This is a genomic window from Pseudomonas sp. GW821-FHT07G06 (assembly GCF_058986625.1).
Window position 1 is genome coordinate 112,424 of sequence record NZ_JBYSVW010000009.1, and the last position, 56,603, is coordinate 169,026.

Sequence of the window (56,603 nt, forward strand, 5' to 3'; positions counted from 1 at the left end):
ATAGTGCTGCCAAATGGCGTTTGCGCGGCCTTGACCGGGTCGACGTGGATGAACTGAAAATCCCCTGTGGCTTCGGCGAACAGGTTGATGCGGTCCTGATCGATGGTAAGCCATTCGGAACGTCCAAGTTCCTTGCCGACATAATCTTTGAGCTCTGCAACTGGAACATAGGGCATTGAGACTCTCCTTGGGTTCATCGGTTTTATAGTTTTGAGTTGGGGGGGATTTGACCTCCCGGCTTACCACTTTAGATCAACATGGCTGAACGTCGCGGTCAACTGGCCATGCTTTTGGCGAATGCCGGTCTATAGCGCGAGCATGCTTATAATGCCAAGCCAATGCGGGTGACGGATTTTGCGGGAGATCTTTGATGTTGTTACGGGGCCTGACGTGGCTGGTGCTGTTCCAATTGCTCGGCACGGCGATCAATCATTTGTTTCTGCCTGTGTTGCCGGGGCCGATTGTGGGGTTGCTGCTGTTGCTGGTTTACCTCATCTGCCGCGGACAGGTCGGCGAGCCACTGAACCTGGCGGCCGGCAGCCTGCTGCGCTACCTGCCGCTGTTGCTGGTGCCGCCGGCCGTGGGCGTGATGGTGTACGCCACTGACATCGCGGCGGACTTCTGGGCCATCGTCGGTGCGCTGGTGTTGTCGCTATTGCTTTCGATGGCCTTCGCCGGGGTGCTGATGCAGCGCATGGTCAAGCGTCACGCTCACTCCGAGGACAACCAATGATCTTCGACTGGCACGGCGCCTGGGCCTCGGTGATTCACCATCCATTATTCGGCATCGGTATCACCCTCGGCGCCTATCAACTCGTCCTTGCGGCATTCGAGAAAACCCGCTGGATCTTTTTGCAGCCGGTGCTGGTCTCCATGTTGCTGGTGATTGGTGTGCTGGTGGGTTGCGGCCTGACTTACGCCGAGTACCGCAAGAGCACCGAGATTCTGAGCATCCTGCTCGGTCCGGCCACTGTCGCGCTGGCGGTGCCGCTTTATCTCAACCTGCGACGGATTCGGCAGTTGTTCTGGCCGATATTTACTACGCTGGTGATAGGCGGGGTGGTGGCCACGGGAATGGGCGTGTTGCTGGGCTGGTGGTTCGGTGCCGAGCACATGATCCTGATGACCATGGCGCCGAAGTCGGTGACCTCGCCGATTGCGATGCTGGTGGCAGAACAGATCGGCGGGGTCGCGGCGCTGGCGGCGGTGTTCGTGTTGATCACAGGCGTGATCGGCGCGATCTTCGGCCCGAGCCTGTTGACCCATCTCGGTGTCCACAGTTCCGAGGCGCGCGGCATGGCGCTGGGCATGACCGCCCACGCGGTCGGCACGGCGGTGGCAATGCAGGAAAATGAAGAGTGCGGCGCCTTCGCGGCGCTGGCGATGAGCCTGATGGGTGTGGCCACGGCGGTGTTGCTGCCGTTGGCGGTGTCGATGGTTGTGTAAGGAAATGTCTATGAGTCTGCCGCTTTTTCCGCTCAATACAGTGCTGTTTCCAGGCTGCATCCTCGACTTGCAGATCTTCGAAGCGCGCTATCTGGACATGATCGGCCGCTGTATGAAACAGGGCGGCGGATTCGGCGTGGTGTGCATCCTCGATGGCGAAGAAGTCGGAATCGCCCCGGCCGGCTACGCGCTGGTGGGATGTGAAGCGCTGATCACCGATTTCAAACAGCAGGACAACGGCCTGCTGGGGATTCGGGTCCAGGGCGGGCGGCGCTTTCACGTTTTACGTACCGAAGTGCAACGGGATCAGTTGACCGTCGCCGAGGTCGAGTGGCTGGAAGATGAGCCAGAGCAACCACTGCAGGACGAGGACGCCGACCTGGTGGCATTGCTCAAGGCCCTGGCGGAGCACCCGATGGTCGAAGCCTTGAACATGGGCACCGAAGCGACCGGGCAGCAATCGCTGGCTAATCAGTTGGCCTACCTGTTGCCATTTGCGGAACTGGACAAGATCGACTTGTTGCAACTTGATGATCCGCAACAACGACTGGATGCGATTCAGGCATTGTTGGATGAGTTGCAGGGTGAGTTGTTTGCTTAATTGTTTTGTTCTAATTTCAAAGCTTAAAGTTCTTGTGGTGGTGAGTTGATTTATTTAAGTTCTCCGTATGCCCCAGGTTTGGGGTTGATAATAACTAGGAGAGTTTGAATTATGAGTAATAATGTTGTTGATGTGGCGTTGATTCATCCCTCGCAGGAGAAAGAATCTTTTATCATTCAGGCCGTTGTCTGGCGTCAAATGGCCGATGAGTTGATTAAGATCAATCCGGCTGCCAGATATGTTGACGTCAGGGATAAGGTAGACAAAGAGCTTAATGCCGTATTCCACCAATATTATGGGCGCTTGGATAAATACCTTGAGAAGCGCGGTGAAGACTTTATGAATGGGCTTCCGCCTTTGAATTAAACATTTATTGTTTCAGGTTGGTGGGTCGCTTCAAAGGTTAAAGTCAAATAATTGCTTGTAAAAATAATCCCGTTCATTGCGGGCGGGATTATTTTTGAAGGGTAAGTGGATGTGCGGCGTAAGTAACTAATTTAATAGGCATATCTCAACATCGTATGCGGCAAATGCTGCAACACGAAGAATCCGAATAATGCCGCCAGTGCCGGCAACAGCAACCACCAGACTTTCGGCGGCATGGCATTGAGTGGTGCTTGACGCTGACTCAGCCACAAACTCGCCGCACATACACAAGCCGCCAGCATCGCCCCGGCCAGTACGTCCGTCGGCCAGTGGGCACCGAGGTATACGCGGGAGAGGGAGATGGCCAGCGCTGGCAAACAGCCCACAAGCAACCAAGTCAAGCGCATACGCGGCGGTTGTCCGCGGCCGGCGAGGACGGCGAGGGTCAGGAACAGTGCAAAAGAACCCGACGCATGGCCGCTGGGCATGCTGTAGCTGGTCAGCGGATCGCTCAGCACTTCGGGGCGCACGCGGGCAAAGAACAGTTTGGTCGCGGTGTTCGCCAATGCAGTGCAGAGCAGGGTGCTTCCGGCGAAAATCGCCGGGCGCCATTGACGCATCAGCAACAGCAAACCGGTCAGTAGCGCGCTGAACAACAGCATGTTGTGGAATTCGCCGATCAGCGTGAAGACCACCGCCACCTCATCGAGCATCGGGCTGCGATGTTCCTGCACCAAGGTCATCAAACCTTGATCAAGGGCGCTCAGGTACGGATAGCCAATAAACAGCGACACCAGAAGCAGTAAACTCATGCCGGCAATCAACGCTGTGGCCCGGCGATGCTGGCGCAGGCTGCTGGTGGCGCTCAATCCCAGCATCACGGCAATGCTGCCGACAGCGATTCCGGCCTGAGGCCAGAAACCTTCGGGTAGCGGCAAACGAATCGCCGCACCGGTAGCCCAGCCAGGCAACAGATAGGCTACCGACCACCCTGCACCGGCCAGCAGGCTGACGGCGATAAAACGTGGGAAGGGCATGTCACACATGCCAGCAACCATGGGCAGCATCGGCCGCAATGGCCCGATAAAACGCCCGACCAGCAGGCTGGCGATGCCATAGCGCTGGAAATAGGCCTCGGCCCCGGCAATCCATTCCGGGTGATGGCGCAAACCGGGCAGACGCCGGATATTCTGATGAAAGTGCCGTCCAAGGAAGTACGAAACCACGTCGCCCAATACACCGGCGAGGAAGCCCAGCAGCAAGGTTTCACTCAGCGGCAACGCACCGCTGCCGGCCAGCACCGCAACGGTGAACAGTAAAACCGTGCCGGGGACGATCAGCCCGGCAATTGCCAGGCATTCCACAAAGGCCACCAGAAATATTGCGGCCGCCAGCCATTGCGGGTTGACCGCCAACCATCCGGTCACGCTCTCGAGCCATTGGCCCATAAAAACCACTCCATCAAATGTTCAATTGCTTCCAGGGGATAAGTGCAACTTTGAATACGCCACTGACGCCTGTGGGAGCGGGCTTGCCCGCGAATAGGCCCATTCAGTCGATATTGACGTCGCCTGACACTCCGCCTTCGCGGGCAAGCCCGCACCCACAGGGGATTTCTGTTTGCATCAAGTCTGAGTCAATTTCAGGGCAGCACAAAATAATCGCGACCTTCGACTTGCCCCCGACGCAGCGGGTTCCGCGTGCAGTAAGCCGCGTAGGTTCCGTCGACGAAGCGGTACATCAGGTGTTCATCGCGTCCGTGGGGGATGCCCAGGCGCGTGGTCTGGATGATATGGGCGGGCGTCTGGCCGACGTGCTCCACCAGCAGCACTTCATGGTCGAAGCGTTTGGCGTCCCACACCGGGACTTTCAGGCCCAGTGCCTTGCAGAGCAGGGTTTGCCCGGCGCAGAGCTTTTGCGACGGGCGAGGGTGACCCTGGGCATCGGGATTGTTCAACAGCATCTGTGCCAGGCTGGCCGGCCCGCTCAGTTCATCGACCCACGGATAGGCGGACTTGATCAGCACGGCGTTGCCGGGCCCTTGGGCGCTGAAATTGAGTGAATCGCCGCCCCGGGCGTAATACATATAGATGTGGCCGCCATCCAGAAACAAAGCCTTACGCTTTTCTGTGTAGCCGAGGGACGCGTGGCTGCCTTTTTCCGCACAGTAATAGGCTTCGGTCTCGATGATCCGGGCGCTGAGCCACAGGTCACCCACTCGATGGCGAATGACTTTGCCGAGTAAGTCCCGGGCCAGAATTTGCGCGTCACGGTCGAAAAACGCGTCCGGGAGGCCCGTGGGCAGGCTCATGGCGGACGCTCGAACAGTCAGATTGGACATGATGACCGGCATTTGTCAGGGCTGAATGAGTCGTGATGATAACAATTTGCAGCTTAATCCCGGCTGAACGTCGGCAAATACCCCTCCATTTCGACCATCCGCCCGTCACCGCTGTTAGTCCCGGGACGCGACAGCTATAATCTGCCGCTTTACTCTTTACCAAGACCTTATCAAAGACAACGCCAGACCATGACTGAGTCCGTTCTTGACTACATGACCCGCTTGGGTCGCGCTGCCCGCGAAGCTTCCCGCGTGATCGGCCGTGCCAGCACCGCGCAGAAAAACCGCGCCCTGCAGGCCGCCGCCAATGCGCTGGACGCTGCCCGCGCCGAGCTGACGGCGGCCAATGAGCTGGATCTGGCCGCCGGTCGCGCCAATGGTCTGGAGCCGGCCCTCCTTGAACGTCTGGCGCTGACCCCGGCGCGTATCGACGGCATGATCGTCGGCCTGCGCCAGGTGGCGGCCCTGCCGGACCCGGTCGGCGCGATCCGCGACATGAGTTTCCGTCCGTCCGGTATTCAGGTCGGCAAGATGCGCGTGCCACTGGGCGTGATCGGAATCATCTACGAGTCGCGACCGAACGTGACCATCGATGCCGCCAGCCTGTGCCTGAAGTCCGGCAACGCGACCATCTTGCGTGGCGGTTCCGAGGCCATTCATTCCAATCGAGCCATCGCCGCCTGCATCCAGCGCGGCCTGGCCGAGGCTGATCTGCCCGCCGCTGTGGTGCAAGTGGTCGAAACCACGGACCGCGCTGCCGTCGGTGCGTTGATCACCATGCCTGAATACGTCGATGTCATCGTTCCCCGTGGCGGCCGTGGCCTGATCGAGCGCGTCAGCCGTGATGCCCGCGTACCGGTGATCAAGCACCTGGACGGTATCTGCCACGTTTACGTGAGTGAACACGCCGACCTGGCCAAGGCCCAGCGCATCGCGTTCAACGCCAAAACTTACCGTTATGGCATCTGCGGTGCCATGGAAACGCTGCTGGTGGATCAAACCGTCGCCAGGGATTTCCTGCCAGCGATGGCCGCCCAGTTCCGCGAAAAAGGCGTCGAGCTGCGCGGTTGCGAGCGTACCCGGGCGATCATCGATGCCTTGCCGGCCACCGAGGAAGACTGGAGCACCGAGTACCTGGCGCCGATTCTGTCGATCCGCGTGGTCGACGGCCTGGAACAGGCCATCGAGCACATCAACCGTTACGGCTCTCACCATACCGATTCGATTGTCAGCGAACACCAGGGCGACACCCGGCGTTTCGTGGCTGAAGTCGACTCGTCGTCGGTGATGATCAACACCCCGACATGCTTCGCCGATGGCTTCGAATACGGATTGGGTGCCGAGATCGGCATTTCTACTGATAAGCTGCACGCCCGTGGCCCGGTGGGCCTCGAAGGACTGACCTGCGAGAAGTACATCGTGGTCGGCGACGGGCAACTGCGCGGACAGGAGTCGGTCTGACTTGGGCGACTTCGACCCGTCAGCCCCGGTCACCGTCAGCGAGCCAGCGCCTCGCCGCATTGGCGTGCTGGGCGGAACGTTCGACCCGGTGCACATCGGCCATTTGCGCGGTGCACTGGAAGTCGCCGAAACCCTGGCACTCGATGAGCTGCGCCTGACACCCAGTGCCAGGCCGCCCCATCGGGACAAGCCGCAGGTGTCGGCAAAAGACCGTCTGGCGATGGTCGAGTGCGCGGTGGCCGGTGTGGCGCCGTTGGTGGTGGACGCCCGCGAATTGCAGCGGGACAAGCCGTCCTACACCATTGATACCCTGGAACTGATGCGCGCCGAACTGGCCGTATCCGACCAGGTTTTTCTGCTTTTGGGCTGGGACGCTTTTTGCGGCCTGCCCACTTGGCACCGCTGGGAAGAGTTGCTCCAGCATTGCCATATCCTGGTGTTGCAACGCCCGGATGCCGACAGCGAACCGCCGGATGCCTTGCGCAACCTGCTGGCAGCGCGCTCGGTGAGCGACCCGCTGGCCCTCAAAGGGCCGAGCGGACAGATTGCATTCGTCTGGCAGACACCGCTCGCGGTATCCGCCACCCAGATCCGTCAACTGCTGGCCAGCGGTAAGTCGGTACGTTTCCTGGTGCCCGACGCGGTCCTGGCCTACATCGATGCGCACGGACTCTACCGTGCGTCGAACTGAATAGGAGTGCCTCAAGGCACGTGGCAACAACGTGTATTGAAGCGCCCGAACAAACGAGCAAAACGAGTTTTATATGACGAGCAACAACGAAAGCAAAGTAAAACGCAAAGGCACATTCAAGAGTGCCCCGCTGCCGGAAAAGGTCCTCGCCGCCGAGCCGCCGAAGGGCGATGAGCTGGTCAAGATCGCCGTAGCCGCCCTGGAAGACGTCAAGGCCCAGGACGTGCTGGTGATCGATGTTCGCGACAAGCAGAGCATCACTGACTACATGATCATCGCCACCGGTACCTCCAACCGCCAGATCGGCGCGATGCTGGACAAGGTCCGCGAGGCCGTCAAAGCCCTGGGCATCAAGCCGCTGGGTGAAGAAGGCAAGGGCGACAGCGACTGGGTGCTGTTGGACATGGACGACGTGATCGTCCACATGATGACTTCCAACGCCCGTCAGTTCTACGACCTGGAGCGTCTGTGGAAAGGTGCCGAGCAGAGCCGTGCGGCCGATGGCAAGCACCACAGCCCTGAAGTTGGTCACGAGCACTTCAACAAGCTCAACAAAGACCAGGAATAAGGGACCGCTGTGCGACTGCGACTGATCGCCGTCGGTTCACGCATGCCCAAGTGGGTGGAAGAAGGCTGGCATGAATATGCCAAGCGTCTTCCGTCCGAACTGGCGCTGGAACTGGTGGAAATACCGCTCAATACCCGTGGCAAGAATGCCGACGTGGCCCGCTTCATCCGTCAGGAAGGCGAAGCCATGCTGGCCAAGGTCGGGCCGAACGAGCGCGTTGTCACCCTCGAAGTCCATGGCAAGCCCTGGAGCACCGAGCAACTGGCGGTCGAGCTCGATCGCTGGCGGCTGGACTCGCGCACCGTCAACTTCATGGTCGGCGGCCCCGAAGGGCTGGCGCCGGAAGTCTGTGCCCGGGCTGACCAGCGCTGGTCGTTGTCGCCGCTGACCTTGCCGCACCCGCTGGTGCGGATTCTGATCGGCGAACAGTTGTACCGTGCCTGGACCGTGCTGTCCGGTCACCCTTACCACAAGTAGTTCTGCCCTCATGTCCCAGCCGATCCGCATCAAGGACCACGAAAAAGACGCCCGTCTGGTGCGTGGCCGCGTCGTGTTCGGGGCCATTGCAGTGGTGGCGCTGATCGGCGTGCTGATTGCGCGCCTGTATTTCCTGCAGGTGATCCAGTACGAGTACCACTCGACCCTGTCGGAAAACAACCGCGTCCATGTGCAGCCGATTCCGCCGACCCGCGGCTTGATCTTCGACCGCAATGGCGTGGTGATCGCCGATAACCGGCCCAGCTTCAGCCTGAGCATGACCCGCGAGCGTTCCGGCGACTGGCAGCAGGTGCTCGACGTGATCGTCGAAGTGCTGGAACTGACGCCCGAGGATCGGGTGATCTTCGAGAAGCGCATGCGTCAGGGGCGCCGGCCGTTCGAGCCGGTGCCGATCCTGTTCGAGCTGACCGAAGAGCAGATCGCCCGGATTGCCGTGAACCAGTTTCGCCTGCCAGGCGTGGAAGTGGTCGCGCAACTGGTTCGTCACTACCCGCAAGGCGCGCACTTTGCGCACTCGGTGGGTTACATGGGGCGGATCAACGAGAAAGAACTCAAGTCGCTGGACCCGGTCAACTACAGCGGCACCCACCACATCGGCAAAACCGGCATTGAGCGCTTCTACGAGCCCGAGCTGCACGGCCAGGTGGGTTACGAGGAAGTCGAGACCAACGCCCGGGGCCGCGTACTGCGCGTGCTCAAGCGTACCGATCCGATTCCCGGCAAGGACATCGTCCTGAGCCTGGACATCAAATTGCAGGAAGCCGCCGAAGCTGCGCTCGGTGGTCGTCGTGGTGCGGTGGTCGCGCTGGACCCGAAAACCGGCGAAGTGCTGGCGATGGTCAGCCAGCCGAGTTTCGACCCGAACCTGTTCGTCACCGGCATCAGCTTCAAGGCCTATTCCGAGCTGCGCGACTCCATCGACCGGCCGCTGTTCAACCGCGTGCTGCGTGGCCTGTACCCGCCGGGCTCGACCATCAAGCCCGCGGTGGCGATTGCCGGTCTGGATGCCGGCGTGGTGACGGCGTCGACCCGAGTGTTCGACCCCGGTTACTACATGCTGCCCAACTACGATCACAAATACCGTAACTGGAACCGTACTGGCGACGGCTTTGTCGACCTTGACACAGCGATCATGCGTTCCAACGACACCTACTTCTATGATCTGGCGCACAAGCTGGGGATCGATCGGTTGTCGGCGTACATGACCAAGTTCGGCATTGGCCAGAAAGTGTCCCTGGACATGTTCGAAGAATCGCCGGGGTTGATGCCGTCCCGCGAATGGAAGCGCGCAACCCGTCGCCAGGCATGGTTCCCCGGCGAGACGCTGATTCTGGGGATCGGCCAGGGCTATATGCAGTCGACTCCGTTGCAGTTGGCACAGGCCACCGCGCTGGTGGCCAACAAAGGCATCTGGAATCGTCCGCACCTGGCCAAGACCATCGAGGGTGTGAAGCCGGTGGATGAGAATCCGATGCCGGACATCATCCTGCGCGACCCGTCGGACTGGACCAAGGTCAACCACGGCATGCAGCAGGTTATGCATGGTGCCCGTGGTACGGCGCGCAAAGCCTCGATCGGCGCGCAATACCGAATCGCCGGCAAGTCGGGTACGGCCCAGGTGGTCGCGATCAAACAGGGTGAGAAGTATGACCGTTCCAAGGTTCAGGAGCGCCATCGCGACCACGCCTTGTTCGTCGGCTTCGCGCCGGCCGACGATCCGAAAATCGTGGTGTCGGTGATGGTCGAGAACGGCGAGTCCGGTTCCGGTGTCGCTGCGCCAGTGGTGCGTCAAGTCATGGATGCCTGGCTCCTGGACCAGGACGGTCGGTTGAAGCCCGAATACGCCAGCCCTATCAGTGCAGAGGCTACCGCCCGTGATGAATAACTTCGATCGCATGCTCTCCAGTGAGGATGTGATGCGTCGCCGTGCGACGCTGCTGCAACGCCTGCACATCGACGGGCCGCTGCTGATCCTGCTGCTGACCCTCGCCGCCGGCAGCCTGTTCGTGCTGTATTCGGCCAGTGGCAAGAGTTGGGATCTGCTGGGCAAGCAGGCCACTTCGTTCGGCATCGGCCTGGTGTCGATGATCGTCATCGCCCAGTTCGAGCCGCGCTTCATGGCGCGCTGGGTGCCGCTGGGCTACGTGGTCGGGGTGATGCTGTTGCTGGTGGTGGACATCATGGGCCACAACGCCATGGGCGCTACCCGCTGGATCAACATTCCCGGGGTGATCCGCTTCCAGCCCTCGGAATTCATGAAGATCCTGATGCCGGCGACGATTGCCTGGTATTTGTCCAAGCGCACCTTGCCGCCCCAGCTCAAGCACGTGGGCGTCAGTCTGATGCTGATCGGCGTGCCGTTCATTCTGATCGTGCGGCAACCGGACCTCGGCACTTCGCTGCTGATCCTGGCCGGCGGCGCTTTCGTGCTGTTCATGGGTGGCTTGCGCTGGCGCTGGATCCTCAGCGTGCTGGCTGCCGCCGTTCCCGTGGCGGTTGCCATGTGGTTCTTCATCATGCACGACTACCAGAAGCAGCGAATCCTGACGTTCCTCGACCCGGAGAGCGATCCGCTCGGTACGGGCTGGAACATCATCCAGTCCAAGGCCGCCATCGGCTCCGGTGGTGTGTTCGGCAAAGGGTGGTTGCTGGGCACCCAGTCGCACCTGGACTTCCTGCCGGAAAGCCATACCGACTTCATCATTGCCGTACTGGGTGAAGAGTTCGGCTTGGTGGGGATCTGCGCGCTACTACTGATCTACCTGCTGTTGATTGGCCGCGGCCTGGTGATTACTGCCCAGGCGCAGACATTGTTCGGCAAGTTGCTCGCGGGCAGCCTGACCATGACGTTTTTTGTTTATGTTTTCGTCAACATCGGTATGGTCAGTGGCCTGTTGCCGGTGGTGGGGGTGCCGTTGCCGTTCATTAGCTACGGAGGAACTTCGCTGGTGACGCTGCTGTCAGCGTTTGGGGTTTTGATGTCGATCCATACCCATCGCAAGTGGATCGCGCAGGTTTGAATAAGGTGAAATTTTCAATGCAAGTAATGCGTGGCTGGGCGACTCGATTTGCGCCATGGGTCGGCCTGGTAAGCATCCTTGGCAGCGTGCAGGAAGCGTTGGCCGGCGACTACGAAGGCTCACCCCAGGTGGCCGAATTCGTCGGTGAAATGACCCGCGACTACGGTTTCGCCGGTGAACAATTGATGGGCGTGTTCCGCGAAGCCGAGCGCAAGCAGTCGATTCTGGACGCCATCTCGAAACCCGCCGAACGGGTCAAGCAGTGGAGCGAGTATCGCCCGATGTTCATCACCGATGCGCGCATAGCCCGTGGGGTGGACTTCTGGCGTCAGCACGAAGCGGTGTTGGCCCGTGCCGAGCAGGAATACGGCGTGCCGGCCCAGGTGATTGTCTCGATCATCGGCGTTGAAACCTTTTTCGGCCGTAATACCGGAAATTTCCGGGTGATCGATGCCTTGTCGACCCTGGGTTTCGACTATCCTCCCCGTGCCGAGTTTTTCCGCAAGGAATTGCGTGAGTTCCTGCTGCTGGCCCGCGAAGAGCAGGTCGATCCGTTGACGCTCAAAGGCTCCTACGCTGGCGCAATGGGCTTGCCGCAATTCATGCCGAGCAGTTTTCGCGCCTATGCGGTGGATTTCGACGGTGATGGCCATATCAACATCTGGACCAACCCGGACGATGCCATCGGCAGTGTAGCCAGTTACTTCAAGCGTCATGGCTGGGTCGCCGGCGAACCGGTGGTCAGCCGCGCCGATGTCCGTGGCGATCAGGTTGACGAAGGTTTGACCGCAGGCATCGAACCGACGAAAACCGTCGGGGAGTTGCGAGCCCTGGGGTGGTCAAGTCATGATGCGCTGCGCGATGATATGCCGGTTACTGCTTTCCGCCTGGAAGGCGACAATGGCCCCGAGTACTGGATGGGCCTGAAGAATTTTTACGCGATCACGCGTTATAACCGCAGCGTGATGTACGCCATGGCCGTACATCAACTGTCTGAACAGCTGGTCCAAGCACGGGGCGTCAAGTAATGCGGGCATTGCCTATCAATAAACCCCTGAAGCTGATGGCATGCGCCGCGCTGGCAGTGCTGGTCGCCAGTTGTTCGACCAGCCGCGCGCCGGCCCAGAAGCCCACCACCGCCGTGCGCACGACGCCGGGGCTGGACATCAACCGCGCCCACAAGGATGGCGCGCCATGGTGGGACGTCGATGTGTCGCGTATCCCGGACGCCACGCCGACCCTGCACACCGGCCCGTACAAGGCCAACCCGTACACCGTGCTGGGGAAGACCTACTTCCCGCTGCAAGAATCCAAGACCTACGTGCAGTCGGGTACGGCGTCCTGGTACGGCACCAAGTTCCACGGTCAGAACACCGCCAACGGCGAAGTGTATGACCTGTACGGCATGAGTGCCGCGCACAAGACATTGCCACTGCCGAGTTACGTCCGGGTGACCAACCTGGACAACAACAAGAGCGTGATCCTGCGAGTCAACGACCGCGGTCCGTTCTACTCGGACCGGATCATCGACTTGTCCTACGCTGCCGCGAAGAAACTCGGTTACGCCGAAACCGGTACGGCGCGGGTCAAGGTCGAAGGCATCGATCCACAGGCGTATTGGGCGGCCAAAGGCCGTCCGGCACCATTAATGCTCAACGAACCGAAAGTCGCGCAGAATAGCGCCCCGGTGATCACGGCTTCGGCCGGCACCGTCGAGCAGTGGACACCTCCACCGCAGCAACACGCCGCTGCGGTAGTACCGGTTCAGCTCGATGCAAAAAAAAACGCTTCTGTACCAGCCTCTGGCCAGTATCTGCAGGTGGGCGCGTTCGCCAACCCGGACGCTGCAGAGCTCCTGAGATCCAAGCTCAGCGGGATGGTGAGCGCTCCGGTGTTCATCAGCTCGATCGTGCGCAATCAGCAAACCCTGCATCGGGTTCGCCTGGGCCCGATCGGATCGCCGGGTGAAATCCAGCAGGTGCAGAACAGTGTGCGCCTGGCCAACCTTGGTTCGCCAAGTGTGGTCGCGGAATAAGCAACACGTAGAACTTGATTGACGATTCACCAGCGGTTGGGGGGTGAATCAGGTTGTTGGCTCGTTGAAGAACAAAAGCCCGGCAAGGGTTACAGAGTGAGCAACTGAACACGCGATGACTCGTTAGAAAGTCATCTGATTAGTTTTGCCCTTGGGCAGTTTCCATTAGCGATTTCGAGAGACGGATGAACATCACCACCTTTGCCAAACGCCTGTTCCTGTTAGTCCCGCTGCTTCTCTCACCCGCCGCTTTTGCGGTCGAGATGATGCCTTCGCCACCACAATTGGCTGCCAAGGCCTATGTGCTCATGGATGCCAGCAGCGGCAACGTGCTGGTCGAAAACAACGGTGACCAGCGACTGCCACCGGCCAGCCTGACCAAGCTGATGACCGCGTACATTGCGACCCTGGAAATCCGTCGTGGCCAGATCGGTGAAAACGACCCGGTGACCGTCAGCGAAAACGCCTGGCGCACCGGTGGTTCGCGGATGTTCATCAAGGTGGGTTCGCAAGTCACCGTCAGCGACCTGCTGCACGGCATCATTATCCAGTCGGGCAACGACGCCAGCGTCGCGCTCTCCGAGCACATCGCCGGCAGCGAAGACGCCTTCGCCGACATGATGAACAAAACCGTTGGCGACCTGGGCATGACCAACAGCCACTTCATGAACCCGACCGGTCTGCCGAATCCTGAGCACTATTCGTCGGCTCACGACATGGCTGTGCTGGCCCGCGCGATCATCCACGAAGACCCGGCTCATTACGCGATCTACTCGCAGAAAGAGTTCTTCTGGAACGGCATCAAGCAACCCAACCGTAACCTGCTGCTGTGGCGCGACAAGACTGTCGACGGTCTGAAGACCGGTCACACCGACGAAGCCGGCTACTGCATGGTGTCCTCGGCCGTACGTGACGGCATGCGCCTGATCGCCGTGGTGTTCGGCACCAACAGCGAAGTGGCCCGTGCCGCCGAAACCCAGAAGCTGCTGACCTACGGTTTCCGTTTCTTCGAAACCCAGACTTTCTACCAGAAGGGTACCGAACTCGCCCAGGCTCCGGTCTGGAAAGGCGCCACCAACCAGGTCAAGGCCGGTCTGGCTGAAGACCTGACCATGACCCTGCCAAAAGGCCAGCTGAAAAAGCTCGCCGCCAGCATGACCATGAACCCGCAATTGGTTGCGCCAATCGCCAAGGGCGACGTGATCGGTAAAGTCGAAGTCAAGCTGGAAGACAAGGTGGTGCACAGCGCCGACCTGATCGCTCTGGATGGCGTCGAAGAGGGTGGTATCTTCCGTCGCATGTGGGATAGCATCCGTCTATTCTTCTACGGCTTGTTCAACTGATAGTGTGCTCCTGCAAGGCCCCGTGCTGATCCGGCGCGGGGCTTTGCCGTCGCCACGGCTTACGCTTACGAGGCCGTTACGCCATGACCGATACCGAAGTAAAGGCGCCAAAGATCGAATTCCCTGCCACTGATTATCCAGTCAAGGTGATCAGCGACACCGGCGTGGGCAACAAGGACAAGATCATCGACATCGTCCGCAAGCACGCCAAGATCAACGATGAGCGTGTTGACGAGCGCCAGAGCAGCAACGGCAAATACACCACCATTCAGTTGCACATCGTCGCGACCGACCAGGATCAGCTGTACAACATCAACAGCGAACTGCGGGCTACCGGTTTCGTGCACATGGTGCTGTGATGTCCGGCACGCTGGGCTTTCGCGAGCTCGGCCAGATGGCTTACGAGCCGGTCTGGCATGCCATGCAACGCTTTACCAACGAACGCGGCACCGATGTGGCCGACGAGGTCTGGCTGGTGGAACACCCGGCGGTGTTCACCCAGGGCCAGGCCGGCAAGGCCGAACACCTGCTGCTTCCCGGTGACATTCCGGTGGTGCAGGTCGACCGTGGGGGGCAGGTGACCTACCACGGCCCCGGCCAGTTGGTGGCTTATCTGTTGCTGGACGTACGCAGGCTCGGGTTTGGCGTGCGCGATCTGGTCAGCCGGATGGAGCAATGCCTGATCGAGCTGCTGGCCAGTTACGGTGTCACCGCCGCGGCCAAGCCCGACGCACCGGGTGTCTACGTCGACGGGGCGAAAATCGCCTCCCTGGGTCTGCGGATCCGCCATGGCTGTTCCTTTCATGGCCTGGCCTTGAACGTGGACATGAACCTGGAACCGTTTCGACGGATTAATCCCTGCGGCTACGCCGGGCTGGCGATGACCCAGCTGAGCGATCACGCAGGATCGATTGAATTTGCCGAGGTAAGTGCCCGGCTGCGCGCGCAGCTCGTCAAACACCTCGACTATGCTGAGCAGACGACCCTCACGGGCGGAATCGACTGATATGACTACTGATGCAGTGCAAACCATGATCCCGACGCTCGATGTCACCGAGCGCCCGGCCCCGCGTCCCAAGGTTGAAGCCGGCGTCAAGCTGCGCGGCGCCGAAAAGGTTGCACGCATCCCGGTGAAGATCATTCCGACCACCGAACTGCCGAAGAAGCCGGACTGGATTCGTGTGCGCATCCCGGTTTCGCCGGAAGTCGACCGCATCAAGGCCCTGCTGCGCAAACACAAGCTGCACAGCGTGTGCGAAGAAGCGTCCTGCCCGAACCTGGGCGAGTGCTTCTCGGGCGGCACCGCGACCTTCATGATCATGGGTGACATCTGCACCCGTCGTTGCCCGTTCTGCGACGTCGGCCACGGCCGTCCGAAGCCACTGGACGTCAACGAACCGGAAAGCCTGGCCATCGCCATTGCCGACCTGCGCCTGAAGTACGTGGTGATCACCTCGGTGGACCGCGACGACCTGCGCGACGGTGGCGCCCAGCACTTTGCCGACTGCATCCGCGAAATCCGCAAGCTGTCGCCGAACGTGCAGCTCGAAACCCTGGTTCCGGACTACCGTGGCCGCATGGATATCGCCCTGGAAATCACTGCCGCCGAGCCGCCGGATGTGTTCAACCACAACCTGGAAACCGTGCCGCGCCTGTACAAGGCTGCGCGCCCGGGTTCGGACTACCAGTGGTCGCTGACCCTGCTGCAACGCTTCAAGCAGATGATGCCGCACATTCCGACCAAATCCGGGTTGATGCTGGGCCTGGGCGAGACCGACGAAGAAGTCATCGAAGTCATGAAGCGCATGCGCGAACACGACATCGACATGCTGACCCTGGGCCAGTACCTGCAACCGTCCCGCAGCCACTTGCCGGTGCAACGCTTCGTGCACCCGGACACCTTCGCCTGGTTCGCCGAGGAAGGCTACAAGATGGGCTTCAAGAACGTTGCCTCGGGTCCGTTGGTACGCTCCTCGTATCACGCCGACGAGCAGGCCAAGCTGGTCAAGGCCGAGCTGATGTCGTCCTGATCTGCGCACGGAAATGAAAAACGCCCGCACGGTATTAAGCCTTGCGGGCGTTTTTTTGCCTGGCCTACGGCACTGGCCGCTTTTTCCTGCAACCTGCGGGGCGACTGACCCTCTTCAGTTTGTCCCCGTTCCTGACTACTGTGTGCTGACGTGTTCACACAGGGAGATTCACGAATGACCGCTCGACCAACCCACACCCTTTGCCCTCATGCTCCCGTCCCCGCACTGCCGTCGGAAGGCATGATCGGCGTTATCGCACCCGCCGGTCCCGCGACGCTGGACACCGACAAGGCGGTGCAATGGATGTGTGCCCGAGGTTACTCACTGAAAGTGTTTCCCGGGGTCTACGAAAAAGACGGCTACCTGGCCGGCAGCGACGACGTAAGGCTCAATGACCTGCACGCTGCGTTCGCGGATCGTGAAGTCGATGCCATCATCTGCCTGCGCGGAGGTTACGGCACGCCCCGGCTGCTTGATCGCATCGATTTCCAATTGCTGCGCGACAATGCCAAGCCATTCATCGGCTACAGCGACATCACTGCCGTGCATTTGGCGATCAGTCGTTATGCCGGCTTCGTGACATTTCATGGTCCGCTGCTCAACGCCGACCTGCTGGGTGGCAAGCAAATACCAACGGAGTCTTCCTTTTTCAACATGCTGCGCGGGCAGGTGAGGGCGGGCTCGGTGCTGGCGCATCCGGTGGCCTACCCGCTGACCACGATCGAGCCGGGCGTGGCTCATGGGCGCTTGCTCGGAGGTAATCTGGCCATGATCGCCGCGACCATGGGCACGCCCTACGAGATTGATGCCGAGGGTGTCATTCTGTTGATCGAGGACATCAACGAGCCGCTGTATCGCATCGACCGGTTGCTGACCCATCTGCGGCTGGCGGGCACGCTGCACAAGCTGCGCGGCGTGTTGGTCGGGGATGTGGCGGGGGTGGAGGTGGCCGCGCTGGACAGGTTGCTCAAGCAGACCTTCGCGCCATTGAAGATTCCGGTGTTGTCCGGGTGGCGAAGCGGGCATTGCGACCCGAACCTGACGCTGCCCATGGGGGCGTTGGTCAGGCTGGATGCGGGGAATCAGGAATTGATGTTGGAGCAGGATGTGGTAATCCGGTAGGGCGCGAACATCTGGAAAAGATCGCAGCCTGCGGCAGCTCCTACAGGTGAACGCTATCCCCTGTAGGAGCTGTCGCAGGCTGCGATCTTTTGCTTTTAGCGGTTACGCAACCCTTCCAGCAACTTGTGCGTCGGATACCCATCCGCTGGCCAGCCAAACGACTGCTGGGCGCTGCGGATCGCCTTGCGGGTGTTGGCGCCGATGATCCCGTCGGCGGTGCCGGCATCATAGTTTTGCGCGCTCAGCAGGTTTTGCAGCTCGATCCGCTCGGTGCGGCTCAGCGGCAAGTCATCTTTGGGCCATGTGCCACTGATCAAGCCCGCACCATTGAAGCGTTCGGACAACAGGCTCACCCCCAGGGCGTAGGACGACGAGTTGTTGTACTTGAGGATCGCCCGGAAGTTATCGAGCACCAGAAACGCCGGGCCACGGTAACCGGCCGGCAGCAGCAGGGCGGCGGACAATTGCTCGGAGCCGGCCGGGACCTGGCCACCGTTGGGCAGGGTAATGCCCAGTTGCCGCCATTCAGCGACGCTCTTGCGAATCGTGCCGTCGGCCAGCAGGTAGTTGAACCCGCTCGGCAGCTGGACTTCAAAGCCCCATGGCTGACCTCTCTGCCAGCCAGAACTCTGCAGATAGTGCGCGGTAGACGCCAGGGCATCGGCCGAGCTGCTCCAGATATCGCGACGCCCGTCACCATCGAAGTCCACGGCATGGGTGTTGTAGGTGGTCGGGATGAACTGGGTCTGGCCCATGGCGCCGGCCCAGGATCCCAGCATCTTCTCGGGCTCGATATCGCCTTGTTGCAGGATTTGCAGGGCGGCAATCAATTGCGCATGGGCGAAACCGGGGCGACGGCCTTCGTAGGCCAGGGTCGCCAGTGAGTTGATCACCGACTTGTTGCCCTGAAACTGGCCAAAGTTGCTTTCCATGCCCCACACAGCCACCAGCGCCTGACGATCAACGCCATAACGCTGCTCGATGCTTTGCAGGATGTCGGCGTACTGGTTGACCAGCGACTGGCCTTTGCGTACCCGCAGCGGCGACAGGGCGCCATCGAGGTATTCCCACACCGGTTTTGCGAATTCCGGTTGGCTGCGGTCGGCACGAATCACACTGGGGTCGAAGCTGACATTGGCGAAAGCGCGGTCAAACAGGTCGGCGCGAATACCCGCCGCCAGGGCATCCTTGCGGAAACCTGCCTGCCATTCGGCAAAGGTCTGGGTTGGCTGGATGTCGAGGTTCTCACCCGTCGGAACTACAGGCGGAACAACCGCCGGGGCGGTGGCGACAGGAAGCGTCTGAAGCGGCTGAGCATCGGCTGCGGTCGGTTTTTCCGCACAGGCGACAAGCAAAACAAGGCTGGAGGCAGCGATCAATTGGCGTAGGTGCCAACGATGGGGAAGACAAAAGGGCATGCACGGGTCCAGGGAGTACGAATCAGGTACAGACCTTAACATGTTGAAGGGGTGTTCTGCTTTACGCAGCCAGAAAGTAAGAAGCCTCCCAGTTGTCAGACTGGAAGGCTTCGCGGCGGTAACTGCCTTTGCCCTTGGCGGGACGTTCCTGGCGGCTGCGGAACAATGGCTGGGCGATGATGGATTTGGCCTTGTTGGGGCCATGCTTCGATGGCTTTTTGCTCATGATCGGGTCTCACGGGTAGGTGGGTTTTGCGGGGGAAATAATCTGCCGAAGTCGGGGTTCTGTCTATAGGGCAGAGGGCGGTGGGTTTTGTGGGAAGAAAGATCAATAGATCGCAGCCTGCGGCAGCTCCTACAGGGGATTGCGTTCACCTGTAGGAGCTGCCGCAGGCTGCGATCTTTTGAATTATTCGGCGGGTAACGACAATCTCTGCCCGGCCATCAACAACGTCAACCGGCTCAAGCTCATCCACGGCGAACCCGCCGCCTGGCCCTTGATCTGCGCGTCGATGCGTTGCGCTTCCAGCAGCAGTTGCGCCCAGCGTTGTGCCGAGTAGCGTTGCAGGGCTTTGCTCATCAACGGTTTGCGTTTGTCCCAGACCGGCGGTTTGGCCTGGCTGAAGGCCTTGTCCAGTGGTGTCCCCTGGCTGTATTGCAGGGAAATATTGGCCAGCAGACGAAGCTCCCGGGCCAGGGCCCAGAGAATCACCGGCGGCTCGACGCCTTCGCCGCGCAAGCCTTCGAGCATGCGCAACGCATGGGCCGCTTCACCATTGAGCACTGCATCGGTCAGGCCAAACACGTCGAAGCGCGCACTGTCGGCCACCGCCGCCTGCACGGTTTCAACGGTGATCTGACCCCCTTCGGCCATCAGTTTGAGCTTTTCGATTTCCTGGGCGGCTGCCAGCAGGTTGCCCTCGACCCGTGCTGCGATCAGCTCAACAGCGTCCTGGCTGGCGGACAGCCCGGCCTGGGACAGGCGTTGGCGGATCCAGCTGGGCAACTGGGCAACATCGACTGGCCAGATCTGCACGAACTGGGTCTGCTGTCCTTCAACCAGCGCTTTGCCCCACTTGGTTTTCTGGGCGCTGCCATCGAGTTTCGGCAAGCTGATCAGGAGCACGGTGTCGTCGGCCGGGCGCGAGCAATACTCTATAAACGCGGCGGCACCTTTGTCGCCGGGTTTGCCGGAAGGCAGGCGCAGTTCCAGCAGGCGCTTTTCGGCGAACAACGACATGCTGGCACCGGCTTGCAGCAAGGTCCCCCAGTCGAAATTGGCGTCGGCGGCAAATACCTGGCGTTCATCGAATCCCTGCTGACGGGCGGCAGTGCGGATGGCGTCGGCCGCTTCCTGGCACAGCAGCGGATCATCGCCGCTGATGATGTAGACGGGCGCAAGGGCGCCTTGCAGGTGTTTGGCGAGTTGGGCGGGGGCGAGCTTCATAAGAGAGGGCGAACGGGGCGCCTGAGCGCCCCGTAAGTCTTACTGCTGCGGCAGTTCGACAGGCGACTGGCGCGGGGTTTCCGCTTCAGCCTTTCGTGCCGCTTCCAGTGCCGCGGCGTCAGCCTTGGCCTTGGCTTCGGCAGTCTGCTGCAAATGGTCCAGTTGGCCTGGAGTCAGTTGTTGCAGACGCAGCATCATGCGTTGAACCATCTCCCGGCGGCCTTCTGCACGGGCTGTTGCGGCTTCCTGGTCGGACCCCACCAGGTTGCTGCCGTCGTGCATATAGACTTTCTGCACTTCAAGCTTGTCGCTCAGCAATGGCAGGCCACCGCGACCACGGATGTCGTAGCTCAGCACGGTGGTGAGCTGGTACTCGCCGGTACTACTGGCGCCTGCGTAGCTGAGGATGCGCTGGCTTTCCTGCTCATTGGTCAGCACCAGCTTGTACGGTGCGCCGGTATAGACCTTGACGCCGCTGCCGACCAGTACCTGACGCAACTGGGTCACGGTTTCGCCATAAGCGTTACGGGCGCTCAGGTCGAGCTCCTTGATCGCCAGTTCGTTGGTACCGGTGCCACGCAGCTGGAAACCGCAGGCGCTCAGCAAAACCGCGAGGCCCATCACCAGCAGATTGCGTTTGATCATCTTGTTGCTCCCCTTGAAACCATGTGGGCCGATCAAGCGGCCCGAAAGGTTTTACTCGGCGCCAGGCTACCTGGCGCCTGATCCAATTAGCTGGCGACGATATTGACCAGTTTCCCGGGCACTACGATCACTTTACGAATGGTCAGACCGTCGACGAAGCGCAGGACGTTCTCGTTGGCACGGGCGGCGGCTTCGACTTCTTCACGGCTGGCACTGGCCGGCATTTCGATGTGACCACGCAGCTTGCCGTTGACCTGAATCACCAGTTGCAGACTGTCCTGCACCAAAGCGCTGTCATCCACCACCGGCCAACCAGCGTCGATCACAGGATCAGCGTGGCCCAGTCGATGCCACAGCTCGTGGCTGATGTGCGGCGTGATCGGGGCGAGCAGCAGGGTCACGGTTTCCAGGCCTTCCTGAACCAGCGCGCGATCCTGTTCTGTGCCTTGTGCGGCTTTTTCCAGCACGTTCATCAGCGTCATCACCTGGGCGATGGCGGTGTTGAATTTGTGGCTCTGGCCGACGTCCTGGCTGGCCTGCTTGATGGCCAGGTGGATCGAGCGACGAACGGCTTTCTGCTCGTCATTCAGGCCGGCGACGTCCAGTTTGCCCGGCAGGCCCTGAGTGACGTGCGCTTGAGCCAGACGCCAGACGCGCTTGAGGAATCGGTGCGAGCCCTCTACGCCGGAGTCGGACCATTCCGCGCTCATGTCAGGTGGCGAGGCGAACATCATGAACAGGCGGCAGGTGTCTGCACCGAACTGGTCAATCATCGACTGTGGGTCGACGCCGTTGTTCTTCGACTTGGCCATCTTCTCGGTGCCGCCGATTTCCACCGGCAGGCCGTCAGCTTTCAACTTGGCGCTGATGACCTTGGCCTTGCTGTCACGCTCGAGCTCGACGTCCGCCGGGTTGAACCAGGTGTAGGCGCCATTGGCTTCGCGGCGATAGTAAGTCTCGGCGATCACCATGCCCTGGGTCAGCAGGTTCTTGAACGGCTCGTTGGAACTCACCAGACCTTCGTCGCGCATCAGCTTGTGGAAGAAGCGCGCGTACAGCAGGTGGAGAATCGCGTGTTCGATACCGCCGATGTACTGATCCACCGGCAGCCAGTGGTCGGCCGCCGATTTTTCCACCAGGCCGCCTTCAAAGTGTGGCGAGGCGTAGCGGGCGTAGTACCACGAGGACTCGACGAAGGTGTCCATGGTGTCGGTTTCACGCTTGGCCGGCGCGCCGCATTTAGGGCAACTGCACTCGTAGAACTCGGGCATGCGCGCCAGTGGCGAACCGGCGCCATCCGGCACCACGTCTTCCGGCAGCACGACCGGCAGTTGATCTTCCGGTACCGGCACGTCACCGCAGGTGGTGCAGTGGATGATCGGAATCGGGCAGCCCCAGTAGCGCTGACGGCTGATGCCCCAGTCGCGGAGGCGGAACTGGGTACGCGAGGCGCCCAGTTCTTTCTTGATCAGCGCGACTTCGATGGCGTCGAAGGCGCCCGCGAAGTCGAGGCCGTCGAATTCGCCGGAATTGATCAGCGTGCCGTGCTCGCCATAGGCGTCTTGCCATGGCGCGGGGTTGGTGTCACCGGAACTGGTGCGCACGACCGATTTGACCGGCAGGTTGTATTTGTGGGCGAATTCGAAATCGCGCTCGTCATGGGCCGGAACTGCCATCACCGCGCCGTCGCCGTAATGCATCAGCACATAGTTGGCGACCCAGACCGGCAGCTTTTCGCCGGTCAGCGGGTGTTCGACGAACAGGCCGGTCGGCAGGCCTTTTTTCTCCTGGGTGGCGACGTCGGCTTCGGCCACGCTGCCGCCCTTGCATTCAGCGATGAACGCTTGCAGCTCGGGATTGTTTTGTGCAGCCAGGGTGGCCAGGTGGTGTTCGGCGGCCACGGCGACATAAGTCGCTCCCATTAAAGTGTCCGGACGGGTGGTGAAGACTTTCAGTGCACCGGTTTCGCCGATGGAGTCGACGTTGTATGGGAACTGCACTTCCATGCCGCGGGATTTGCCGATCCAGTTGCGCTGCATGGTCTTGACCTGTTCAGGCCAGCCAGTCAGTTCGTCGAGGCTCTCCAGCAGTTCATCTGCGTAGGCGGTGATCTTGAAGTAGTACATCGGGATTTCGCGCTTCTCGATCAGCGCGCCGGAACGCCAGCCGCGACCGTCGATCACCTGCTCGTTGGCCAGGACGGTCTGGTCGACCGGGTCCCAGTTCACGGTGCCGCTTTTCTTGTAGATCACACCTTTTTCGAACAGGCGGGTGAACAGCCATTGTTCCCAGCGGTAGTAATCGGGCTTGCAGGTGGTCACTTCGCGCGACCAGTCCACCGCCAGGCCCAGGCTGCGCAGCTGGCTTTTCATGTAGGCGATGTTTTCGTAGGTCCACTTGGCGGGCGCCACGTTGTTCTTCATCGCGGCGTTTTCCGCCGGCATGCCGAAGGCGTCCCAACCCATCGGTTGCAGAACGTTCTTGCCCTGCATGCGCTGGTAGCGGGAGATCACGTCGCCGATGGTGTAGTTGCGCACGTGCCCCATGTGTAGCTTGCCGCTGGGGTAAGGGAACATCGACAGGCAGTAGTAAGTCTCCTTGCCTGGCTGTTCACTGACTTCAAAGGACTTTTGCTCGTCCCAGAACGACTGGGCGGCGGCTTCGATTTCACGGGGCTGATATTGTTCGTGCATGGCTACTTTTGAACTGAATAGGGGTGGCCTAATCCTCTTCAATGCAACGCTGGACGTTGAAGCCGCCATATTGGCGTTTTCGGTGTCCAGCCGAGCTGGAAGTGGAGTTACAGGAAGCGCCGTAGCATACATGACCGCGCTCTACCGAGGGAAACCCTGATTGCTGCCACACGTCCTGCGAAAACCGCTGCGAGGGCCGTTGGTCGCGGCGTTCAGCCGGTTTGTTCATGGAAGCTAAGCTCTAACTGGGGAGTAGGTCTTATCTTCCAATGAGGTGAGGGATGGTTGAGTCACAGCAAAAAGCTACAAAACCGGAGCTATACGAAAGGCTGATTGATCGTTTGGCCTTGGCCCTGGAAGCGGCAAGGACCGCTGGCCGGTTGCGCGACGAACGCCCTCTGGAGCTGGAACTGCGAGGTCTGAGCCCCGCAGAGTTTGCACTGGTCAAGGCGTATCTGGATCGCAGTGAACGTGAGACGCACGGATGCTTGTCAGAAGCGGTAAAGCAACTCGACGCACCACGTTCAGCCAAGATCATCTGGCTCAAGGACAAGGTTCCCGGCAGAGACGCGGTAAAGGTCCGGTCTTTGCAGTTCAAATAGGACACGGTGCCATGCTCCATGAGTTTTTGAAGCATAGTCCTTCCATATTGATTGTCGCATTGCGCCAACCCACTTAGGCTTCGGGCATCTCCAGGAGATGCTCGATGCCGTTCCGTTATTTCGTAAAACAACTTCTATTGCCGCCCGGCATTCTATTGCTGCTGCTTTTGCTTGCCTGGTGGTTGCGCCGCTCAAGGCCGAGGCTTGCCAGTGCGTGCTTTGCTCTGGGCCTGGGCGGTTTCTGGCTGATGAGCCTTCCGGTGGTTGTGCAGTGGAGTGCCAGTCTGCTCGAGCGGGAGCCGCCGCTTGCCCGCAGTGAGTGGGCAGTCCTGGGGCAGCGTGCGGACGCGATCGTGGTCCTTGGCGCGGGGCGTGAGCGCGGTGACGTGGCCTGGGGCGCCGACCAGCCCACGGGCGTCGGTCTGGAGCGCCAGCGCTTTGCCGCGCGGCTGGCCAAGGCTTCCGGATTACCGGTACTGACCAGCGGCGGCCTGCATTACGGCACACCGCCCAGCGAGGCGCAGATGATGGCTGACGCCTTGCGTGACGATTTTGGCTTGAGCGTGCGCTGGCAGGAAGGGCGCAGCCGCACGACCTGGGAAAATGCGCAGTTCAGCGCCGAGGTGTTGCTTCCCCAGGGCATCAAGCGTGTGGTGCTCGTGACTCAGGCCTGGCATATGCCACGGGCGGCCTGGAGTTTTCGCAAGGCCGGTTTTGAGGTGGTGCCGGCGCCGGTAGGGTTTCTGGGCGGCGATAACGCGCGGCCGCTGGGCGGCTGGATGCCGGAGTTCAAGGCGATCTGGCAGAACGGGCAGTTGATGAACGAGGCGGTGGGGCAGGTCGGTTATTCGTTGTTTTATCGATGAAGATCTAAAGATCGCAGCCTGCGGCAGCTCCTACAGGGGATTGCATTCCAAATGCAGGAGCTGCCACAGGCTGCGATCTTTTCTAGACGGTCTTGGCCATCCGGCTGGCAATCAGTGCCCAGCCAAACAACAACACGCAGAGAATGAGCAATGGCCATGAACGCCATTCCAGGTACGGCGTCAGGTTGTGCATCGGCACCACTTCGCCATACAGAATGCCGCGTTCGAACTGCGGGATCTGATCGGTAATCTGACCGAACGGGTTGATCAGGCCGGACACGCCGTTATTGGTGGCGCGGATCATCCAGCGGCCGGCTTCCAGCGCGCGCATCTGTGCCATCTGCAGGTGTTGCAGCGGGCCAATGGAGGTGCCGAACCAGGTGTCGTTGCTGATGGTCAGCAACAGGTCGCTGCGAGCGGCAAGGCTGGCGGCGAACTCCGGATAAACCACCTCATAGCAGATGAACGGCGCGATCTGATAACCCTTGGCCTGCAGCAGCGGCTGGTCAGCCGGGCCGCGAGCGAAGTCCGACATTGGCAGGTCGAAGAAGGCGATCAGCCCGCGCAGGATGTCCTGCAAGGGAACATATTCACCAAAGGGCACCAGTTTTTGCTTCAGGTAAGTGCCGTCGCCTTCACCGGTCACGGTGATGCCATTGAAGAAACGCTTCTCGTGGCGTACCTCCATGCGGACCGGGACACCGGTGATCAACGCCGATTTACGTTCGGCCGCGAAGTTGCCCATCATGTTCAGGTAGCCCTCGGCGGACTCCTTGAGCACCGGGATCGCCGTTTCCGGCCAGATGAGCAAATCGACGCGTTTGGAGCTGAAGCTCATGTCGCGGTACAGCGCCAACTGCGCGTTGAGCTGCGCCGGATCCCACTTCATGCTTTGTTCGATGTTGCCCTGAATGGCGGCGACGCTCAGTGGCGGGCCCGAAGGGCTGGTCCAGGCGTGGTGCTTGAGCGCCATGCCGACCAGCCATGGGCCGACCAGCAGCAATACACCGGCAGCGATGAAGCCTTTGCGTCCCGTGCGAACCAGGCGCAAGCCGTTGTAGATCAGCGCCGCTGTCAGCGCCAGGATAAAGGAAATCAGCCACATCCCACCGAGGGGCGCGAGCCCGGCCAGCGGGCCGTCGAGCTGGCTGTAACCGGAATACAGCCACGGGAAACCGGTCAGGAACCAGCCGCGGAAGGCTTCCTGGGCGACCCACAGCGCAGCGAAGGCCAGGGCGTCGGCCAGCGGCGCCTCATTGCGGCGCAGCCAGCGCGCCCAAATCCAGGCGGGCAGGGCAAAGAACCAGGCAATCGCCGCCGTGAAAAGCAGCATCAGGAAACCGGCCAGCATTACCGAAGCGCCGCCGAAGTGGTGAATGCTGTAGTAGATCCAGCTGGTGCCGGCACCGAACAGGCCGAAACCGAAACACCAGCCGCGACCCAAGGCTTGACGTGGGCTCAGTTCGCGCAGGCCGGCATAGAACAGACCGACGGCGAGCAGTGCCAGTGGCCAGATATCGAACGGCGCCAGGGCCAGGGTGGTGATTGCACCGGCCGCCACGGCCAGCAGGTTACCGGGCCAGCCGGGGCGGGTTGTCCAGCGCATTTCAATCCTTAGCGAGCAATGGGCGTCAGGCGAAGCAAGTGAATCCGACGGCTGTCGGCGTTCAGGATGCGGAAGCGGTATGGGCCGATTTCAGTGATTTCGTTACGTTTTGGCAGATGCCCGAACGCACTCATCACCAGACCGCCAACGGTGTCGAATTCATCGTCGGAGAACTCGCTGTCGAAAAACTCGTTGAAGTTCTCGATCGGTGTCAGGGCCTTGATCAGAAAATCACCGCTTGGCAGCGGCTTGATGTAGCTGTCTTCTTCGACATCGTGTTCGTCTTCGATGTCGCCGACGATTTGTTCCAGCACGTCTTCGATGGTGACCAGGCCTGCCACGCCACCGTACTCGTCGATGACGATGGCCATATGGTTGTGGTTGGCGCGAAACTCGCGCAGCAGCACGTTAAGGCGCTTGGATTCCGGCACGAAGGTGGCCGGACGCAGCAGATCCTTGATGTTGAAGCTGTCGCCGTTCTCCTTGAGGATCAACGGCAGCAAGTCCTTGGCCAGCAACACGCCCATCACGTCATCGTGGCTTTCGCCGATGACCGGGTAGCGCGAGTGGGCCGAGTCGACCACGGCAGGCAGGAACTCGCGAGGTGTCTGGTTCGCCTTGATGCTGACCATTTGCGAGCGCGGGACCATGATGTCCCGCACCTGCAGGTCAGCCACCTGGATGGCGCCTTCGACGATGGCCAGCGCTTCGCTGTCCAGCAACTTGTTCTGATGTGCATCGCGCAGCAGCTCCAGCAGCTCCTGGCGGTTTTTCGGCTCGTGGGCAAAAGCCTGGGTGAGCTTACCCAGCCATGACTTCTGCCCGTTGCTCGATCGATCTTCGCTCATAGCGATTACTCTGAATCCTTTGTTGTTTCTGTGGGGGATAAATCGGTTTCGTCGTCCGCGTACGGATCGGGAAAGCCCAGTTCTGCAAGCAACGTTCGTTCCAGCGCTTCCATCTCTTCGGCTTCGTCGTCATCAATATGGTCGTAACCGAGCAGATGCAAGCAGCCGTGAATCACCAGGTGTGCCCAATGGGCCTTGAGTTCCTTGCCTTGATCCCGGGCCTCACGCTCGACCACCGCCACGCAGATCACCAGATCGCCCAGCAGCGGGATGTCGAGGAACTCATCCGGCACATCGGCCGGGAATGACAAGACGTTAGTTGCGTAATCCTTTTGCCGCCAGGTGTGGTTCAGCTCGCGTCCTTCGGCTTCGTCGACCAGGCGAATGGTCATCTCCGAGTCGGCGCTGCGCTGGCGCAAAGCCAGTTCGCACCACTGGCGGAACTCGGCTTCGCTGGGGGCAGGGGCTTGGGTAGCGATTTGCAGGTCAAGCTCAAGCATCGCGGCGGCTATCCTTGGCGGCTGCATCATCGGCCGCACGGGTTTCGAAGCGCTCGTAGGCTTCAACGATGCGCTGTACCAGCGGATGGCGCACGACGTCCTTGGGCTGGAAATGGGTGAAGCTGATCCCGGGCACTTCCTTGAGCACTTCAATCACATGGTGCAGGCCGGACTTGGTGCCGCGTGGCAGGTCGACCTGGGTGATGTCCCCGGTGATGACGGCCGTGGAGCCGAAGCCGATCCGGGTCAGGAACATCTTCATTTGCTCGACCGTGGTGTTCTGGCTTTCGTCAAGAATGATGAAGCTGTTGTTCAGTGTACGGCCGCGCATATAAGCCAGCGGTGCGACTTCGATCACCTGGCGCTCGATCAGCTTGGCGACGTATTCGAAGCCGAGCATTTCGTAGAGTGCGTCGTAGAGCGGGCGCAGGTACGGGTCGATTTTCTGCGACAGGTCGCCGGGCAGGAAGCCGAGTTTTTCACCCGCTTCGACCGCCGGGCGCACCAGCAGGATGCGGCGAATCTGCTCGCGCTCCAGTGCATCCACCGCGCAGGCGACGGCCAGATAGGTCTTGCCGGTACCGGCCGGGCCGATGCCGAAGTTGATGTCGTTACCGAGGATTTCCTTCACATAGCGCAGCTGATTCAAGCCGCGGGGGCGAATCATGCCTTTCTTGGTGCGCAGCGCCACGGACGGTTCGGCGGGGGAGTGGTTGTCCAGCTGTTCCACGGCAGATTCCTGCAGGAACAGGTGCACCATGTCCGGCGACAGCTCGGTACCCTTGGTTTCCCGGTACAGGCGGCGCAGGAGGTTTTCCGCGGAGGTGGTGTGTTTGGGCTCGCCGATCAGCTCGAACTGGTTGCCGCGATTGCGGATCTCGATGGTCAGGCGTTGTTCGATCAAGCGCAAATGCTCGTCGAATTGCCCGCACAGATTGGCGAAGCGGCGAGCTTCAAAAGGCTCGAGGATGAAACGATGTGGTTCTATGGGTGCGTTCAAGGTCGTATTTAGCCGCCCTGGGGCAATTGAGATGAAATCAAGGATAACGCCAGTGGCGCGGGTGCGAAAGCTCTTAAATGAGGCAACCCGATTCCCGCCTATGGCGCTGTACCTGTGGGAGCGGGCTTGCTCGCGAAGACGGAGTGTCAGTCGACATTATTGGTGCTGACAGACCGCCTTCGCGAGCAAGCCCGCTCCCACAGGGATATTCGGTGTTATTGGATCAGCGAACCCCGCAGCGAATGCGGCTGCGCGGCATCGATGTGCACGTCCGCGAACTGGCCGATCAGGGTCGGATTGTCGCAGCGGAAGTTGACGATACGGTTATTCTCGGTCCGGCCTTGCAGCTCGCCCGGGTCTTTTTTCGAGTAGTCGGTCACCAGGATCCGCTGGATCGAACCGACCATTTGTCGGCTGATCTCGAAACCTTGCTGGTTCAGGCGGTGTTGCAGGGCGTTCAGGCGCTCTTTTTTCAGCTCTTCCGGCGTGTCATCGGCCAAGTCGGCGGCCGGTGTGCCCGGGCGTTGGCTATAGACGAACGAGTAGGAAAAGTCGAAACCGACGTCGGCAATCAGCTTCATGGTTTGCTCGAAGTCTTTCTCGGTCTCGCCCGGGAAGCCGACGATGAAGTCCGAGCTGATGCAGATGCCCGGCACGGCGGCGCGCAGCTTGCGCAGTTTGGATTTGTATTCCAGCGCGGTGTGGTTGCGCTTCATCGCGGCGAGGATGCGGTCCGAGCCCGACTGCACTGGCAAGTGCAGGTGCTTGACCAGTTCCGGCACATCGGCGTGGGCCTGGATCAGGCTGTCGGAGAACTCCAGCGGATGCGACGTGGTGTAGCGGATGCGGTCGATGCCATCGACGGCGGCAACCACGCGGATCAGCTCGGCCAGATCCGCCAGGCGCCCGTCATGGGTGAGGCCGCGATAACCGTTGACGTTTTGCCCCAGCAGTGTCACTTCGCGCACGCCGTTTTCGGCCAGGTGAATGATCTCGGCAATCACGTCGTCGAACGGTCGGCTGACTTCTTCGCCGCGGGTGTAGGGCACCACGCAGAACGTGCAGTACTTGCTGCAGCCTTCCATCACCGACACGTAAGCGCTCGGGCCGTCGATGCGCGGCTCGGGCAAATGGTCGAACTTTTCGATTTCCGGGAACGAGACGTCGACTTGCGGCAGCCTGGTGATGCGTGCGGCGTCGATCATTTCCGGCAGGCGGTGCAGGGTTTGCGGGCCGAACACCACGTCGACGTACGGCGCGCGATCGCGGATGGCCGCACCTTCCTGGCTGGCCACGCAACCGCCGACGGCGATCACCATGTCCGGGTTGGCCAGCTTCAGTTCGCGCCAGCGCCCGAGCTGGGAGTAGACGCGGTCCTGCGCACGTTCGCGGATCGAGCAGGTGTTGAGCAGGATGACGTCGGCGTCTTCAGCGCGCGCGGTGACTTCCAGGGCCTGATGTTCGCCCAGCAGATCGACCATGCGCGAGCTGTCGTACTCGTTCATCTGGCAACCGTGGGTTTCGATGTAAAGCTTCTTGGCCATGGAAAGAGTCATCACGTGATTCAAAGAACCGCGCATTATAGGGAACATGTCCCGTGGTTCCTACCATTGCGCGTCCGACGGCTGTGCTATAGTTTGCGCCCTCATTTTTACCCCGATGTGTTACCCGCCCACCATGACCAAACGTGAAGCTCCAATCTACAAGGTGATTTTCCTCAACCAGGGCCAGGTGTTCGAAATGTACGCCAAGCAGATCTATCAAAGTGATCTGTGGGGCTTTCTGGAAGTGGAAGAGTTCGTCTTTGGCGAGCGTACGCAAGTGGTCGTCGATCCGAGCGAAGAAAAGCTCAAGGCTCAGTTCGAAGGCGTTGTGCGCAGTTTCGTGCCGATGCATTCGATCGTGCGTATCGACGAAGTCGAGCGTCTGGGGACACCGAAAATCAGCGAAGCCCGTGGCGCGGTCGGCAATGTCATGCCGTTTCCGATGCCGATGCCTGAGAAGTAAGCCTCAAGATCGAGTCGCCCCTATCGCGAGCAAGCTCGCTCCCACATTTGACCGTATTTCCATGAGAAAACCCGGTTAACTGTGGGAGCGAGCTTGCTCGCGATGGGGCCAGTCAGATCAACGCAAAAATCAGGGAAGCGGCGCGAAAGGCGTGCGCCCGTCAGCACTCTGCAACTCCATCAGATACTTACGGAAAATTTGCCCGAGCACCTGGGTGGCAACCTCCAGTTCTTCGCGGGGCATTTTTTCGGTGACCTCGTCAGCGGTGTCCAGTGCATCTTCGGCGCCGTTGACCGCCGCCATCTTCAGCAGGATATACGCCTGAACGTTATTGGCCGGTACGCCTTCGCCGTGGAAGAACATGGTGCCGAGCTTGAATTGCGCCTGGGCGTGGCCTTGCAGCGAGGCCTTTTCGAAATAGCTCAGGGCTTGATTGAGGTCGCGCGGTGCGTTTTTGCCTTCGTAGTAGAACTCACCCAACTCGTATTGCGCTTGCGCATCCCCTTCATCCGACGCTTTCTGGCAGGCGGCGATCGCCTGTTCCAGGTCTTGCGGCTGGGTATTGAGGGTGCAGCGACCCATCGCTGGGATCAACAACGAGTTGCCGCCTGCTTGTGCGTGCGCGAGCAGGGGCTGAAGAAGCAACAGGCAGCCCAGTGCAAGGGTGCGGCCGGTGCGGTTCATGGGAATCGACTTACCTCTGAAGGGCGCGCGGACCCATCGAGGGATCCAATAAGCGCGCATTATGAAATAAGCAGGGCCAACCTTACAAAGTCTTTACTCGTTTTTCTGCTGCGCGGGAAATATATCTCCCGTTTTGCGGAGGATTTTTGCTGAAAGTGTAGGAATGCAGGCGTGCGTGTAGGTGAAAGCTGACGCTGGCAATGGCCAACGTCAGCGCTACAGCGTTATTTCAAGGCAGCGAAGGCACGCTCGGCGGCGTCCAGGGTCAGTTTCAGTTCGGCTTCGCCATGGGCGATCGAAGTGAAACCGGCTTCGAAGGCACTCGGTGCCAGGTACACGCCACCTTCGAGCATCAGGTGGAAGAAGCGGCCGAACAGGGCGGCGTCACTGGCCATCACGTCATCAAAAGTCACGATGTCGTCGGCGCCGCTGAAGTACAGGCCGAACATGCCGCCGGCTTGTGTGGTCACGAACGGAATGCCGGCCGCATCGGCGCGCTGTTGCAGACCGTCGAGCAGGCGAGTGGTGTAGTCGGTCAGCTCGGCGTGGAAGCCCGGACGGCTGATCAGGCGCAGGGTGGTCAGGCCGGCGGCCATCGCCAGCGGGTTGCCGGACAGCGTGCCGGCCTGGTAGACCGGGCCCAGCGGGGCGATGCGCTGCATGATTTCACGCTTGCCGCCGAAGCAGCCGACCGGCATGCCGCCACCGATGATCTTGCCGAAGGTGGTCAGGTCCGGCGTCACGCCGTAGTACGCCTGGGCACCGCCCAGGGCGACGCGGAAACCGGTCATCACTTCGTCGAAAATCAGCACCACGCCGTGCTTGTCGCACAGGGTCCGCAGGCCTTCGAGGAAACCCGGTGCCGGCGGCACGCAGTTCATGTTGCCGGCCACTGGCTCGACGATGATGCAGGCCACATCCTGGCCGACTTCGGCGAGCATGGCTTCAACGGCGTCGATGTCGTTGAACGGCAGGGTCAGGGTATGTTTGGCGAACGCTGCCGGTACGCCGGCCGAACTCGGTACGCCCTGGGTCAGTGCGCCCGAGCCGGCCTTGACCAGCAGGCTGTCGGAGTGACCGTGGTAGCAGCCTTCGAACTTGATGATGCTGTCGCGGCCGGTGAAGCCTCGGGCCAGGCGAATGGCGCTCATGGTCGCTTCGGTGCCGGAGCTGACCATGCGCACCATTTCCATCGACGGCACGAGGGAGCAGACCAGGTCGGCCATCTGCGTTTCCATCTCGGTCGGCGCGCCGTAGGACAGACCGTGCTCCAGCTGCTTGCGCACCGCGTCCAGCACATCCGGGTGGCTGTGGCCGAGGATCATCGGGCCCCAGGAGCCGACGTAATCCACATAGCGCTTGTTGTCTTCGTCGGTGACGTAGGCGCCTTCGGCGTGCTTGAAGAACAACGGCGTGCCGCCGACGCTCTTGAACGCGCGAACCGGCGAGTTCACGCCACCGGGAATGTGTTTCTGGGCATTGGCAAACAGCGTTTCGGAACGAGACATGATCGGGTTCTCAGATTTTAAGTAATTCGTTAAAGGCGCGGGCACGGCGGGTGACTTCAGCCGTGCTCTCGGCGCCGAACAGGCCATGCACCACCGCCAGCAGATCGACCCCATGGGCCACCAGCGGGGCGGCGTTGTCCAGGGTGATGCCGCCGATCGCACAAATTGGCAGGTGCAGTTGTTTGCGGGCCTGGTCGAGCAGTTCGAGGCTGCAGGTCGGTGCACCGGGCTTGGTGTTGGAATTGAAAAAGCGGCCGAAGGCGACATAACTGGCGCCCTCTTTGGCAGCCTGTTCGGCCAGTTCGAGCTGCGCATGGCAGGTTGAACCGATGATCGCCTGACGCCCGAGCAGTGCACGGGCCGGAGTCAACGGGCCATCGGTCTGGCCCAGGTGCACGCCCACATTGAGGCGCGCGGCCAGTTCGGCATCATCGTTGATGATCAGCTGGGTCTTGTAGCGTTCGCACAGCTCGCGCAAGGCTTCGGCCTCACGCAGACGGCGGGCCTCGTCGCTGCTTTTGTCGCGGTACTGCAGCAAGGTGACGCCGCCTTCCAGCGCCGCCTCCACGTACTTGAGCAACTTACCGTCCAGCAAATGGCTGTCGGTAATGGCGTACAGGCCACGTAGTTTCATCGGACAAGCCTCACCGCATTACAAATGGAAGTTACGAACAGAAATCCAGCGGCAGGCGGCGCGGCACAAACTGGCCTTTGCCCAACTGCTCGGCGTCACGCAGGGTGCGCCATGTGTAGTTAAGCGCGGTCTGCACGGCACTGGCGAGGTTTTCACCCTGGGCCAGACGACCGGCCAGCGCGCTGGCCAGTGTGCAACCGGAACCGTGATAACTGCCGGGCAGGCGCTGGCAGGTAAAGGTTTCGCGCAGGCCGTCGCGGCTGTACAGGCGATTGTGGATTTCGGTTTCGTCGCCATGGCCGCCGGTGATCAGCAGGTGTTTGACGAACGGCAGGAGTTTTTCAGCGCACTCGTCCGCGGTGCCTTCAGGCAGTTCGGCGAGGATCCGGGCTTCGGGAAGGTTGGGGGTGGCAATGATCGACAAGGGCAGCAGGCGTTCGCGCATGGCGTAGCCGACTTCGTCCTTGCCCAGGCGTCCACCGCCGCCGGCGCGCAGCACCGGGTCGCAGACCACTGGCAAATGCGGGTGCGCCGAAAGCAGTTCGACCACAGTGTCGACCATTTCCAGGGAACCGAGCATGCCCAGTTTGACCGCCGCGACTTCGGAATCGTTGAGCACGGCATTGGCCTGGGCCAGTACCCACTCACGGTCGAGGACGCGGAAGTCAGTGACATTGACGGTGTCTTGCACGGTCAGGGCGGTGACGGCCGGAGCCGCATGGCAACCCTGGGCGAGCAGGGCTTCGATATCTGCCTGCAAGCCGGCGCCACCACTTGGGTCGTGGCCGGAGAGACAGAGGACAACGGGGCGAGAGCTGTAGATATTCATGGTGCGCGAGCTTACCACCAAACAACGTTTTTCGGGTGTGCGTGCACTTCGGTGTGAGGCGTGGAAAAAGGCAAAAGATCGCAGCCTTCGGCAGCTCCTGCAGGTTTGCGTTGATCCGCCCTACTTGTAGGAGCTGCCGAAGGCTGCGATCTTTTGATCTTTTGCCCAAAACAAACAGCTATATCTCAACAATCTCCGCCGGAACGCCCGTCCTAGAGCCTTTGTAGGAAAGATTTCAATGGTGTTTAATGGCCATCAACGGCTATGCTAGAGTGGATCCAAACCAATAACAGGTGATACCGGTTTTACGTCTGCTCAAAAGGAATGGGGGGCTTCCTGACAGAACCGGACAGGCCACGCTGGGGCTTCAATGCGCTATTTGCTGATGTTGCTGTTGTGTTTGCCCCTCCTGGCAAACGCCGTCGAGTTCGATGAGTTCACTCAAAGCCTCCCCTTGGGCCGAACCCTGCAGGTCTATGAGGACGCAGGTGGTCAGGCGACCCTCGCGGATATCCGCGCGCAAGCGGCGGCCGGCAACTTCAAGGTGCACAACAAAGACACACTCAACGCCGGGTACTCGCGCTCGGTGTTCTGGCTGAAAATCGACCTGCATTACCGCCCGACCGATCCCGCGGCGCAACGGACCTGGCTGCTGGAACTGGCCTATCCACCCCTCGATCATCTCGATCTCTATTTGCCCGATGCGGCCGGCAACTATCAGTTGGTCAGGCAGACCGGCGATGCCTTGCCCTTCGCCAGCCGCGAGATTCGTCAGAACAACTATCTGTTCGACCTGACGTTCAAACCTGACCAAGCCGAAACCGTCTTCCTGCGCTTGCAAAGCGAAGGCTCGATCCAGGCACCGGTAACCTTGTGGTCGAGCACCGCCTACCTCGAAGAGCAGCCCGTGCGCCTCTACGTACTGGGGCTGATCTACGGCGTGTTGCTGGGGATGCTGGTCTACAACCTGTTCATCTACCTCAGCGTGCGCGACACCAGTTACCTCTACTACATCTTCTATATCGCCTCGTTCGGCTTGTATCAGCTGTCGGTCAACGGCGCGGCGGTGCAGTATTTCTGGCCGGACAACCCTTGGTGGGCCAACGCCGCGACGCCGTTTTTCATCGGCTGCGCGGGCCTGTTCGGCAGTCAGTTCGCCCGCAGTTTCCTGCAAATGGCTACCCACAGTCGCTGGCTCGACCGCTTGTTGCTGACGCTGGTTGCCTTCGGTGCGCTGGTGGTCGGCCTGTCATTGATGACCAGTTACGCCCTGGCGTTGCGCCTGGCCACGGCCCTGGCGCTGACGTTCACCGTGGTGATTTTTGCCGCCGGGATCTTTGCCTGGTTGCGGGGCCTGCGCGTCGCGCGGTATTTCATCATTGCCTGGTCGGCGTTTTTGCTCGGCGGCATCGTCAATACGTTGATGGTGCTGGGATACCTGCCAAACGTGTTCCTGACCATGTATTCCAGCCAGATCGGCTCGGCCATCGAAGTGGCGTTGTTGTCCCTGGCCCTGGCCGACCGCATTAACGACATGCGCGAGCAGCAGGCGCAAACGCTATTCGACGCCGGCCAGAAGCTTGAAATCCTCAACCAGCAACTGGCTCGCAGTAACAAGCTCAAGGACGAATTCCTGGCCACCCTGACCCACGAACTTCGCACGCCCATGAACGGTGTGATCGGTTCGCTGGAACTGATGCAGACGGTCGAAATGGACCCGGAGCTTGAGCAGTATCAGCAGACGGCTTCGGGGTCGGCGCGGGACATGATGCGCATGGTAAATGGCATCCTGACCCTCACCGAACTGCAGGCCGGCAAACTTCAGGCCTCGGCCGACACCTTCAGCTTGCGCGGCATGGTCGAGGCACTGCGCACGCAGTTCGAGGGCAACGCTTCGACCAAGTCGCTGGACTTCAAGGTCGACATCGCATCCGGCGTGCCGGATCGCGTGCACGGCGACAACACCAAGATCGCGCAATGCCTGGAGTGTCTGCTGGACAACGCCATCAAGTTCACCCGGATCGGCGGCCTGGCCTTGCGGGTGACCGGCAAGGTCGTTGAGCCCGACCGGCTGGCATTGACCTTTGCGGTGATCGACACGGGCATTGGCTTCACCGATCTGGGAGAGGCCACGATGTATCAACGGTTCTTCCAGGTCGACGGCTCTATGACCCGTGAATACGGTGGCCTGGGTGTTGGCCTGGCGATTTGTCGACAGTTGGTCGAATTGCTGGGTGGACGCCTGACGCATCGCTCCGAGCCAGGGCGCGGCAGCCGGTTTCAGCTGGATGTGGAAGTCGGGCTGCCGGTGGCCGAACGCCCGCTGGCGCCATTGATGCCCCGGGATTTTCCGCGCCTGCGCTTGCCTCAGGATTGCGCCGTGTTGTTGGTGGATGACAACAGCATCAGCCAGTTGGTGATGCGCGGCATGTTGCTCAAGCTGGGTTTCCGCGTGCGTACGGCCGATGGAGCCGATGTCGCGCTCGATCTCCTGCAACGCGAAGTGTTTGACGCGGTGCTGGTCGATTGTCAGTTGCCGCGTCAGGACGGTGAGTCGCTGTGCTGCCAGATCCGAGCGTTGCCGGGCCATGCCGAGCTGCCGTTGTTCATGATCGCCCTGGGAGGGGAGCGTGAGCGCTGCCCGACCGGCGCATTGATTGATTACTTGAGCAAACCGGTGAAATTCGAAGACTTGCAGGCCGCGCTCTACCGCCGCGTGCTCTGCTCGCAACAGGGCGAAAGCGCCGACAGTTAGGCGTGTATGACACTTTGTTCGGCCGTGGGGCGGTGCTTAACTGAAGTCCCTTGGCCGACCAAAGGAGCCCTGTCATGAACCTGCATCAGTTCGCCGAAACCCACGAAGTCACCAACCAGCCACCGTCACTGGACGGCGCCAACCTCTACCGCATCGACTTGCCGTTGCAGGAGTGGTCGCGGCGGTTCGGGGCCGGTTGGGCCGAGTCGCGGATCGACGCTTACGGCGCGCTGGCCGGTGGCCCGCTGATGGAGGCCGGGTTCCTCGCCAATCAGAACAAGCCGGTGTTCAACAGTCATGACCGCTTTGGTCATCGCATCGATCTGGTGGAATTTCATCCGGCCTATCACCAACTGATGCGCACGGCAGTCGAGCACGGCTTGACCTCGCTACCCTGGGCGCACCCGCAGGACGGCGCTCATGTGGCCCGCGCCAGCATGTCGTATCTGCACAGCCAGGCCGAAGCCGGCAGTGGCTGCCCGTTGACCATGACCTTCGCCAGCGTTCCGGCCATGCGGCTGCAACCGGACCTGGCGCAAAAGTGGTTGCCGAAAATCCTCGCCACCGAATACGACCCGCGCAACGTCGGCATGGCCCACAAGGCCGGGGTCACCATCGGCATGGCCATGACCGAGAAGCAGGGCGGCACCGATGTGCGGGCCAATACCACCAAGGCGTATCCGGTCGGAGCCAGTGGTCCGGGCCAGGCCTATGAGTTGGTGGGGCACAAGTGGTTTTGCTCGGCGCCGATGTGCGACGCCTTCCTGACACTGGCGCAGACCGACAAGGGCCTGACCTGTTTTCTGCTGCCGCGCCATCGCCCGGACGACACACGCAATCAGTTCTACATCCAGCGCCTGAAGAACAAGCTCGGCAATTGTTCCAACGCGTCGAGCGAAGTGGAGTTCCGCGGCGCACTGGCGTGGATGATCGGTGAAGAGGGGCGTGGCGTTCCGACGATCATCGAGATGGTCGCCATGACCCGTTTCGATTGCATGGTCGGTTCCAGTGCGCTGATGCGTCAGGCGCTGACCCAGGCCAGCCATCATTGCGCTCATCGTTCGGTCGGCGGCAAATTGCTCAGCGAGCAGCCATTGATGCAGAACGTGCTGGCGGATCTGGCGCTGGAAAGCGAAGCCGCCCTGGCCTTGAGCCTGCGCATGGGCCGGGCGCTGGATCATCTGGACGATTCGCAGGAAGCCAGGTTCGCCCGGCTGGTAACGGCGGTGGGCAAGTACTGGATCTGCAAGCGGGCGCCGGCGATGATCAACGAAGCGGCCGAATGCATGGGCGGTGCGGGTTATGTCGAAGACAGCATTTTGCCGCGGCTTTACCGCGAGGCGCCGGTGAATTCGACGTGGGAAGGTTCCGGCAACGTGCAGTGCCTGGACGTGCTGCGTGCCCTGTCAAAAGAACCGGGCGTGCTCGATGCACTGTTCAGTGAGTTGGGCGACGGCCATGGCGACAAGCGCCTTGCCGCGCACATCCAGCAATTGCAGGCGGCCTTCAAGGACACCAGCGACATTCAGTACCGCGCCCGGCAACTGACTGAAGACATCGCCTTGGGTCTGCAGGCCAAGTTGCTGCTGGAAGCCGGGAATTCTGTGGTCAGTGATGCCTTCATCGCCAGTCGCCTGGACGGTGGCGGCCGAGTGTACGGCGCGTTGCCACGTGGGTTGGATGTGGAAGCCATTGTTGCTCGCTCGACTCCGCAGGGCTTCTAAGCGACACCGGCCTCCTGTGGGAGCGAGCCTGCTCGCGAAGGCAGTGTCATATTCAACATTGATGTGACTGACAGACCGCTTTCGCGAGCAGGCTCGCTCCCACAGTTGTTCTGTGGATACTGCAATGATGCATTGCCAACACACCCCTGTTCCCGTGAAGCGACGATGCAGGCAAGATGAAGGTCTGCAAGTCAGAACACAGGATGCTGATCGTGACCGAAGCTTTTATTGTCGTTCAAACCGCCGAGCAAGCCGTGGATCGGCTTGCACTCTTGCACAATCGTGCAACCACCGCGCTGAGTCAGGCGCTCAAGCGTTACCTCAAGGACCGCGTCGAGCCTGATGCCGAGCAGCGGGCGTTGTTCCGTTATCCCGAGCTGCGCCTTACCTACCATTGCCAGGGCGAAGTCCCGCAGACCACCCGTGCCTATGCCAAGGTCCAGCTGCCGGGCACCTACAGCGTCACCGTCACCCATCCGTCGGCTTTCCGTAAGTACCTGCTGGAACAGCTGGTTCCGTTGATGCACGACTTCACCGTGACGGTGGAAGTCGGTGTCAGCCAGCAGAACATCCCGTATCCGTATGTGGTCGAGCAGGGCGATGAACTGGGAGGTTCCGGCGTCACCGCCGCCGTGCTGGCGCGGGTGTTCCCGAGTACCGACCTGTCGGCCGCGACCGACGGCATTGCCGACGGTTTGTACGACTGGGAAAACACCGATCCGCTGCCCCTGGCGCTGTTCGATGCCGCACGGGTGGATTTCTCCCTGCGCCGACTGGTGCATTACACCGGCAGCGACTGGCGCCATGTGCAGCCGTGGATTCTGCTGACCAACTACCACCGCTATGTCGACCAGTTCATCGTCCACGGCCTGGAACAGTTGCGCCAGGACCCGCGCTTCGTGCGCATGGTGCTACCGGGTAACGTGATCATTGAAAAGAGCATGGATCACGGCGAAGCCTCGGCGATTGCTGCCGGGGTGGTCTGGCACCGTTACCAGATGCCGGCCTATCACCTGATCGCCAGTGACGGCCACGGCGTGACCCTGGTCAACATTGGTGTCGGCCCGTCCAACGCCAAGAACATCACCGACCACCTCGCCGTTCTGCGCCCGCATTGCTGGCTGATGATCGGCCACTGCGGCGGCCTGCGTCAGTCGCAGACGATTGGCGACTATGTGCTGGCCCACGCCTACATGCGCCGCGACGGCATTCTCGACCGGGTCGTGCCGCCGAACATTCCGATTCCGGCCCTGGCCGAAGTGCAACTCGCGCTTCAGCAGGCGGCGGCCAACATCACCGGCGAGAGGGGCGACGAACTGAAAAAACGCCTGCGCACCGGCACCGTGCTGACCTACGACGACCGTAACTGGGAGCTGCGTTGGGCGCAGGAACGGCCGCTGATCAACCTGTCCCGCGCCGTGGCGGTGGACATGGAGAGTGGCACCATCGCCGCCCAGGGTTATCGTTTGCGGGTGCCGTACGGCACGTTGCTCTGCGTCTCGGACAAACCGCTGCACAGCGAAATCAAGTTGCCGGGCTCGGCCAACGCCTTCTATGAGCGCGCGGTCAGCCAGCACTTGAAGATCGGAATCGAGGCGGTGGATCTGTTGCGCACCGAACTCAATTCACTGCACTCGCGCAAACTGCGCAGCTTCGACGAGCCGCCGTTCCGCTAACGGTTGTCATGGTCATTTGACGGTTGGGGCACTAGCATTAGCAGCCCTGACCGTTAGATGTTTCCTTTCTCATGTCTCGTCCTCCTCAACGTCCCGTTTCCCGCCGCCCTGGCACGAAACCGTCGCCTGCAGCCCCGCGCCGTGTCGCCAAGGCACCACCGGCCGAGCCGAAGCTGATCCTGTTCAACAAACCTTTTGATGTGCTGACGCAATTCAGTGACGGCGAAGGGCGCGCGACGCTCAAGGACTACATCGATGTACCGGGGATCTATCCGGCGGGACGGCTGGACCGTGATAGCGAAGGCTTGTTGCTGTTGACCAACGACGGCCAGCTTCAGGCGCGAATCGCCGACCCGAAGCACAAACTGGCCAAGACCTATTGGGTTCAGGTCGAGGGCGAGCCGAGCACCGAGCAATTGCAGCGCCTGCGTGACGGCGTCGAATTGAATGACGGCATGACCTTGCCCGCCGAGGCGCGACAACTGGACGAGCCCGAGCTATGGCCGCGCAATCCGCCGGTGCGCTTTCGCAAAAGCGTGCCGACCAGTTGGCTGGAGTTGGTGATTCGCGAAGGTCGCAACCGGCAGGTGCGGCGCATGACCGCTGCGGTCGGTTTGCCGACCTTGCGCCTGGTGCGGGTCAGGATCGGTGACTGGACGATCGAAGGACTCGATCAGGGACAGTGGAAAGAAGTACCGGCGCGCTTATAAGGCGCCGGATTCGATCAGGCCGATCACCACGCTCTTGATGATGAACGCGGCCACGCCCAGGCCCAGCACGAAGAACAGGATGAACGAGCCAAAGCGCCCGGCCTTGGACTTCTTCGCCAGATCCCAGACGATGAAACCCATGAAAATGATCAGGATCGTGACCAGACCGGTCATCATCCACTCTTCAAAGACTGCAGGATCCATCGAACATCTCCAGCGCGGGCGAGGCTAAAAGGGCGCGGGGAGTATACGCCTCGCTGGCTGCGTGCAGTATTGACCTGCGTCGGTGTGTCGCAGTCATTCGTCGCCCGGTCCGCCCTTGTAGGAGCTGCCGCAGGCTGCGATCTTTTGATCCTGATTTTTTAAGATCAAAAGATCGCAGCCTGCGGCAGCTCCTACAGAATGGGGCGTTTTAACTGCGCAGATGAGTCAACGGCAGTTCGGTGCTGTTGAGCACCTGGTTCAGCACAAAACTCGAACGCACGCTGGTCACGCCTTCAATCCGGGTCAGATGCCCGAGCAGCAGTTTCTGGTAGTGATCCATGTCCGGCACCACGACCTTGAGTTGATAGTCGGCATCCATTCCGGTCACCAGGCTGCATTCGAGCACTTGGGGCAAGGTGCGAATGGCCGCTTCGAAGTTCTCGAAACGTTCCGGCGTATGACGGTCCATACCGATCAGCACGTAGGCCGTCAGGCTCAGGCCGAGCATTTTGCGGTCGAGCAGGGCGACCTGACGGGAAATGTAGCCGTCGTCTTCCAGTTGCTTGACCCGCCGCGAGCACGGCGAAGGCGACAGACCGATGCGCTCGGCCAACTCCTGGTTGGAGATGCGTGCGTCGCGCTGCAATTCCGCCAAAATACTCAGGTCGTAACGATCGAGCTTGCTCATCAATCAGTCCTTTGTCGTAACTATTGCGGCAGATTATGTATCCGGGGTTAAAAATTGCGCAAGTGGTGTTTAATTCAGCAATCTTCGCAATCCTCTGTCGGTGCTTGCGGCCTATTCTTATCACCAGAATCACTGCTCGGACAAACAGTCCAGTGCGGCTCGCCCAATCAGGCCCGCCGCGGTCGCCACCCCCACCGGGGATGTGCCGGCCCCCGAGCTACACACTGTCCAGAAGACGGCGTGAGGTGAGCCGGCGCCACAAGCGTTGAGCCAGGACGAAGTTCTCCAAGGGGAGGCCGACGGGTCTCCCCTTTTTCTTGCGTGGAATTTGACCCTCCTGGCCTCAATAAATAAGTTTCGTGACTGATAACCTGTCGCAGAACCGGCCACTGCTTTCCAAGTCTTACGTACAGGCCCTAACCCGCAATGAGGATAAGCATGAAATCGCGCATCTGGCGTTTGGCCGGTGTTGGTTTGCTGTGTGTCAGTGTCACTGCGCAAACGCTGGCCGATGAGCAGCAAAACCGCGGCCATGATGGCGGGCAGCATGGCCAGGATGGGCATCAGGGTGGTAATCAGGGGGGTAGTCAGGGCCATGGTGGCAACAACCAGCCGCGCCCGCAGAACGGCCCGCCACAGAACCCGCCGCGTGCGCAGAACAACGACAACCGCCAGTACGAGCACAACGGCCAGAATCAACATCAGAACAATAGCCAGCGGCAGCCCCGCCCAGCGCCGGATTTCAACAGCCCGGTTCGCTCACCGCCGCCACCGCCGCAGGCACCGGCCACTGACATGCCGATCCAGCCTCGCCCGGACACCGTACGCCAGACCCAGCCGCCGCAGCGCCATGACTACCAGGATCAGCACTACCAGGATCAGCCGCATCGCAACGATTACAATCAGCGCTGGAAGGGCTATGTCGGTGCGCCGAACAATGACAATCACTGGGACGGACGCCCAGGCGGACAGGGTAACGGCTGGGGGCCAGGTCCCAGGTATCGCCCCGGCCAGCTGATCGACCGCTTCCCCGAGCGTAACTTCCGCGTGCCTTACCGTGGCATGGATTACTACTATTCCGGTGGCTACTGGTATCGCCCGTTGGGCCCGCGTTATGAGGTGGTAATGCCACCCCGCGGGATTCGCGTCAGTTACCTTCCTGATTATGCCGAGCAGGTGTGGATCGGCGGGGCGCTGCTGTTCCTTGCGGCCGGTTCGTATTACGCCTATCAGGAGAGCACCCGGGATTACGTCGTGGTCGAGCCGCCGGTTGGCCAGCTGCAGTCGCCACCACCGGCCGCCAGCAATGGTTATGACGTGGAGGCGTATCCGGCCAACGGCCAGTCGCCGGAGCAGGTCAGTCGCGATGGTTACGAGTGTTATCAATACGCGGTGCAGCAGAGTGGTTTCGATCCACGCACCGCCACCTACCAGCCAGCCCCGTCAGTGGTGCAAGCCTACCGACAGGCCCAGGGCAGTTGCCTGAGCAGTCGTGGTTATCAGGTGAACTACTGAATCCGAGCGTTTTTCACCACTTCCTGCGGGTCCGCGTGCACCAGCACTTCGGCTCGCGGGTAGGCGGTGTGAATGGCAGCGGCAGCCTGATCGCTGATACCGTGGGCGACTGACAGCGTCAGTTCCCCCGGCAGTTCCAGATGCAATTGCACAAACCACTGGTTACCGGAGATCCGCGTGCGCAGGTCATGGGCACCCAGCACGCCGGGCACGCTGCACGCCAATTCCAGCATGTGCTGGCTGACCTCCGGCGGCAGTTCTTCATCCATCAATACCGCAAAACTCTCCCGGGCGATCTGCACCGCGCTCCACAGAATGTAGGCGGCGATTCCCAGGCCAAACCAGGGGTCGACCTGATGCAGTCCAAACCCGGCCAGCACCAGCGCGATCAGAATGCTGCCGTTGAGCAGCATGTCCGAACGGTAGTGCAGGGAGTCGGCGCGCACCGCGTTGGAGCCGGTGGCCTTGACCACCCGATGTTGAAACATCAACAACGCCAGGGTCAGTACGAGGGAGAACACAATCACGCCGATACTGATCCACGGCGCGCCGACCGGTTCGGGGTGTTTGAGCCGATCATAGGCCTGCAACGCAATCAGTACCGCACTGCCGCCAATGAACAACGCCTGGGCCATGCCTGCCAACGACTCGGCCTTGCCGTGCCCGTAGCGATGATCATTGTCGGCGGGCCGCAGGGCGTAATGCACCGCCAACAGGTTGAGCAATGACGTGACGCCGTCGAGTGTCGAGTCGGTGAGCCCGGCGAGCATGCTCACCGAGCCGCTCAGCCACCAGGCGATGGCTTTGGCGATGATCAACGTGCACGCCACCGCCACCGAGGCACGGGTCGCCAGCCGCAGCAGGCGGGCGTGTTCGGAGCTGGAGGTCATAGTGGCCATCGTTCCTTGAAGAGTCCTGTCGCTTTTAGGGATTACGCGGCCGGTTGCAGGCCGAACATCGCCAGTTGCTGGGCGCTGCCCTTGCTCTGGATCAGGCGTGGATCGTCCAGCGGGAAGCTGCGGCCCAGCTCGCTTTCCAGAATAGTCTGCAACTTGCGGTTATCGACCTGGCCGTCGGGGCCGATGGCGTCCTTGAGTTTTTGCGGATCGACCTGGGCGGTCTTGCCCGGCTCGAAATAAATCGCGCCGGTGGCGAAGTCCACGGCAAACGCGATCAGGCCGGGGATGATGTAGAACAGCAGGCCCACGGCATCGAGCGCGGCGATGGCCGGGTCGATCTTGCCTTCGATCTGGCCACGGCGATCGGGGTAGAAGATCGACCCGCAGGCAGTCACTTGAGTCAGCAAGGTTGCGACCAGAACACCGCCAATCAGGCGAAAGGGAGCACGCATATGAAATCTCCTGGGTAATCTCAAAACGAAACGTCGTCGGTATGAATTAAGACCCTGACGAACGCCTGGCAGTTCGCCGTTATACTCGGCCCTCTGTTTTGGAGCCAGCATGATTTCTTTGCCAATCGATGAAGTTTTACCCGCCCTGCGTGAAGCCCTCGCTACACGCCACGAAGCCGTGCTCGAAGCACCGCCCGGTGCCGGTAAAACCACCCGCGTACCTTTGGCCTTGCTCAACGAGCCGTGGCTCGCCGGGCAGACCATCCTGATGCTCGAACCCCGTCGGTTGGCCGCACGCGCAGCGGCAGAACGGCTGGCCAGTGAGCTGGGGGAAAAGGTCGGCGAAACCGTGGGCTATCGCATTCGCCTCGACAGCAAGGTCGGCCCCAATACCCGAATCGAAGTGGTCACCGAAGGCATCCTCACCCGGCGCCTGCAGGATGACCCGGCGCTGGAAGGCGTGGGCCTGCTGATCTTCGACGAATTCCACGAACGTAGCCTCGATGCTGACCTGGCCTTGGCCCTGAGCCTCAATGGCCGCGAACTGTTCCGTGATGACCAGCCGCTGAAAATCCTCCTGATGTCCGCCACGCTTGAAGGCGAACGCTTGGCCGGGTTGCTCGACGACGCACCGATCCTGCGCAGCGAAGGGCGCATGTACCCGGTGGCGATGCGCTGGGGCCGGCCGTTCCAGGCCGGTGAATTCATCGAGCCGCGCCTGGTGCAGACCATCCTTGAAGCCTTGAACGACGAGACCGGCAGCGTGCTGGTGTTCCTGCCCGGGCAAGCGGAAATCCGCCGTGTGCATCAGCAATTGGCCGATGCCTTGGGTGACAACCCACAGGTTCTGTTGTGTCCGTTGCACGGCGAACTGGACCTGACGGCGCAACGGGCGGCGATCGATCCGGCGCCGCCGGGCAAGCGCAAAGTGGTGCTGGCCACCAACATCGCCGAAACCAGTTTGACCATCGACGGCGTGCGCGTGGTGATTGATGCCGGGCTGGCGCGGGTGCCGCGTTTCGACCCGGGCAGCGGCATGACCCGTCTCGACACCCAGCGCATTTCCAAGGCCAGTGCGACCCAGCGCGCGGGCCGGGCCGGGCGTCTGGAACCCGGTGTTTGTTATCGCCTGTGGTCCCAGGACCAGCACGAGCAACTGGCGGCTTATGGCAGTGCGGAAATCCTCTCGGCGGACCTTGCCGGGCTGGCCCTGCAATTGGCGCGCTGGGGAGTGACGCCCGGGCAACTGGTGTGGCTTGACGTGCCACCGGCCGCCGCTTATGCACAGGCTCAGGACTTGCTGGAACGCCTGGGTGCACTGGACGGTGAAACGCTGACCCGTCACGGCCAGGCCATGGCCGAACTGCCGGCCCATCCGCGTATCGCGCATTTGCTGTTGCGCGGCCAGGCGCTGGGTCTGGCGGATATGGCTTGCGACGTCGCCGCACTGCTCGGCGAACGCGATATCTTGCGTGGCGCCGGGGCGGACTTGCACAGCCGACTGGTATTGCTGTCTGGCGAAGAACGCGCCGCCCGTGGCGCGCAGGGTGGCGTGCAACGCGCACGGCAACTGGCGCGACAATACCGTGGTTACTTGCGGGGCAAAGCCTCGGAGCCGGTCAGCGATCCGGATCACCCGCGCTGGCTCGGTGCATTGTTGGCGTTGGCCTATCCCGACCGCGTCGCCCAACAACGGCGCGCTGGTGGCGCGGAATATCGCTTGGCCAACGGTCGTGCCGCGCTGTTCGCCGAGGCTGACAGCCTGATGAAGCAGCCGTGGCTGGTGATCGCCGATCTCGGCAGTCGTCAGGGGCAACGCGAAGAGCGGATTTATCTGGCGACGGATTTCGATCCGGCGCTGTTCGACTCAGTGCTGGCCGAGCAGGTGCGTTGCGTCGATCAACTGGATTGGGATGAGCGCGAAGGCGTGCTGCGGGCCGAGCGTCAGCGCAAGGTTGGCGAATTGATCCTCAGCCGGGAACCGCTCACCGGCCTCGACGAAAGCGCCCGCAGCCAGGCGCTGGTGAATCTGGTGCGGCGCAAAGGCCTGGAGCTGTTGCCGTGGACCCCGGAGCTGCGTCAGTGGCAGGCACGAGTGGCGTTGTTGCGGCAACTGGACCTCGCCGGCAAAGGCGAGAGCGAATGGCCGGATGTCAGCGATGCAGCGTTGCTCAAAGGCCTGGAACACTGGCTGATGCCGTATCTGGGCAAGGTGTCGCGTCTCAGTCACTTCGCCAATCTGGACCTGTCGAGCATCGTCCACAACCTGCTGCCGTGGCCGCTGCCGCAGCGGCTGGACGAGTTGGCGCCGCATCATCTGAGCGTGCCGTCGGGCTCGTCGATTCGCCTGGACTACAGCGAACAGCCGCCGATTCTGGCGGTGCGACTGCAGGAGTTGTTCGGCCTGGCCGAAACCCCGCGCATCGCCGGAGGGCGGCAAGTGGTCAAGCTGCACCTGCTGTCCCCGGCGCGGCGGCCGGTGCAGGTGACGCAGGACCTGGCGAACTTCTGGCGCAGCACCTACGCCGAAGTGAAGAAGGATTTGAAGGGCCGTTATCCCAAGCATTACTGGCCGGATGATCCGCTGGTGGCCGAAGCGACTGCGCGGATCAAACCGAGGAAATAATCGCATCGCGATTACGTAGGAGCTGCCGCAGGCTGCGATCTTTTGCTCTTGAAAAAATCAAAATCAAAAGATCGCAGCCTGCGGCAGCTCCTACAGAGGGCGGTGTGATCGTTCGGATTTCGCAGTGAGTTGTTCGCGGCAATAGTCGGCAAACAACTGTGCCGGTTTGGTCAGTTGCCCGCGCTTGAGCCAGGCCGCCACCAGCCCGGAGCCCGTGACGTCTTCGGCGATGTCCACGCACACCACTTTCTGCCCGTCGTAGGTGCACTCCGAATGCGGCTTGGTCACCAGGATCGAGAAGCCGAATCCTTGTCCGACCATGCCCCGCACCATCTCGATCGATGGCGAGCTGAAGGCAATGCGCGGGGTCAGGTCCAGCTCTTCGAAAAGGCTGACGAAATAGGTCCGGCTCGGCTGCACGTCCAAAAGAATCATCGGCTCCAGGCACAGGTCCCGCAGTGAGACTTGTGCCTGCTGGGCAAAACGGTGATCGGCCGGCAGTAGCGCGTAAGGCCGTTGCGCCGGCATCAAGGGTTCGGTTGCGATGGTGCCATCGAGATCGTGCTCATAGAGGATCGCCAGATCGAAGGCGCCGGAGGTCAGGCCCTGCACCAATTCTTGCTGCTCGCCGTCGCGGATGCGGATTTCCACTCCCGGGTACAACGCCGAAAACCCGGCGATCAATTGCGGCAGGTACAGCGGCGCGACGGTTTCGAAGCAGCCGATATCGATCTGCCCGGACACCACATCGTTGTCGGCCAGGGCGTTCTGCTCGAACTCCTTGGCCATGCGCAGCAGTTCCTGGGCCTTGCGGTAGAAGCGTGCACCGCTGGGCGTCAATGACACGCCCTGGGCGTGATGGCGAATCAGCAGTTGCACACCGAAGCTGTCTTCCAGCCCTTTGATGGCCGTGGAGATCGACGGCTGGGCGATGTACAGCTTGCGCGAGGCCTCGGCGACGCTGCCGCACTCGACGGTGGTGATGAAGTATTTCAGTTGACGCAGATTGTAGGCAGCCACAGCAAACCTCGGGGGAGAACGAATCAGGCATCCAGGCAATTTGCGCGCCACCCCTATCCGCTCGGGTAGCGATTTGTTGTGGTTGAACAATAACCACATGCTGCGCCAGAAGGGAGATTGGCTACGTAGTTTTTTCTTGGCCTGCGAACACATTTTTACTGGTTTTCCACCGCTCGGGCCTGAGCGACTATCCAATACACAAGAATGTCCTCTGGAGCATCCGATCGTGTTCGAGCTTGAGTATTGGCAACGCAAGGCCGCTTCCCTGCGGTTTCCCGACCAGGCCGTGATCGATGGCCAGCGCCGAGCAGCGCAATCGGGGCAGACTTTCGCCGCGATCAACCCCGCCACCGGGCAATGCCTGGCCAATGTCGCAGCCTGTGGCGAGGAAGATGTAAACGCGGCGGTGCGCAATGCGCGGCAAGTGTTTGAATCCGGCACCTGGTCGGCACGTTCGCCGACCGAACGTAAACAAGTGCTGTTGCGCCTGGCCGACTTGATCCTCGAAAACCGTGAAGAACTGGCCCTGCTCGATTCGCTGAACATGGGCAAGCCCGTCACGGACGCCTACAACATCGATGTGCCGGGTGCTGCCGGGGTGTTCCGCTGGTACGCCGAGAGCCTCGACAAACTCTACGATCAGGTCGCACCGAGTGCGCAGAACGTGCTGGCGACCATCACCCGCGAAGCCCTTGGCGTGGTGGCTGCCGTGGTGCCGTGGAATTTCCCCTTGGACATGGCCGCGTGGAAACTCGCCCCAGCCCTGGCCGCTGGTAACTCGGTGATTCTCAAGCCGGCCGAGCAGTCACCGTTTTCGGCCTTGCGTCTGGCGGAGCTGGCGCTTGAAGCCGGTGTGCCTGCGGGGGTGTTGAACGTGCTGCCGGGCCTGGGCGAGCAAACCGGCAAGGCCCTCGGCCTGCACCCGGACGTCGATTGCCTGGTGTTCACCGGCTCCACCGAAGTCGGTAAATATTTCATGCAGTACTCGGCCCGGTCGAACCTGAAACAGGTGTGGCTGGAGTGCGGCGGCAAGAGCGCGAACCTGGTGTTCGCCGATTGTCAGGATCTGGATCTGGCTGCCGAAAAAGCCGCGTTCGGCATCTTCTTCAATCAGGGCGAAGTCTGTTCGGCCAACTCGCGGTTGCTGGTGCAGCGCTCGATTCATGACGCGTTCGTCGAGCGCCTCAAGGCCCAGGCCGAGCGCTGGCAGCCGGGCGATCCGCTGGACCCGTCGAGCGCCGCCGGTGCCATCGTCGACAGCCGTCAGACCGCGCACATCATGAAGTTCATCCAGCAGGCCGAGCAGCAAGGTGCGACCAGGATCTGTGGCGGTCGACAGTCGATCTTCAATGGGTCCGACAACTTCATCCAGCCGACGATCTTTACCGGCGTGACGCCGGACATGCCGCTGTTTCGCGACGAAGTATTCGGCCCGGTTCTGGCCGTCACGGCGTTCGACGACGAGGCCCATGCACTGCAATTGGCCAACGATAGCGTCTACGGCCTGGCGGCTTCGCTGTGGACCGATGACCTCAACCGTGCCCACCGCGTGGCGCGACAATTGCGAGCGGGCACGGTGTCGGTCAACAGCGTCGATGCACTGGACGTGACCGTACCTTTTGGCGGCGGCAAGCAGTCCGGTTTCGGCCGCGACCTGTCCCTGCATTCATTCGATAAATACACCCAGTTGAAGACCACCTGGTTTCAATTGCGCTGATAACAAAACGGAGAACTGGCGATGACCACACCACGTGAAACCCGCGACTATCAGGCCGCCGACGCTGCGCACCACATCCATGCGTTCGTCGATCAGAAAGCCCTCAACGACGAGGGGCCACGGGTGATGGTCCGTGGCGAGCGCCTGCACCTGTGGGACAACGATGGCCGCCGTTACCTCGACGGCATGTCCGGGCTGTGGTGCACCAACCTCGGTTACGGGCGCAAGGACCTGGCGGCCGCGGCGAGCCAACAACTGGAACAGCTGCCGTACTACAACATGTTTTTCCACACCACCCACCCGCAAGTGATCGAGCTGTCCGAGCTGCTGTTTAGCCTGCTGCCGGGTCACTACAGCCACGCGATCTACACCAACTCCGGCTCCGAGGCCAACGAGGTGTTGATCCGCACGGTGCGGCGTTACTGGCAGGTGCTCGGCAAGCCCGAGAAGAAAATCATGATCGGCCGCTGGAACGGTTACCACGGTTCGACCCTGGCCGCGACGGCGCTGGGCGGCATGAAGTTCATGCACGAAATGGGCGGCATGATTCCGGACATCGAGCACATCGACGAGCCGTACTTCTTCGCCCACGAAGGCAACCTGACGCCGGCCGAATTCGGTCTGCGTGCGGCCCAGCAACTGGAAGCGAAGATTCTCGAACTGGGGGCGGACAAGGTCGCAGGCTTCATTGCCGAACCGTTCCAGGGTGCCGGCGGGATGATCTTCCCGCCGGAAAGCTACTGGCCGGAAATCCAGCGCATCTGCCGCAAATACGATGTGCTGCTGTGCGCCGATGAAGTGATCGGCGGCTTCGGTCGTACCGGCGAATGGTTCGCCCACGAGTACTTCGGTTTCGAGCCGGACACCCTGTCCATCGCCAAGGGGCTGACCTCGGGCTACATCCCCATGGGCGGCTTGATCCTGTCGAAGAAAATGGCCTCGGTGCTGGTGGAGCAGGGCGGCGTGTTTGCCCACGGCCTGACCTATTCCGGGCACCCGGTGGCGGCGGCGGTGGCGATTGCCAACCTCAAGGCCCTGCGCGATGAAGGCGTGGTGACGCGGGTCAAGGACGACATCGGCCCGTACCTGCAACAGTGTTTGCGCGAAGTGTTCGGCAAGCACCCGTTGGTGGGCGATATCCAGGGCACCGGCATGGTTGCAGCGCTGCAACTGGCCGAGGACAAATCCACGCGCAAGCGCTTCGCCAATGAGAATGACATCGCCTGGCGCTGCCGTACGATTGGCTTCGAGGAAGGGGTGATCATTCGTTCGACATTGGGCCGGATGATCATGGCGCCGGCGTTGATTGCCAGCCGTGAAGAGATTGACGAGTTGATTGCCAAGACCTTGAAGGCGGTGGATCGTACGGCGCAGGAGTACGGCCGGCTCTGATCTCACCTGAAGGTCCAGCTCGCAAAAGATCGCAGCCTTCGGCAGCTCCTACAGGGGATCGCATTCCAATGTAGGAGCTGCCGAAGGCTGCGATCTTTTTGCTGTTCTCAAGCTTTGCACCCACCTCGGGCATCCCCGCCCACAACGCCCTTTCGCGGTGCGCGCTAGCGAGTTTTTTCATCGTTCGCATCCACATATTTCCTCATTTTCCTAATCCCGCCCTTGGGCCAACATCGATCTCGCCAGCCCGCCGAATGCTGCCCGCCGAAGGGTCCCTCAGAGACCACAGGTTGCAGCCGATTCAGGGCTCGCCGTACTGCCCATGACAAAACTAAATCAACAGCTTTGGGAGTGCTCCATGATCAAGTCCTTGCTTACCCGCGTTGTCCATCCACTGGCGGTCACCGCCATCGCCGCGACGGTCGCCACCAGCGCCCAGGCCGGCACCCTGTCCATCGGCCATACCACCTGGGTCGGCTACGGCACCCTGTACCTGGCCCAGGACCTGGGCTACTTCAAGGAAAACGGTTTGACCGTCGAATTGCCGGTGGTCGAAGAAGCGGCGATGTACATGGCCGCACAAGCGTCCGGCGAGTTGTCCGGCTCGGCGTCGACCATCGACGAGGTGCTCAAGTACCGTCCGCAATTCTGCTTCAAGGCCGTGGCCGCGCTGGACGACAGCCATGGTGGCGACGGCGTGCTGGTGGGCAAGGACGTCAAGAGCCTGCAGGAGCTCAAAGGCAAGGCCGTGGCGGTGAACGAAGGGTCGACCTCGCAGTTCTGGTTGTCGTATCTGCTGAAAAAGAACGGCATGAAAATGAGCGACATCACCGTGCAGAACATGACGGCCGATGATGCCGCCACCGCGTTCATCGCCGGTCGCGTACCCGCTGCCGTGACCTGGGAGCCGCACCTGTCGATGGTGCGCGACAAGCAGCAGGGCAAGGTGCTGATCGACAGCAGCAGCACGCCGGGCGTGATCGTCGACGTGGTGGCGCTGAACTGCAATGTCATCGAAAAACAGCCGGAAGACGTCAAGGCACTGGTGGCCGGTTTGTACAAAGCCGTGCAGTACACCAAGGATCATCCGCAGGAAGCCTACAAAATCATGGCCAAGGGTGTCGGCGGCTACCTGGCCGATCCGAAGGAAATGGAAGCGGCCGCCCAGGGCGTGCGTTTCTACGATCAGGCCATGAGCGAAAAACTGCTGGGCTCGCCGGGCAAGCCGGGTGACAGCGCACCGCTGATCAAACTGGCCAACGAGACCGCCAGCGAGCTGCAAGGCAAGCCCTACAACGTCAGCAATGACGACCTGATCGACAACCGCTTCGTCACCCCGCTCTAGGAGGCTGCATGTTCAAGCGCAATTCGTGGCTGAGCCGCTGCATCACGCCCAAGACCGGGTTGCCGGTCTCGGTGATCTGGAGCGCGAGCGGCCTGGCCTGGGTGCTGTTGGTCGGCCTGTGGGCCGGGTTGTCCTACGGCGGTGTGGTGCCGGGCATGTTCCTGCCGACGCCGGGCGCGGTGGTCGAGGCCGCCGTACGCCTCGGTCGCGACGGCACCCTCGGCCAGCATGTGTGGGCCAGCGTCGAAGTGGTGATGGTCGGTTTCATCGTGTCGTCCCTGGTGGCGGTGCCGCTGGGGCTGTTGATGGGCAGCTTCCGCATCGTCCAGGCGTTCCTGGAGCCGATGGTCAACTTCATTCGCTACCTGCCCGTGACTTCGTTCGTACCGCTGTTCATCCTGTGGATCGGCATCGGTCTGGAGCAGCGGGTATCGGTGATCATTTTCGGCGTGTTCTTCCAGCAACTGGTGATGATCGCGGACGTGTCCAAAGGCATCTCCAAGGACCTGATCAACGCCTCCTATACCCTCGGTTCCAATCGTCGCGATGCGGTGCTGCATGTGATCGCCCCGGCTTCCCTGCCCGGTGTGCTCGACACCCTGCGGGTGACCATGGGCTGGGCCTGGACTTACCTGGTGGTGGCCGAACTGGTCGCCGCTTCCAGTGGCCTGGGTTACCTGAGCCTCAAGGCCATGCGCGGCTTCCAGGTGGATGTGATTTTCCTCGCCATCGCGATCATCGGCCTGCTGGGCCTGGTCACCGATCAACTGTTCCGTTTCCTACGTCTGAGGATTACCGCATGGGCTCAGTAACCGCCGCCACTCATCGTTTTGTCGCCCCTCAGGCTGTCCCGGTGAACGCGCCCCGGCTGCAAGTGGACAAGGTCAGCCTGCGTTACAAGAAGCCGGATGGCGGAACCTTTACCGCGTTGGAAGAAGTGTCGTTTGAGGTGCCGGACCAGCAATTTGCCGTACTGGTGGGGCCCTCGGGTTGTGGCAAATCGAGCCTGCTGTACCTCACCGCCGGCCTGGCCGAACCGACGTCGGGGGAGATCTACGTCGGTGGCCAACAGGTGGAAGGCCCCGGCGCGGATCGCGGCATGGTGTTCCAGAGCTACACGCTGTTCCCGTGGCTGACCGTGCGACAGAACGTCGAGTTCGGTCTCAAGCGGCGCGGCATGCCGGCGGCGCAGCGCAAGGATATTGTCGACTACTACGTCAATGAAGTGGGCCTGAGCGGCTTTGCCGACAACTACGCCAAGCAGTTGTCCGGCGGGATGATGCAGCGCGTCGCCATCGCCCGCGCCTTGGCCAATGACCCGCAGATCCTGCTGATGGATGAACCCTTCGGCGCCCTCGACAGCCAGACGCGCCTGCAAATGCAGCAGTTGTTGCTGCGGGTGTGGGGCAACAGCAAGAAGACCGTGTTGTTCGTGACCCACGACATCGACGAGGCGATTCTGCTCGGCGACCGGGTCTACGTCATGGGCGCCAGGCCGGGGCGGATCAAACAGATCCTCGATGTGCCGATCGAACGTCCGCGCAACCTGGACATGGTCATGGAGCGCTCATTCATCGAGATGAAGCGCGAGATCTTCGGGCTGCTGCATGATGATCTGGAGGAGGTGCATTAAGCCTGATTCGAGCCGATGCACCATCCCTGTGGGAGCGAGCTTGCTCGCGATAGCGATTTGTCATTCAACAATGATGTCGACTGACACGACGCCATCGCGAGCAAGCTCGCTCCCACAGGTCTTGTGTTGATTCGGGGTCAGGGCGTAGCGGGCAACAGGAACCGCGCAATCACCGGCAAGTGATCGGAGATGCGCAACGTATCGTCCTGCCGCACCATCGCCTCGACGCGTCTGAGCCGCGGACTGTAGAACAGGTAGTCGACGGTCCGGTCCGGTCCGTTCAGCCCGGGATCGTTCGGGTAGTGGGTCAGCCAGCGCTCGCGCTCGATCCCGCTGGCTTCGTTGTTGGTCGGGATCATCGGGTACTTGTCCCACAGCAGGTGCAACGGGCTGTCGGCGGAGTAGGGGGCGCGTTGCGCATCGGACAGGCGTCGATACTGACCCAGCGGCAACAGGTTGAAATCCCCACCGATCAACCACGGCGTGCCACGGCTTTCGAATTTATCGAGGGTCCTCGCCACGGCGCTCACCTGGTTTTGCAAGGTGTTGTCGGCTTGGGTCGCACGCTCCAGATGGGTATTGAGCACCGCCATCTGCCCACCGTCACTCAACGGCAAGTAACTCACCAGCAAGGCGTTTCTGGGTTTGAACTGGCGGCTGAGCGGATTGCCCGAGACGGCGGGCAGTTGCAGGCGTTGGGCATGTTCGATCCGGTAACGGCTCAGGGTTGCCAGTTGCCGGCCGACGCTGCCGAAAATATGCAGGTCCGGGACGAAATCGGCCTTCCAGTCGAAAGCGCTGACGCTGCATGGGTACAAATCGGCGAGCCGTTCCTGCAGAAGTTTGAACTGGTGCTGGTAATCGCTGGCCTTGGCGCCGTCGTCCAGCTCCTGCAACAGCACGATGTCCGGTTGTTCGTCGCGAATCACCCGCGCCACTTCGTCGAGGCTGAAGGCCATGTCTTCCGCTGTGGGGCGTTCGTCGGTACCGGCGGCCAGGTCATTCCAGAACACGTAACGCTTGCCGGCCAGGAACTGGACGTTCCAGGTCATCACTTTCAGTGCCTGCCCGGGGACCAGGGTGGGGGCCTGGGCACTGCAACTGACGGGCAACTCTTCTTTGGCGTCGGGGCGCCAGGTCAGGCTGTAGGTCATCACGGCGATCAGGCCGATCACGATCAGCAGGCCCAGCAGGGTGTGGCGCAGTAGACGGGTCATGGCTCGGCTTATTGGCGTTGCAAAATTGTTCCCGAGCATACCCGAGAGCGATGGGCGCGCCCAAGGTCAGAGCGAGCTGTCATTGCTCTCAGGCAACGGGTTGATCAGCATGAACAGACGGAACAGCACCACGCTGGTAAACAGCTGCAGGAAACTGTGGGCGCTGTCGATCAGCAGCGAGATCACCGGGTTCTGCGGTTCGGGGTACACCGCCAGGGTCG

General features: G+C 61.2%; 55 protein-coding genes (2 of these 55 running past the window's edge). 31 read left to right on the plus strand and 24 right to left on the minus strand.

Annotation, left to right across the window (positions count from 1 at the left end):
• Positions 1-176 carry the 5' portion of a MaoC family dehydratase gene (locus AC3WJW_RS16675; protein WP_493726720.1) on the minus strand. It extends 280 nt beyond the left edge of the window, so only the first 176 of its 456 coding nucleotides appear in the window; its start codon is at positions 174-176; its stop codon lies beyond the left edge, outside the window.
• Positions 177-370: 194 nt separating this feature from the next.
• On the opposite strand from AC3WJW_RS16675, the gene AC3WJW_RS16680 reads away from it, so the two are divergent.
• The 4 genes from AC3WJW_RS16680 (at position 371) to AC3WJW_RS16695 (ending at position 2,413) form a co-directional block, all read left to right on the plus strand.
• A complete protein-coding gene (locus AC3WJW_RS16680; RefSeq protein ID WP_493726721.1) occupies positions 371-733 on the plus strand; it encodes a CidA/LrgA family protein in 363 nt (120 codons plus the stop codon).
• A complete protein-coding gene (locus AC3WJW_RS16685; protein WP_493726722.1) occupies positions 730-1,446 on the plus strand; it encodes an LrgB family protein in 717 nt (238 codons plus the stop codon). Before AC3WJW_RS16680 ends, AC3WJW_RS16685 begins: the two co-directional genes overlap by 4 nt.
• A 10-nt stretch (positions 1,447-1,456) precedes the next feature.
• On the plus strand, positions 1,457-2,047 hold the full coding sequence (locus tag AC3WJW_RS16690; protein ID WP_007998442.1) for an LON peptidase substrate-binding domain-containing protein: 591 nt from the start codon (positions 1,457-1,459) through the stop codon (positions 2,045-2,047).
• A 111-nt stretch (positions 2,048-2,158) separates the two neighbouring features.
• On the plus strand, positions 2,159-2,413 hold the full coding sequence (locus tag AC3WJW_RS16695; RefSeq protein ID WP_493726723.1) for a hypothetical protein: 255 nt from the start codon (positions 2,159-2,161) through the stop codon (positions 2,411-2,413).
• Positions 2,414-2,544: 131 nt separating this feature from the next.
• Here AC3WJW_RS16695 and AC3WJW_RS16700 read toward each other — a convergent pair whose 3' ends face one another.
• Positions 2,545-3,861, minus strand: a complete 1,317-nt coding sequence (locus AC3WJW_RS16700) for a bifunctional DedA family/phosphatase PAP2 family protein (RefSeq protein ID WP_493726724.1) — start codon at positions 3,859-3,861, stop codon at positions 2,545-2,547.
• A gap of 194 nt (positions 3,862-4,055) precedes the next feature.
• Positions 4,056-4,766, minus strand: a complete 711-nt coding sequence (locus AC3WJW_RS16705) for a DNA-3-methyladenine glycosylase (protein ID WP_493726725.1) — start codon at positions 4,764-4,766, stop codon at positions 4,056-4,058.
• A 177-nt stretch (positions 4,767-4,943) separates the two neighbouring features.
• Between AC3WJW_RS16705 and AC3WJW_RS16710 the strand changes: the two genes are divergently transcribed.
• The 13 genes from AC3WJW_RS16710 (at position 4,944) to AC3WJW_RS16770 (ending at position 17,522) form a co-directional block, all read left to right on the plus strand.
• Positions 4,944-6,215, plus strand: a complete 1,272-nt coding sequence (locus AC3WJW_RS16710; RefSeq protein ID WP_493726726.1) for a glutamate-5-semialdehyde dehydrogenase — start codon at positions 4,944-4,946, stop codon at positions 6,213-6,215.
• Between the two features lies 1 nt (position 6,216).
• Positions 6,217-6,906, plus strand: a complete 690-nt coding sequence (gene nadD, locus AC3WJW_RS16715; protein ID WP_007975898.1) for a nicotinate-nucleotide adenylyltransferase — start codon at positions 6,217-6,219, stop codon at positions 6,904-6,906.
• Positions 6,907-6,979: 73 nt separating this feature from the next.
• Positions 6,980-7,474 carry a ribosome silencing factor gene (gene rsfS / locus AC3WJW_RS16720; protein ID WP_007975896.1) on the plus strand — a complete coding sequence of 165 codons (495 nt, stop codon included), beginning with the start codon at positions 6,980-6,982 and terminating at the stop codon, positions 7,472-7,474.
• 9 nt (positions 7,475-7,483) lie between these two features.
• Positions 7,484-7,951, plus strand: coding sequence for a 23S rRNA (pseudouridine(1915)-N(3))-methyltransferase RlmH (rlmH, locus tag AC3WJW_RS16725; RefSeq protein ID WP_007937439.1), 468 nt, complete (start codon positions 7,484-7,486; stop codon positions 7,949-7,951).
• A gap of 10 nt (positions 7,952-7,961) precedes the next feature.
• Positions 7,962-9,857 (plus strand): penicillin-binding protein 2, encoded by a 1,896-nt coding sequence (mrdA, locus tag AC3WJW_RS16730; RefSeq protein ID WP_095965720.1) that lies wholly within the window; start codon positions 7,962-7,964, stop codon positions 9,855-9,857.
• A 31-nt stretch (positions 9,858-9,888) separates the two neighbouring features.
• Positions 9,889-10,992: a rod shape-determining protein RodA gene (rodA, locus tag AC3WJW_RS16735; protein WP_102700961.1), complete on the plus strand. Its 1,104-nt coding sequence runs from the start codon at positions 9,889-9,891 to the stop codon at positions 10,990-10,992.
• 17 nt (positions 10,993-11,009) lie between these two features.
• Positions 11,010-12,020, plus strand: a complete 1,011-nt coding sequence (gene mltB, locus AC3WJW_RS16740; RefSeq protein ID WP_104451328.1) for a lytic murein transglycosylase B — start codon at positions 11,010-11,012, stop codon at positions 12,018-12,020.
• On the plus strand, positions 12,020-13,027 hold the full coding sequence (locus AC3WJW_RS16745) for a septal ring lytic transglycosylase RlpA family protein (RefSeq protein ID WP_493726727.1): 1,008 nt from the start codon (positions 12,020-12,022) through the stop codon (positions 13,025-13,027). The genes mltB and AC3WJW_RS16745 overlap by 1 nt, the downstream gene beginning before the upstream one ends.
• A 185-nt stretch (positions 13,028-13,212) precedes the next feature.
• On the plus strand, positions 13,213-14,370 hold the full coding sequence (locus AC3WJW_RS16750; RefSeq protein ID WP_493726728.1) for a D-alanyl-D-alanine carboxypeptidase family protein: 1,158 nt from the start codon (positions 13,213-13,215) through the stop codon (positions 14,368-14,370).
• An 83-nt stretch (positions 14,371-14,453) separates the two neighbouring features.
• Complete coding sequence (locus tag AC3WJW_RS16755) at positions 14,454-14,729, plus strand: DUF493 domain-containing protein (RefSeq protein ID WP_056855803.1); 276 nt, start codon at positions 14,454-14,456, stop codon at positions 14,727-14,729.
• Complete coding sequence (gene lipB / locus AC3WJW_RS16760) at positions 14,729-15,376, plus strand: lipoyl(octanoyl) transferase LipB (protein WP_007975880.1); 648 nt, start codon at positions 14,729-14,731, stop codon at positions 15,374-15,376. The genes AC3WJW_RS16755 and lipB overlap by 1 nt, the downstream gene beginning before the upstream one ends.
• 25 nt (positions 15,377-15,401) lie before the next feature.
• The gene (gene lipA, locus AC3WJW_RS16765) at positions 15,402-16,400 is read left to right on the plus strand and encodes a lipoyl synthase (RefSeq protein WP_162130289.1); all 999 of its coding nucleotides are present in this window, start codon (positions 15,402-15,404) and stop codon (positions 16,398-16,400) included.
• A 174-nt stretch (positions 16,401-16,574) separates the two neighbouring features.
• Positions 16,575-17,522, plus strand: a complete 948-nt coding sequence (locus AC3WJW_RS16770; RefSeq protein WP_493726729.1) for a S66 peptidase family protein — start codon at positions 16,575-16,577, stop codon at positions 17,520-17,522.
• Positions 17,523-17,617: 95 nt separating this feature from the next.
• Here the strand turns inward: AC3WJW_RS16770 and AC3WJW_RS16775 are convergent, their stop codons facing one another.
• From AC3WJW_RS16775 to leuS, 5 genes are all read right to left on the minus strand, one after another.
• On the minus strand, positions 17,618-18,940 hold the full coding sequence (locus AC3WJW_RS16775; protein WP_493726730.1) for a lytic murein transglycosylase: 1,323 nt from the start codon (positions 18,938-18,940) through the stop codon (positions 17,618-17,620).
• A 61-nt stretch (positions 18,941-19,001) separates the two neighbouring features.
• On the minus strand, positions 19,002-19,166 hold the full coding sequence (arfA, locus tag AC3WJW_RS16780) for an alternative ribosome rescue factor ArfA (RefSeq protein ID WP_007975872.1): 165 nt from the start codon (positions 19,164-19,166) through the stop codon (positions 19,002-19,004).
• 183 nt (positions 19,167-19,349) lie between these two features.
• Positions 19,350-20,387 (minus strand): DNA polymerase III subunit delta, encoded by a 1,038-nt coding sequence (gene holA, locus AC3WJW_RS16785; RefSeq protein WP_493726731.1) that lies wholly within the window; start codon positions 20,385-20,387, stop codon positions 19,350-19,352.
• A gap of 39 nt (positions 20,388-20,426) precedes the next feature.
• Positions 20,427-21,032 (minus strand): LPS-assembly lipoprotein LptE, encoded by a 606-nt coding sequence (locus AC3WJW_RS16790; RefSeq protein WP_493726732.1) that lies wholly within the window; start codon positions 21,030-21,032, stop codon positions 20,427-20,429.
• Positions 21,033-21,118: 86 nt separating this feature from the next.
• A complete protein-coding gene (gene leuS / locus AC3WJW_RS16795) occupies positions 21,119-23,725 on the minus strand; it encodes a leucine--tRNA ligase (RefSeq protein WP_493726733.1) in 2,607 nt (868 codons plus the stop codon).
• Between the two features lie 281 nt (positions 23,726-24,006).
• Between leuS and AC3WJW_RS16800 the strand changes: the two genes are divergently transcribed.
• Positions 24,007-24,327 carry a hypothetical protein gene (locus AC3WJW_RS16800; RefSeq protein ID WP_015096967.1) on the plus strand — a complete coding sequence of 107 codons (321 nt, stop codon included), beginning with the start codon at positions 24,007-24,009 and terminating at the stop codon, positions 24,325-24,327.
• Between the two features lie 104 nt (positions 24,328-24,431).
• Positions 24,432-25,193 carry a YdcF family protein gene (locus AC3WJW_RS16805; RefSeq protein WP_493726734.1) on the plus strand — a complete coding sequence of 254 codons (762 nt, stop codon included), beginning with the start codon at positions 24,432-24,434 and terminating at the stop codon, positions 25,191-25,193.
• A gap of 82 nt (positions 25,194-25,275) precedes the next feature.
• On the opposite strand, the gene lnt is transcribed toward AC3WJW_RS16805, so the two are convergent.
• From lnt to miaB, 5 genes are all read right to left on the minus strand, one after another.
• Positions 25,276-26,799, minus strand: coding sequence for an apolipoprotein N-acyltransferase (gene lnt / locus AC3WJW_RS16810; RefSeq protein WP_102700942.1), 1,524 nt, complete (start codon positions 26,797-26,799; stop codon positions 25,276-25,278).
• Between the two features lie 8 nt (positions 26,800-26,807).
• Positions 26,808-27,647 carry a CorC family transporter gene (locus AC3WJW_RS16815; RefSeq protein WP_007975860.1) on the minus strand — a complete coding sequence of 280 codons (840 nt, stop codon included), beginning with the start codon at positions 27,645-27,647 and terminating at the stop codon, positions 26,808-26,810.
• Positions 27,648-27,652: 5 nt separating this feature from the next.
• A complete protein-coding gene (gene ybeY / locus AC3WJW_RS16820; protein WP_007975858.1) occupies positions 27,653-28,147 on the minus strand; it encodes an rRNA maturation RNase YbeY in 495 nt (164 codons plus the stop codon).
• Positions 28,140-29,147 (minus strand): PhoH family protein, encoded by a 1,008-nt coding sequence (locus AC3WJW_RS16825; RefSeq protein ID WP_015096962.1) that lies wholly within the window; start codon positions 29,145-29,147, stop codon positions 28,140-28,142. Before AC3WJW_RS16825 ends, ybeY begins: the two co-directional genes overlap by 8 nt.
• Before the next feature lie 215 nt (positions 29,148-29,362).
• Positions 29,363-30,691 (minus strand): tRNA (N6-isopentenyl adenosine(37)-C2)-methylthiotransferase MiaB, encoded by a 1,329-nt coding sequence (gene miaB, locus AC3WJW_RS16830; RefSeq protein WP_102700944.1) that lies wholly within the window; start codon positions 30,689-30,691, stop codon positions 29,363-29,365.
• 133 nt (positions 30,692-30,824) lie between these two features.
• Between miaB and AC3WJW_RS16835 the strand changes: the two genes are divergently transcribed.
• Entirely contained in the window at positions 30,825-31,154 is a 330-nt protein-coding gene (locus AC3WJW_RS16835) for a DUF1820 family protein (RefSeq protein ID WP_003185742.1), read from the plus strand.
• Between the two features lie 129 nt (positions 31,155-31,283).
• Here AC3WJW_RS16835 and AC3WJW_RS16840 read toward each other — a convergent pair whose 3' ends face one another.
• The 4 genes from AC3WJW_RS16840 to AC3WJW_RS16855 all read right to left on the minus strand — a co-directional run bounded on the left by AC3WJW_RS16840 (position 31,284) and on the right by AC3WJW_RS16855 (position 34,809).
• Positions 31,284-31,838 (minus strand): tetratricopeptide repeat protein, encoded by a 555-nt coding sequence (locus tag AC3WJW_RS16840; protein WP_007975852.1) that lies wholly within the window; start codon positions 31,836-31,838, stop codon positions 31,284-31,286.
• A 224-nt stretch (positions 31,839-32,062) separates the two neighbouring features.
• A complete protein-coding gene (gene hemL, locus AC3WJW_RS16845; protein ID WP_007975850.1) occupies positions 32,063-33,346 on the minus strand; it encodes a glutamate-1-semialdehyde 2,1-aminomutase in 1,284 nt (427 codons plus the stop codon).
• A 10-nt stretch (positions 33,347-33,356) separates the two neighbouring features.
• Positions 33,357-33,980 carry a thiamine phosphate synthase gene (gene thiE, locus AC3WJW_RS16850; protein WP_095965708.1) on the minus strand — a complete coding sequence of 208 codons (624 nt, stop codon included), beginning with the start codon at positions 33,978-33,980 and terminating at the stop codon, positions 33,357-33,359.
• A gap of 31 nt (positions 33,981-34,011) precedes the next feature.
• Positions 34,012-34,809, minus strand: coding sequence for a hydroxymethylpyrimidine/phosphomethylpyrimidine kinase (locus AC3WJW_RS16855; protein ID WP_057713171.1), 798 nt, complete (start codon positions 34,807-34,809; stop codon positions 34,012-34,014).
• Positions 34,810-35,179: 370 nt separating this feature from the next.
• Between AC3WJW_RS16855 and AC3WJW_RS16860 the strand changes: the two genes are divergently transcribed.
• From AC3WJW_RS16860 to AC3WJW_RS16875, 4 genes are all read left to right on the plus strand, one after another.
• Positions 35,180-37,564, plus strand: coding sequence for a 7TM diverse intracellular signaling domain-containing protein (locus AC3WJW_RS16860; RefSeq protein WP_493726735.1), 2,385 nt, complete (start codon positions 35,180-35,182; stop codon positions 37,562-37,564).
• 74 nt (positions 37,565-37,638) lie between these two features.
• Positions 37,639-39,288 (plus strand): acyl-CoA dehydrogenase family protein, encoded by a 1,650-nt coding sequence (locus AC3WJW_RS16865; protein WP_493726736.1) that lies wholly within the window; start codon positions 37,639-37,641, stop codon positions 39,286-39,288.
• A 176-nt stretch (positions 39,289-39,464) separates the two neighbouring features.
• A complete protein-coding gene (amn, locus tag AC3WJW_RS16870; protein ID WP_493726737.1) occupies positions 39,465-40,964 on the plus strand; it encodes an AMP nucleosidase in 1,500 nt (499 codons plus the stop codon).
• A gap of 71 nt (positions 40,965-41,035) precedes the next feature.
• Entirely contained in the window at positions 41,036-41,674 is a 639-nt protein-coding gene (locus tag AC3WJW_RS16875; protein WP_007990660.1) for a pseudouridine synthase, read from the plus strand.
• Here AC3WJW_RS16875 and AC3WJW_RS16880 read toward each other — a convergent pair.
• On the minus strand, positions 41,669-41,878 hold the full coding sequence (locus AC3WJW_RS16880; RefSeq protein WP_007975837.1) for a DUF2788 domain-containing protein: 210 nt from the start codon (positions 41,876-41,878) through the stop codon (positions 41,669-41,671). The two genes, AC3WJW_RS16875 and AC3WJW_RS16880, sit on opposite strands and share 6 nt — an antisense overlap.
• A gap of 208 nt (positions 41,879-42,086) precedes the next feature.
• Positions 42,087-42,566, minus strand: a complete 480-nt coding sequence (locus tag AC3WJW_RS16885) for an Lrp/AsnC family transcriptional regulator (RefSeq protein WP_007937367.1) — start codon at positions 42,564-42,566, stop codon at positions 42,087-42,089.
• A gap of 438 nt (positions 42,567-43,004) precedes the next feature.
• Here AC3WJW_RS16885 and AC3WJW_RS16890 point away from each other — a divergent pair, with 438 nt between their 5' ends.
• Positions 43,005-44,081 carry a DUF6515 family protein gene (locus AC3WJW_RS16890; protein ID WP_493726738.1) on the plus strand — a complete coding sequence of 359 codons (1,077 nt, stop codon included), beginning with the start codon at positions 43,005-43,007 and terminating at the stop codon, positions 44,079-44,081.
• Here the strand turns inward: AC3WJW_RS16890 and AC3WJW_RS16895 are convergent.
• Together AC3WJW_RS16895 and pmcY are read right to left on the minus strand one after the other, a co-directional pair.
• Complete coding sequence (locus tag AC3WJW_RS16895) at positions 44,075-44,971, minus strand: cation diffusion facilitator family transporter (RefSeq protein ID WP_493726739.1); 897 nt, start codon at positions 44,969-44,971, stop codon at positions 44,075-44,077. The two genes, AC3WJW_RS16890 and AC3WJW_RS16895, sit on opposite strands and share 7 nt — an antisense overlap.
• 41 nt (positions 44,972-45,012) lie before the next feature.
• A complete protein-coding gene (gene pmcY / locus AC3WJW_RS16900; protein ID WP_007975830.1) occupies positions 45,013-45,432 on the minus strand; it encodes a periplasmic Zn2+ metallochaperone PmcY in 420 nt (139 codons plus the stop codon).
• 109 nt (positions 45,433-45,541) lie between these two features.
• Between pmcY and hrpB the strand changes: the two genes are divergently transcribed.
• Entirely contained in the window at positions 45,542-48,058 is a 2,517-nt protein-coding gene (gene hrpB / locus AC3WJW_RS16905) for an ATP-dependent helicase HrpB (RefSeq protein ID WP_493726740.1), read from the plus strand.
• Between the two features lie 90 nt (positions 48,059-48,148).
• Here hrpB and AC3WJW_RS16910 read toward each other — a convergent pair whose 3' ends face one another.
• Positions 48,149-49,078: a LysR substrate-binding domain-containing protein gene (locus AC3WJW_RS16910; RefSeq protein WP_102700951.1), complete on the minus strand. Its 930-nt coding sequence runs from the start codon at positions 49,076-49,078 to the stop codon at positions 48,149-48,151.
• Positions 49,079-49,304: 226 nt separating this feature from the next.
• Between AC3WJW_RS16910 and AC3WJW_RS16915 the strand changes: the two genes are divergently transcribed.
• From AC3WJW_RS16915 to AC3WJW_RS16935, 5 genes are all read left to right on the plus strand, one after another.
• Entirely contained in the window at positions 49,305-50,795 is a 1,491-nt protein-coding gene (locus tag AC3WJW_RS16915; RefSeq protein ID WP_493726741.1) for an aldehyde dehydrogenase, read from the plus strand.
• A 21-nt stretch (positions 50,796-50,816) separates the two neighbouring features.
• Positions 50,817-52,187 (plus strand): aspartate aminotransferase family protein, encoded by a 1,371-nt coding sequence (locus AC3WJW_RS16920; protein ID WP_007975821.1) that lies wholly within the window; start codon positions 50,817-50,819, stop codon positions 52,185-52,187.
• Positions 52,188-52,545: 358 nt separating this feature from the next.
• Positions 52,546-53,532 carry an ABC transporter substrate-binding protein gene (locus AC3WJW_RS16925; protein ID WP_493726742.1) on the plus strand — a complete coding sequence of 329 codons (987 nt, stop codon included), beginning with the start codon at positions 52,546-52,548 and terminating at the stop codon, positions 53,530-53,532.
• Between the two features lie 8 nt (positions 53,533-53,540).
• Positions 53,541-54,344 carry an ABC transporter permease gene (locus AC3WJW_RS16930; RefSeq protein WP_007975817.1) on the plus strand — a complete coding sequence of 268 codons (804 nt, stop codon included), beginning with the start codon at positions 53,541-53,543 and terminating at the stop codon, positions 54,342-54,344.
• Positions 54,332-55,165 carry an ABC transporter ATP-binding protein gene (locus AC3WJW_RS16935; protein WP_493726743.1) on the plus strand — a complete coding sequence of 278 codons (834 nt, stop codon included), beginning with the start codon at positions 54,332-54,334 and terminating at the stop codon, positions 55,163-55,165. Before AC3WJW_RS16930 ends, AC3WJW_RS16935 begins: the two co-directional genes overlap by 13 nt.
• Before the next feature lie 137 nt (positions 55,166-55,302).
• Here the strand turns inward: AC3WJW_RS16935 and AC3WJW_RS16940 are convergent, their stop codons facing one another.
• Positions 55,303-56,382: an endonuclease/exonuclease/phosphatase family protein gene (locus tag AC3WJW_RS16940; protein ID WP_493726744.1), complete on the minus strand. Its 1,080-nt coding sequence runs from the start codon at positions 56,380-56,382 to the stop codon at positions 55,303-55,305.
• Between the two features lie 66 nt (positions 56,383-56,448).
• Positions 56,449-56,603: the 3' end of a YciC family protein gene (locus tag AC3WJW_RS16945; protein WP_102673646.1), read on the minus strand. It continues 520 nt past the right edge of the window; the window shows 155 of its 675 coding nt (coding positions 521-675); its start codon lies beyond the right edge, outside the window — the gene reads right to left on this strand; it ends in the stop codon at positions 56,449-56,451.

Coding starts and splice junctions, on each gene's coding strand:
- AC3WJW_RS16680 (WP_493726721.1), top strand. CDS start 371: ATGTTGTTACGGGGCCTGACGTGGCTGGTGCTGTTCCAATTGCTCGGC.
- AC3WJW_RS16685 (WP_493726722.1), top strand. CDS start 730: ATGATCTTCGACTGGCACGGCGCCTGGGCCTCGGTGATTCACCATCCA.
- AC3WJW_RS16690 (WP_007998442.1), top strand. CDS start 1,457: ATGAGTCTGCCGCTTTTTCCGCTCAATACAGTGCTGTTTCCAGGCTGC.
- AC3WJW_RS16695 (WP_493726723.1), top strand. CDS start 2,159: ATGAGTAATAATGTTGTTGATGTGGCGTTGATTCATCCCTCGCAGGAG.
- AC3WJW_RS16700 (WP_493726724.1), bottom strand. CDS start 3,861: ATGGGCCAATGGCTCGAGAGCGTGACCGGATGGTTGGCGGTCAACCCG.
- AC3WJW_RS16705 (WP_493726725.1), bottom strand. CDS start 4,766: ATGCCGGTCATCATGTCCAATCTGACTGTTCGAGCGTCCGCCATGAGC.
- AC3WJW_RS16710 (WP_493726726.1), top strand. CDS start 4,944: ATGACTGAGTCCGTTCTTGACTACATGACCCGCTTGGGTCGCGCTGCC.
- rsfS (WP_007975896.1), top strand. CDS start 6,980: ATGACGAGCAACAACGAAAGCAAAGTAAAACGCAAAGGCACATTCAAG.
- mrdA (WP_095965720.1), top strand. CDS start 7,962: ATGTCCCAGCCGATCCGCATCAAGGACCACGAAAAAGACGCCCGTCTG.
- rodA (WP_102700961.1), top strand. CDS start 9,889: ATGCGTCGCCGTGCGACGCTGCTGCAACGCCTGCACATCGACGGGCCG.
- mltB (WP_104451328.1), top strand. CDS start 11,010: ATGCAAGTAATGCGTGGCTGGGCGACTCGATTTGCGCCATGGGTCGGC.
- AC3WJW_RS16745 (WP_493726727.1), top strand. CDS start 12,020: ATGCGGGCATTGCCTATCAATAAACCCCTGAAGCTGATGGCATGCGCC.
- AC3WJW_RS16750 (WP_493726728.1), top strand. CDS start 13,213: ATGAACATCACCACCTTTGCCAAACGCCTGTTCCTGTTAGTCCCGCTG.
- AC3WJW_RS16755 (WP_056855803.1), top strand. CDS start 14,454: ATGACCGATACCGAAGTAAAGGCGCCAAAGATCGAATTCCCTGCCACT.
- lipB (WP_007975880.1), top strand. CDS start 14,729: ATGTCCGGCACGCTGGGCTTTCGCGAGCTCGGCCAGATGGCTTACGAG.
- lipA (WP_162130289.1), top strand. CDS start 15,402: ATGATCCCGACGCTCGATGTCACCGAGCGCCCGGCCCCGCGTCCCAAG.
- AC3WJW_RS16770 (WP_493726729.1), top strand. CDS start 16,575: ATGACCGCTCGACCAACCCACACCCTTTGCCCTCATGCTCCCGTCCCC.
- AC3WJW_RS16775 (WP_493726730.1), bottom strand. CDS start 18,940: ATGCCCTTTTGTCTTCCCCATCGTTGGCACCTACGCCAATTGATCGCT.
- arfA (WP_007975872.1), bottom strand. CDS start 19,166: ATGAGCAAAAAGCCATCGAAGCATGGCCCCAACAAGGCCAAATCCATC.
- holA (WP_493726731.1), bottom strand. CDS start 20,387: ATGAAGCTCGCCCCCGCCCAACTCGCCAAACACCTGCAAGGCGCCCTT.
- AC3WJW_RS16790 (WP_493726732.1), bottom strand. CDS start 21,032: ATGATCAAACGCAATCTGCTGGTGATGGGCCTCGCGGTTTTGCTGAGC.
- leuS (WP_493726733.1), bottom strand. CDS start 23,725: ATGCACGAACAATATCAGCCCCGTGAAATCGAAGCCGCCGCCCAGTCG.
- AC3WJW_RS16800 (WP_015096967.1), top strand. CDS start 24,007: ATGGTTGAGTCACAGCAAAAAGCTACAAAACCGGAGCTATACGAAAGG.
- AC3WJW_RS16805 (WP_493726734.1), top strand. CDS start 24,432: ATGCCGTTCCGTTATTTCGTAAAACAACTTCTATTGCCGCCCGGCATT.
- lnt (WP_102700942.1), bottom strand. CDS start 26,799: ATGCGCTGGACAACCCGCCCCGGCTGGCCCGGTAACCTGCTGGCCGTG.
- AC3WJW_RS16815 (WP_007975860.1), bottom strand. CDS start 27,647: ATGAGCGAAGATCGATCGAGCAACGGGCAGAAGTCATGGCTGGGTAAG.
- ybeY (WP_007975858.1), bottom strand. CDS start 28,147: ATGCTTGAGCTTGACCTGCAAATCGCTACCCAAGCCCCTGCCCCCAGC.
- miaB (WP_102700944.1), bottom strand. CDS start 30,691: ATGGCCAAGAAGCTTTACATCGAAACCCACGGTTGCCAGATGAACGAG.
- AC3WJW_RS16835 (WP_003185742.1), top strand. CDS start 30,825: ATGACCAAACGTGAAGCTCCAATCTACAAGGTGATTTTCCTCAACCAG.
- AC3WJW_RS16840 (WP_007975852.1), bottom strand. CDS start 31,838: ATGAACCGCACCGGCCGCACCCTTGCACTGGGCTGCCTGTTGCTTCTT.
- hemL (WP_007975850.1), bottom strand. CDS start 33,346: ATGTCTCGTTCCGAAACGCTGTTTGCCAATGCCCAGAAACACATTCCC.
- thiE (WP_095965708.1), bottom strand. CDS start 33,980: ATGAAACTACGTGGCCTGTACGCCATTACCGACAGCCATTTGCTGGAC.
- AC3WJW_RS16855 (WP_057713171.1), bottom strand. CDS start 34,809: ATGAATATCTACAGCTCTCGCCCCGTTGTCCTCTGTCTCTCCGGCCAC.
- AC3WJW_RS16860 (WP_493726735.1), top strand. CDS start 35,180: ATGCGCTATTTGCTGATGTTGCTGTTGTGTTTGCCCCTCCTGGCAAAC.
- AC3WJW_RS16865 (WP_493726736.1), top strand. CDS start 37,639: ATGAACCTGCATCAGTTCGCCGAAACCCACGAAGTCACCAACCAGCCA.
- amn (WP_493726737.1), top strand. CDS start 39,465: ATGAAGGTCTGCAAGTCAGAACACAGGATGCTGATCGTGACCGAAGCT.
- AC3WJW_RS16875 (WP_007990660.1), top strand. CDS start 41,036: ATGTCTCGTCCTCCTCAACGTCCCGTTTCCCGCCGCCCTGGCACGAAA.
- AC3WJW_RS16880 (WP_007975837.1), bottom strand. CDS start 41,878: ATGGATCCTGCAGTCTTTGAAGAGTGGATGATGACCGGTCTGGTCACG.
- AC3WJW_RS16885 (WP_007937367.1), bottom strand. CDS start 42,566: ATGAGCAAGCTCGATCGTTACGACCTGAGTATTTTGGCGGAATTGCAG.
- AC3WJW_RS16890 (WP_493726738.1), top strand. CDS start 43,005: ATGAAATCGCGCATCTGGCGTTTGGCCGGTGTTGGTTTGCTGTGTGTC.
- AC3WJW_RS16895 (WP_493726739.1), bottom strand. CDS start 44,971: ATGACCTCCAGCTCCGAACACGCCCGCCTGCTGCGGCTGGCGACCCGT.
- pmcY (WP_007975830.1), bottom strand. CDS start 45,432: ATGCGTGCTCCCTTTCGCCTGATTGGCGGTGTTCTGGTCGCAACCTTG.
- hrpB (WP_493726740.1), top strand. CDS start 45,542: ATGATTTCTTTGCCAATCGATGAAGTTTTACCCGCCCTGCGTGAAGCC.
- AC3WJW_RS16920 (WP_007975821.1), top strand. CDS start 50,817: ATGACCACACCACGTGAAACCCGCGACTATCAGGCCGCCGACGCTGCG.
- AC3WJW_RS16925 (WP_493726742.1), top strand. CDS start 52,546: ATGATCAAGTCCTTGCTTACCCGCGTTGTCCATCCACTGGCGGTCACC.
- AC3WJW_RS16930 (WP_007975817.1), top strand. CDS start 53,541: ATGTTCAAGCGCAATTCGTGGCTGAGCCGCTGCATCACGCCCAAGACC.
- AC3WJW_RS16935 (WP_493726743.1), top strand. CDS start 54,332: ATGGGCTCAGTAACCGCCGCCACTCATCGTTTTGTCGCCCCTCAGGCT.
- AC3WJW_RS16940 (WP_493726744.1), bottom strand. CDS start 56,382: ATGACCCGTCTACTGCGCCACACCCTGCTGGGCCTGCTGATCGTGATC.